Origin of the sequence: Pseudomonas sp. ES3-33 (genome assembly GCF_000952175.1) — a bacterium.
Classification (GTDB): Bacteria; Pseudomonadota; Gammaproteobacteria; order Pseudomonadales; family Pseudomonadaceae; genus Aquipseudomonas; species Aquipseudomonas gregormendelii.
Map to the genome: position 1 here is coordinate 115,343 of NZ_JZRI01000149.1, position 57,671 is coordinate 173,013.

Consider the following 57,671-nt stretch of genomic DNA (forward strand, 5'->3'; position numbering starts at 1 on the left):
GGCGCTCAACTTCGGCGATAACGGCGACTGCGTGGGATATCTGGTGGGCAAACCGCACCACGGCCTGAGCTACATGTTCCAGATGATGAACGAAGCGCGGATCGGCGTCGGCATGGGCGCCGTCATGCTCGGCTACGCCGGCTATCTGTACTCGCTGGAATATGCGCGCGAGCGGCCACAGGGCCGGGTGCCCGACAGCAAGGATCCAAATACCGCACCAGTGGCGATCATCCAGCACGCCGACGTCAAGCGCATGTTGCTGACGCAGAAGGCGTATGTGGAAGGCTCTTTCGACCTCGGGTTGTACGCGGCGCGGTTGTTTGATGACACCACCACGCTTGAGACTGAAAGCGAGCGCAAGCAGGCTCATGAACTGCTGGACCTGCTGACGCCAATCGTCAAATCCTGGCCGTCGGAGTTCTGCCTCAAGGCCAATGAACTGGCGATCCAGATCCTCGGCGGTCACGGTTACACCCGCGAATACCCGGTGGAGCAGTACTACCGCGATAACCGTTTGAATCCGATCCACGAAGGCACTCATGGTATTCAGTCGCTGGATCTACTGGGGCGCAAGCTGGGGCAGAACGGTGGTGCGGGGCTCAAGCAATTGATCCGCCTGATCGCCAACACGGCCGAGCGTGCTCAGGCATACGAGTCGTTAACGCCGCTGCGTGAACCGCTGGAGAAGCTGGTGGCGCGCCTGCAAACCGTGACCATTGGCCTGCTGACCGACCTGGGTCAAGGCAGGGTCAACAGCAGCCTGGCCAACTCTGCCCTGTACCTGAAAGTGTTCGGGCACACGGTGATCGGCTGGCGCTGGCTGGAACAGGCGATTCGCGCCGAGGAAGGGTTGGCCAGGGGCGATGCGGCGGATGTCAGCTTCTATAAAGGCAAGTTGCAGGCGGCGCGGTATTTCCTCACTTGGGAAGTGCCGGGCTGCCACCATGAGCTGGCGATTCTTGAGACCCGGGATGATGTTTGTCTTGGGATGCAGGATGAGTGGTTTTAACCAAAGCCGAAGTAGTGCTGCTCAAATCCAATCGCGGGCAAGCCCGCTCCCATGGGATCTGTGTGTTGAACACACTCTCCGTGAACAACACAGATTCCTGTGGGAGCGGGCTTGCCCGCGATGGCGTCGACCCAGTCACCGCCTTAATCAGCTCAGCTTGAAACTGCCCATCTGCCGCGCCAGATCATCCGCCAACCGCTGCAACGTCTGGCAATCCTCACGGCAAGCCCTGACCTCCCCCGCTGTCGCCCGCGCCAGGTCGGAAATGCCCTGTACGTTGCGGTTGATCTCTTCAGTCACCGCCGACTGCTCTTCGGTCGCCGTCGCCACCTGATGGTTCATGTCGCTGATTCGTTCTACCTGACCAGTAATGGCGGTCAGTGAGGCCCCGGTACGCTGGCTGGACTCAACGCCGGTACCGGTGGCCGCCTGTCCGGAATGCATCGAAGACACCGCATTCTCCGCGCCTTGCTTGAGGCTGCCGATCATCTGCTGGATCTCATCGGTGGACGTCTGCGTGCGTCGGGCCAACGTGCGCACCTCATCCGCCACCACCGCAAACCCTCGCCCCATATCGCCAGCGCGAGCCGCTTCAATCGCCGCATTGAGCGCCAACAGATTAGTTTGCTCGGAAATCCCGCGAATCACCGCCAACACCTGATCGATAGACCCTACCTGATGCGCCAGCTCACCCACAGCTGCCGCGGCGAGGCCAATTTCGTCGGACATGCTCTCGATATGACGAATGGACCCGCCCACCACTTCCCGCGCCTGCATCGCCTCGTCCCGTGCACTTTGCGACGCAACGGCAGCGTTACCGGCGTTCTGCGCGATTTCCTGTACGGTCAGGCCCATCTCATGCACGGCAGTGGCGACCATGTCGGTCATTTCCTGCTGGCGGCCGGAACGCTCGGCGGTATTGTCCACGACCCTGGCAACCTGACCTACAGCTGTGCGCAGGCGCTCGCTGGTCGTCAGCACCTCGCCGATCATGTCGCGCTGGCTGTCCAGGAAGCGATTGAAGCCCCGCGCCAGATCACCGAGCTCATCGGCCCGGCTGGAGTCCAGACGGTGAGTCAAATCTCCACCACCGCTACCGATGGCAACCAGCGCCGCTGTTACCTGGCGGATCGGCCGCACCAGGCCACGGGCCAGCAACACCACCAACAGCAGGCATACCAGGGCGACGGCGAGACCAATGCCGCCACTCATCCACATGGCACGGCGGGCTTCAGCGTAGATCTGCGACTGTGGCACTTCGGCCACCAGCGTCCAGCCCAAATCCCTCAAGGGCAGGCTCAGTGCCAGAAAATCTTCGTCTTCGCGCATGAAGTTAGTGCTGGTGGCAGTTGTTTGACCCATGACGGACCGGGCGGCTGCCTCACCCATCTGCTCGGACAGTGTGCGTTTGCCACTGAACCGAGCTTCGGGATGGACTTGGATCAAGCCGTCAGAACGCACCAGGTAGACCTTGCCGCGCGCACCAAAGCTGTAGTTGTGGATCAGCCCGGAAAGCTCCTTCATGCTCAGGCCAAGCCCTGCAACGCCCACGACTTTACCGGCCTGCTCGACCTTGAGGTCGATGAACAGCGCCAGCTCTCCTGTCGCGGTGTCATTGTCGATATTGAGCGTGCGCGGCTGATCGCTGTCCAGAAATGAGTAGAACCAGGCGTCCTTGGGGTTGGCACGGCTGAGCGTGCGGTCCAGGCCCTTCTCGGTGTAGTAGTGGCTGGACCCGGTGCCCACTATCAATGCAGTGAAGGCCTTGTGCTCGGCGCGAATACCTTCCAGGTAGCTGACAAAACCCGGCGCCTGGGCACTGTTTTCGCCCCCCGCCAGCCAGTCGCGCACCATGCTGTTGCTGGCGATGTCCTTGGCGGCAGTGAGCGGTTGAACAAGGATGCGTTCGATGTCGTTGCGCATCGCTTCGATGCTGGACGGCAGCGCCTGTTCGACCAGATAACTCTGGGCCAGACGATTGACCACGAGGGTATAAATGCCAACCACGATCAGCACGCTGACCAGCAGGGCGGTACCCATGCTCAGGATCAGTTGCCATTGAATACTGCGACGCCAGAACTGCATGGAGCACCCCCAAAGAATAAGAGGCTGGAACACTGCAACAGCCGTGCCGATTGTATACAAGCTAATCGACAATTTATTCTTTGGTTGTGCGCAAAGCCGATCAGGCTTGATTGATGGTCTTGGCGATCACTTCAACCGTGGCGCTGACTTGCTCTTGATAACGGTCGAGTTCGAGCTGATGTTGCTTGCGCATCTCGATCTGCTGAGAGCACAGGTTCATCGCCGCCAGCACGAGCAGCCGGTCACCGATCAGCGTCGGGTACCTCTTCTTCGTGTCAGCCAGTGCAGCCTTCAACATCATGGCGGCGTCCAGCAGGGTTTGCTCCTCCCCGGCCGGCGCCCTGATCGAATAGTCCTCCCCCAGGATGGAGACGACTTTTACCCCTGCGGCGCCCTGACTCATGCGCTGACAGGGCCGGCGCTGACACGCTCAACCAGGGCCTGGATACGCGCTGCGGTAGCGCCGTGTTTCTCTTCCTGTTCCATCAGGTTCAGTTGCAGGTTTTCGTTTTCATCTTTGGCCTGGGCCAATTCTGCGCTCAGGGTCTGGTTCGTGGCGAGCAGGGCCTGGTTCTGTTGTACCAGGTCGCTGACCAGCTGTTCCAATTGGCTAAGGGAGGCTTCCAACATTTTGATTTTCCAAGCATTTTCAAAGGGCGCGTACGATAAAGAAAAGTCACCACGGATGCCAGGGTTATTCAGGCGCAAGGCCTTGATTTTCCTGGCGGGCGACCCTTCTCGCGAGCTTTAAAGACTGTGATTGGCGAATCTGGTTCCTGCACTTCGTCGATAACCCTTGTTGCAGGCTCGAGCTTGCTCGCGACGAACGAAAGACCACCGCACATACCTGGATGCTCGCGTCATCATTCACGACCATCGCGAGCGAGCTCGCTCCTACAGGGAGTGTGCTGTGGATGCGACAAAAAAAGCACAGGCACTCAAGACTTTAGTCTTATGACCGATAAGCCCTCCATACGACAGTCTCAGCGCCGCATGGATGCGCCTTTCCCGGTACACACCATGTCTCTTCGTAATATGAATATCGCTCCGCGGGCCTTCCTCGGTTTCGCCCTGATTGGCGGTTTGATGCTGGTTCTGGGGGTGTTTGCCTTGAACCAGATGAGCAAGATCCGCGCGGCGGGCGAAGACATCGCCTCCGCCAGCGTGCCTAGCGTGAAAAGCCTCGACGAGTTCACGCAATTGACGCTGCGCCTGCGGGTCCTGTCCTACCGCTTGCTGACTAACCGCGAACCCGACGTGCAGCAGAAAACCTATGAGCTGTTCGAGTTGCGTCATCAGCAGATCCGCGCGACGCAGAAGGTTTATGAACCGCTGATCGACGGGCCGGTCGAGCGGGCGGCCTATGACCAGTATCTGCAACTGCTGGGTCAATACCGTCAGCTTGAGGAGCAGATGAAGAGCCTGTCGCGCAACAATCAGGTCGAAGACCTGCGCAAAATGCTCAACACCGAATTGCTGGCCAATTCCGAGGCGGTCAACACGGCACTCGCCAGGTTGCTGGAGATCAATACCCAGCAGATCGCCGAAACCAGCCAGGAGGCAGCCGACCAGTACTCCTCGGCATTTAACCTGGTTGTCGGGCTGCTGGTCCTGGCCTCGGGCCTGACACTGCTGTTCGCCTGGTTGTTGACCAACAGCATTACCAAGCCGATCGCCAATGCCCTGGAAGCCGCCGAAGCCATCGCCGAGGGCAACCTGACTCGCCCGATCACCGTCGATGGCGAAGATGAAGCCGGCCGCCTGTTGCTGGCCATGTCGAAGATGCAGGAAAAACTGCGCGACACGTTGCAGCGAATTTCCGGTTCGGCGACTCAACTGGCCTCCGCCGCTGAAGAGCTCAACTGCGTCACCGATGAAAGCGCCCGCGGCCTGACCCAGCAGAACAACGAAATCGAACAGGCCGCCACTGCCGTGAACGAAATGACCAGCGCCGTTGAAGAAGTCGCGCGCAACGCGGTCAGCACCTCCGAAGCGTCGAAAAACGCCACGACCTCAGCCGGCGACGGCCGCGACCTGGTCCAGGAAACCGTCAGCGCCATTGAACGCATGAGCGCCGATGTGCAGAGCACCGCAAGCCTGATCGGCGACCTGGCCAACGAGTCCCGGGATATCGGCAAAGTCCTGGATGTGATTCGTGGGCTGGCTGACCAGACCAACCTGCTGGCGCTGAACGCCGCGATCGAAGCGGCCCGTGCCGGCGAGGCCGGTCGCGGTTTTGCCGTGGTGGCGGACGAAGTTCGTGCACTGGCCCATCGCACCCAGCAATCGACCAGCGAAATCGAACGCATGATCGGCAGCATCCAGAGCGGTACCGAGCATGCGGTGAATTCGATGCGCAACAGCACCGAGCGTGCCGAATCGACCCTGAACATTGCCCGCGGAGCCGGACTGTCCCTGGAGACGATCAACAATGCCATTGTCGAGATCAACGAGCGCAACCTGGTGATCGCCAGCGCGGCGGAAGAACAGGCGCAGGTGGCGCGGGAAGTGGATCGCAACCTGGTGAACATCCGGGACCTGTCGGTGCAGTCGGCAACCGGGGCGAGCCAGACCAGCGCGGCCAGTAATGAGCTATCGCGCCTGGCGGTGGATCTGAATGGAATGGTGGGACGCTTCCACCTTTAACACGCAAACGCAGCCCCCCGTGGGAGCTGGCTTCCCAGCTCCCACGGGGGGCTGCGCCAAGGCGGATTCAGCTGTTGGGCATTGATCCGCAAAAGCTTTTTGACAGCATCACATTTCAACAGGTTAGAATCGCTGGCACGCAGACTGCATGGTCAGTTTGTGCCCGCCTTTCAGCTTTCCTGGAGTACTGCCTTTGAATGCGACGACCATCAACAGCCTGTTCTTGATCGGCGCGTTGCTGGTAGGTGCGAGCATTCTGGTGAGTTCACTTTCGTCGCGCCTGGGCATCCCTATCCTGGTGATCATCCTGGCCGTGGGCATGGCGGCCGGTGTCGACGGCGCCGGTATCATTTTCGATAACTACCCTACAGCCTATCTGGTCGGCAACCTGGCACTGGCCGTCATCCTGCTCGACGGTGGCCTGCGAACAAGGGTGTCCAGTTTCCGCGTGGCCTTATGGCCAGCACTGTCCCTGGCCACGGTCGGGGTGTTGATCACCACTGGCTTGACTGGCATGGCGGCCGCCTGGCTGTTCGACCTGAACATGATCCAGGGCTTGCTGATTGGCGCCATCGTCGGTTCCACCGATGCGGCGGCGGTGTTCTCGCTGCTGGGCGGCAAGGGCCTGAACGAGCGGGTCAGTGCCAGCCTCGAGATCGAATCCGGCAGCAACGACCCGATGGCGGTGTTCCTCACCGTCACCCTGATCGACATGCTTGCCAGCGGCGAGACCGGGCTGCACTGGAACCTGCTGGGGCATCTGGTGCGCGAGTTCGGCATTGGCGGCGTCATTGGCCTGGGTGGGGGCTGGGTCATGTTGCAGCTGGTCAACCGAATCAACCTGGCCAACGGCCTGTACCCGATCCTGGTGATCGCTGGCGGGCTTGCGGTGTTCGCGCTGACCAACGCGCTGCACGGCAGCGGCTTCCTCGCGGTGTACCTGTGTGGCCTGGTGATCGGCAACCGTCCGGTGCGCAGCCGTCACGGCATCCTGCACATGCTCGACGGCATGGCGTGGCTGGCGCAGATCGGGATGTTCCTGGTGCTGGGCCTGCTGGTAACGCCACACGACCTGCTGCCAATCGCCTTGCCCGCCCTGGGCCTGGCGCTGTGGATGATCCTGTTCGCACGGCCGCTGTCGGTGATGGTTGGCCTGCTGCCATTCAAGGCCTTCCACGGCCGCGAAAAAGCTTTTATCTCCTGGGTGGGGCTGCGCGGCGCGGTGCCGATCATCCTGGCGGTGTTCCCGCTGATGGCCGGCCTGCCCAACGCCCAGCTCTACTTCAACCTCGCATTCTTTATCGTGCTGGTGTCGCTGCTGGTGCAGGGCACGAGCCTGCCCTGGGTGGCGAAGTTGCTCAAGGTAACCGTTCCGCCTGAGCCGTTGCCGATTTCCCGGGCCGCGCTGGAAGTGCATGTAACCAGCGAATGGGAGCTGTTCGTTTATCGCCTTGGGGCCGAGAAATGGTGCATCGGTTCGCCCCTTCGCGAGTTGAAAATGCCCGAAGGCACGCGTATTGCGGCCCTGTTCCGTGGCCAGCAACTGCTCCATCCGTCGGGTAGTACGGTGCTCGAAGTCGATGATTTACTCTGTGTTATCGGCCACGAACACAACCTCCCGGCCCTTGGAAAACTCTTCAGCCAGGCCCCGCAACGGGGGCTTGATTTGCGCTTTTTCGGCGACTTCGTACTCGAAGGAGATGCCCAGCTGGCTGCGGTTGCTGCCCTGTACGGGTTGAAGGTCGAAGGCATCGATCCGGACATGTCCCTGGGCCGCTTCATCGCGCAAAAAGTTGGCGGTGCGCCAGTAGTGGGTGACCAGGTGGAGTGGAACAACACCATCTGGACAGTCGCGGTCATGGACGGGAACAAGATTGGCAAAGTCGGCGTCAGATTTCCCGAAGGAAGTCGCCCGGGTCCGGGACTCTTCCTCTAAACTCCACACTTCGCCAGCTTTCGATCGGTCTCTATGTCAACCCTGCGCACCTATTTCTTCATGGCCCTGCTGGGCTTGAGCCTCTCTATCGGTACGCTGCAAGCCGCCGAACCGCCCACCAGCGAAGCCGTGCAGGCGAGTCTGGACAAGATTGCCGACCGCAAGCTGCCGGAAGCCGATCAGAAAGCCCTGCAGAGCATCCTGCAAAACACCCTGACCCAGCTGGGTAATCAGCGCGATTACGAGCAGAAACTGGCAGCGCTCAAGCAGCAGCTGGCTACCGCGCCCAAGCAGAACATAGAAAACCAGCGCGAACTGGTGCGTCTCAAGGGCACCAAGGTCCTGCCGGTGGAGCAGCGCTTCGCCAACCTGTCGATCCAGCAGCTGGAGCAGATGCTCACCGAGCGCTCTACCCAACAGAGCGATCTGCAAAAAGCCCTGGCCGATGCCAACAGCCTGGTCATCACCGCCCAGACCCGGCCCGAGCGTGCCCAGGCAGAAATCTCCGCCAGCCAGACCCGCATCCAGCAGATCAACAACATCCTCAAGGCCGGCAAGGACGCGGGTAAAACCTTGAGCGGCGAACAGCGCGACCAGCTCAACGCCGAACTTGCGGCACTCAACGCGCTGATCCCCCTGCGTCGCCAGGAATTGGCGGGAAACAGCCAGTTGCAGGACCTGGGTAACAGCCAGCATGACTTGCTTACCGAGAAATCGGATCGCCTGGATCAGGAAATCCAGGAGCTGCAGAACCTGATCAACCAGAAGCGCCTGGCACAGTCCCAGGAGACCGTGACGCAACAGTCCATCGAGGCACAAAAAGCCGGGGGCAGCAGTTTGCTGGCCACGGAAAGCTCGATCAACCTGAAGCTGTCCGACTACCTGCTCAAAACCACCGACCGCCTCAACATCGTCACCCAGCAGAACCTGCAGACCAAACAGCAACTCGACAGCGTCACCCAGAGCGACTCGGCCCTGGACGAGCAAATCAACGTGCTCAAGGGCAGCCTGCTGCTGTCGAAAATCCTCTACAAGCAGAAACAGGCTTTGCCGCGGCTCAAGCTGGACCGCGATCTTGCGGACCAGATCGCCGACATCCGTCTGTATCAGTTTGATGTCAGCCAGCAACGGGAGCTGCTGAGCAACCCGACCATCTATGTCGACAACCTGCTGTCCACCCAACAGCCGGAACAGGTTACCCCGCAATTGCGCAAGAGCCTGCTGGAACTGGCCAATACCCGGGCGGACCTGCTGGAGCGGCTGAACCGCGAACTGAGCGCCGTACTCAACGAATCCATTACCCTGCAACTCAACCAGAAACAACTGCTGAGTACCGCGCAAAACCTGCGCGCCACCCTCGACGAGCAGATGTTCTGGATCCCAAGCAACAAGCCGCTGGACTTCGAATGGATGCACGACGTGCCGGAGCGCCTGCAGCGCCAGGTCACCACCCTGCCATGGGCTTCGAGCCTGAGCGAACTGTCCGACGGGCTGACCCAGCGACCATTGCTGTTCCTGCCCCTGGCGTTGCTGATCGGCGCGCTGCTGTGGCGCCGCAAGAGCCTGTATGCCCGTTTGAACAAGGTTCACCAGGACATCGGCCACTTCAAGCGTGACAGCCAGTGGCACACGCCGCAGGCCATTTTGATCAACATCCTGCTGGCGATGCCGGTGTCACTGGGCCTGGCCCTTTGCGGCCTGGCGCTGCAGATCGACGCACGCGGGCAGAACGCCAATATGGGCGCGGCGCTGTTGCAGATGGCGCAAGCCTGGCTGGTGTTCTACACCGCCTACCGCATATTGGCCCCGGGTGGCGTGGCGGAACTGCATTTCCGCTGGGAGAAGCCACAGGTCGAATTCCTGCAGGGCTGGGTGCGTCGACTTGGTTTGGTCGTGATGGCCCTGGTTGCCGTGGTGGCAGTCGCAGAGCTGCAACCGGCCGCCCTGGCCGATGATGTGCTGGGCATGCCGGTGGTGCTGACCTGTTATGCGCTGATGGCCTGGCTGCTCAGCCGCCTGCTGATCAGCAGCCCGACTCACCAGAACGCCTCGCTGTTCCGCAAGGCCGTGGGCATCCTGTTTACCGCGCTGCCCATCGCGCTGTTCGTCGCGGTGTGCTTTGGCTATTACTACACGGCGCTCAAACTCAGTGATCGGCTGATCAACACGTTGTACCTGCTGATGTTCTGGCTGGTCATTGAAGCCACGTTCGTGCGCGGCCTCAGCGTGGCCGCCCGGCGCCTGGCCTATCAGCGCGCCCTGGCCAAGCGCCAGGCCGCCAGGGAAGCGGGCGATGGCGAAGCGGTGATCGAAGAGCCGACCCTGGACATCGAAAAGGTCAACGAACAGTCGCTGCGCCTGATCCGCCTGGCGTTGCTGGGCGGGTTCATGGCAGCGCTGTACTGGGTCTGGTCGGACCTGATCACCGTGTTCTCGTATCTGGACAACATTACCCTCTACGAATACACCAGCGGCACCGGCGCCAACATGAGCATGGTGCCGATCAGCATCGGCGACATGCTCGGCGCACTGATCATCATCGGTATCACCTTCGCCCTCGCCCGCAACTTGCCAGGGCTGCTGGAAGTGCTGGTGTTGTCCAAGCTGAACCTGGCGCAGGGCAGTGCCTACGCTACGACCACGCTATTGTCCTATGTGATTGCAGGCGTCGGTTTCGTCTCGACCCTGTCGACCCTTGGCGTGAGCTGGGACAAATTGCAATGGCTGGTGGCAGCGCTATCGGTCGGCCTGGGTTTTGGTATGCAGGAGATCTTCGCCAACTTCATCTCCGGCATCATGATCCTGTTCGAACGTCCCGTGCGGATTGGCGACACCATCACCATCGGCAACCTGTCGGGTACGGTGAGCAAGATCCGCATCCGCGCCACCACCATCACCGACTTCGACCGCAAAGACATCATCGTCCCGAACAAGACGTTCATTACCGGCCAACTGATCAACTGGTCCCTGACGGACACTATCACCCGGGTGACGCTCAAGCTTGGCGTCGACTACGGTTCGGACCTGGACCTGGTCAAAGAGCTGCTGCTCAAGGCTGCCCGGGAAAACCCGCGGGTCCTGAAAGATCCCGAACCCCATGTGTACTTCCTCAACTTCGGCGAGAGCACCCTCGACCATGAGTTGCGCATGCATGTGCGTGACCTTGGCGACCGCAACCCGGTGCTCGACGAGGTCAACCGCTTCATCAATCGCGAGTTCAAGAAGCAGCACATCAACATTTCGTTCCGGCAGATGGAGGTCTACCTCAAGAACCTCCACGGCCAGGAATACAAGATGGTACCGATTGAACCGGAAGCCAAAACCATCGTGCCGCTGGTCGATGGCAAACCACCGCAGGAACCTCCTGCAGCCAAGCTCGACTAACCCGCCTATCCCTAGCAGAATGCTCGGACATTCTGCTGGAGATGGCCGGTGAAAGCCCTCGACGAACTGACCTTCGATAATCGCTTCGCCCGCTTGGGCGACGCGTTTTCTGCCCATGTGTTGCCCGAGCCGATCGACAATCCACGCCTGGTGGTGGCCAGCCCTTCTGCCATGGCGCTGCTCGACCTCGACCCGGCCGAAGCTCAGACCCGGGAGTTTGCCGAGCTGTTCAGTGGCCACAAGCTCTGGGCCGACGCAGTGCCCAGGGCGATGGTGTATTCCGGCCATCAATTCGGCTCCTACAACCCCCAGCTGGGCGACGGTCGCGGTCTATTGCTCGGCGAGGTCTATAACCAGGCCGGCGAGCACTGGGACCTGCACCTCAAGGGCGCCGGCCAGACGCCGTTTTCGCGCATGGGTGATGGTCGCGCAGTCCTGCGTTCCTCGATCCGCGAATTCCTCGCCTCGGAAGCCCTGCACGCCCTGAACATTCCCACGACCCGCGCGTTGTGCGTGATCGGCTCGGACACCCCGGTCTGGCGCGAAAAGCAGGAACGCGCAGCCATGGTCCTGCGCCTGTCACCCAGCCACATCCGCTTCGGGCATTTCGAGTATTTCTACTACACCAAGCGTCCCGAACAGCAGGACGAGCTGGGCCAGCATGTACTCTCCATGCACTTTCCCGAATGCCTGGAACAGCCCGAACCCTACCTGGCGATGTTTCGCGAGATCGTCGAACGCAATGCCGAGCTGATCGCCAAGTGGCAGGCCTACGGCTTCTGCCATGGGGTGATGAACACCGATAACATGTCGATCCTGGGCATCACCTTCGACTTCGGGCCTTTCGCATTCCTGGATGACTTCGATGCCAACTTCATCTGCAACCACTCCGATGATCAGGGCCGTTATTCCTTCAGCAACCAGGTGCCGATCGGGCAGTGGAACCTCAGCGCGCTGGCCCAGGCGCTGACGCCGTTCATCAGCGTCGAGGCCCTGCGCGAAACCCTCGGCCTGTACCTGCCGCTGTACCAGGCCCATTACCTGGACCTGATGCGCCGCCGGCTCGGCCTGACCACCGCCGAGGACGATGACCAGAAACTGCTCGAGCACCTGCTGCAACTGATGCAGAACAGCGCAGTCGACTACACCCTGTTCTTCCGCCGCCTCGGCGATGAATCACCGGCGCTGGCCGTTGCCCGATTGCGCGATGACTTTGTCGACATCAAGGGCTTCGATGCCTGGGCCGAGCTGTATGTTGCGCGGGTTGCTCGCGAAGGTACGGTCGATCTGGAACAACGCCGCCAACGGATGCATGCGGTGAACCCGCTGTATATCCTGCGCAACTATCTGGCCCAGAAAGCCATCGATGCTGCCGAGAGCGGGGACTATTCAGAAGTCCGCCGACTGCATGCGGTGCTGAGCAATCCATTCGAGCAGCAGCCAGGGATGGAGGCCTACGCCGAACGGCCGCCAGAGTGGGGCAAGCATCTGGAGATCAGTTGTTCTTCGTGATGGTTGTCAGATAAACGTCTCGACCGACACTGCGAAGCGTTCAGCCAGCCAGCGGACCTGCCGCAGGTTGAGCTGACGCTTGCCGCTAAGGATTTCCGACACGACCGACTGCGCTCCTACACCCGGCAGTTCGCTCTGACTCAGGCCGTGCTCGCGCATCAAATAAGTCTGCTCCGGTTTGAATCAGCCTGATTTCACCAAAATACGCTGCACGATTGAAAACATGAGTAAACGTCTCCAAATCAGTCAAATCGGCTTCTTATCAGGATCCTTGCTCATGACCGAACCACTGCTCATCCCCTGCCCCCATTGCAACGGGCTCAATCGGATCCCAGCCGGGCGCCTGGCTGATCAGCCCAAATGCGGTCGCTGCAAAGCGCCAGTGCTGTTGAAGAGTCCTTTTGAACTGAAGCAAGGTGATTACGCCAGCCAGATCAAGGGGGATTTGCCATTGTTGGTAGACGTCTGGGCTGACTGGTGTGGCCCGTGCAAGTCATTTGCGCCGGTGTTCGAACAGGCGGCCGCGCAGTTGGCAGGCAAATGCCGGCTGGCCAAGCTGGACAGCGAGGCCAACCAGCCGTTGTCGGCTCAACTGGGGATTCGCTCGATTCCCAGCTTGATTCTGTTTAAGAACGGGCGGGAAGTGGCGCGCCAGAGCGGTGCGTTTGCGTTGCCACAGTTGATGAGCTGGTTGCGTAGCCAGGGGATCTGACCACCGCCTAAAAGATCGCAGCCTTCGGCAGCTCCTACAGAATTATGGTCCATCTCGGACCCTGCAGGAGCTGCCGAAGGCTGCGATTTTTTGATCGTCAGGCGTTTTCCAGCAGGTTATGCAGCTCCACAAACTGCTGGGTCAACTTATGCCGTGGGTCCAGATGAATCAGCGGCGTATTGGCCTGGTGCGACTCACGCATCCGCACCGACGTGCCCAGGTATACCGGCAGCACCGGCAACCCTTCAGCGATCAGTTCGTCAAGAATTTGCTGGGGCAGACTCGCGCGGGCCTGGAACTGGTTGACCACAATGCCTTCTACTTCCAGGCCCTCGTTGTGGTCTTCCTTCAACTCTTCGATCTCCGCCAATAACCCATAAAGCGCCTGACGCGAGAAGCTGTCACAATCGAAGGGTATTAACACGCGATCGGCGGCAATCAGCGCCGATACCGCATAGAAGTTAAGAGCCGGGGGCGTATCCAGGTAGATCCTGTCGTAATCCTCGGATAACTCGTCCAGCAGCTTGCGCAGCTTGTTGATCTTGTGCTTCGCCTCGAGCTTGGGCTGCAAGTCCGCCAATTCTGCCGTGGCGGTAATGACATGGAGGTTATCGAAGGGCGTTTCGTAGATATCGACCTGGTTTTTCTTGGAAAACGGCCCGGAGGACAGGGTTTGCTTGAAAAAATCGGCAATGCCCATCGGGATGTCATTGCCGGTAAGTCCGGTCAGGTACTGAGTGGAGTTGGCTTGGGCATCGAGATCCACCAATAGGGTGCGATAGCCCTCGCTGGCGCTGACCGCCGCCAGATTGCAGGCAATGCTGGATTTGCCTACGCCACCTTTTTGATTAAACACCACGCGCCGCATGTCGAAACCTCCGTGTATCAAAGAATGACCGAGTGTAGTGGTCCCAAGCGTCGCTTCGCTACCTCGTTGGGAATTGGACTACAGGGTCATGCGAAAACTCTGAATAAAAAAGGGCCAAGATCAGACAGGATGATCGGATCGAGCCGACATACACGCTGGCCCCGATATGGATAATGCCAAATGATATTTACCAAGGAACCAGCCGGTCCATTTTCCTTGAGCAAAATGTAACCAGCATTTGCTACCCGCTGGCTGCACCGGGATAATGCGCGCCACCTGGCGCTTGACGCCGCGCCATGCTTGTCGCTGGTTCCGTGACTCACCGCGTCAAAAAAGCCCTCAGGGCGGGATGAATGTCTGTGATCAATTTCAACATCGCCCAATGGCGCGCATGGGCCCCTGGGCTCGAAAGCGTGGACGATTGGCAGGCCTGGAGTCGCCAACCGGTGGTCCTGCAGGCCAGCGATGCAGCCCCGGACGTCTCATTTCTGCCCGCCATGCAGCGACGCCGGCTCAGCCGCCTGGCGCGAATGGCCTTCAGTGTCGGCTGGCCGCTGGCCGATGGTCGCAAAGACCTGCCGCTGGTCTTTGTTTCCCGCCATGGTGAAACACCGCGCACGTTCGACATCCTTAGCGACCTGGCCGCCGATCAACCGCTGTCACCGACCCAGTTCAGCCTGTCCGTGCACAACGCGATCATTGGGCTGTGGTCGATCATGCGCGCAGAGACCAGCGAGATGACCGCCCTGGCTGCTGCCGGCGACGGGCTTGAACACGGCATGCTGGAAGCCGTGGCGTTGATCGGCGAAGGCGCGCCGGCCGTGTTGCTGGTGATCACCGAAGAACAGCCGCCGCAGGCCTACTCGCGGTGGATCGACGACGTGCCGTTCCCTTATGCATTGGGCCTTCTGATCACACCCGGCAACGATTGGCAGCTGTCCCTGAACAGTGCTACGGATACAGTGTCAAAAGCTCACTGGCCCCATGCCCTGAATCTCTTGCATACCCTGTTCGGCCAGCAGACTACCTGCCAACATGCCTGGAAAAATCGTGTATGGACCTGGCAACGCAACCTTTGAGCGAAAAGAGCCGCGACGCCTATTACTGGCGACTGCTGGCGACCGCCGCAAGCTTCGCCCTGTTCGGGCTGGGCGGGCTGTGCCTGCGTCTGGTGATTTTCCCCGTGCTCAATTGCCTGCCCGGGGATCCGCAGACCCACCGAATGCGTGCGCGGCGAACCGTGAGTCGGTGCTTCTGGTTTTTTGTGCGGTTCATGGCTCGGGCCGGCGTGTTGACCTACGATATCCAGGGCGCGGAAAAACTCGGCAGGCCGGGGCAAATGATTATTGCCAACCACCCGTCGCTGATCGATGTGGTGTTCCTGATTGGCCTGGTGCGCCACACCAACTGCGTGGTCAAACAAGGCCTGTGGGAAAACCCTTTCACTCGCGGCCCGCTGCGCAGCACCGAATACATCAGCAACGACGGCAGCATGGATATGCTAGACGCCGCCGCCGACGCGTTGAAAAGCGGCCAGACGCTGATCATCTTCCCCGAAGGCACCCGCACCCAGCCTGGCCAATCGCCGGCCTTTCATCGGGGCGCCGCTTCCATTGCCCTGCGCGGTGCGAAAATCCTCACCCCGGTCACCATCAAGGTCAATCCCAGCACCTTGACCAAAGCCGAACCCTGGTATCGCATCCCCAAACGCCGCGTGCACTTCAGTTTCCATGTCGGGGCCGACATAGACCCACAGGCCTTCGCCGCCTGCGGCCCTGCACCGCAAGCCTCGCGCAAGCTCAACGATTATTTGCATTCCTACTACATCAAGGAGCTCGCCGAAGATGAGCGATCTACACCGTGAAATCAAACAACTGATCATCGACGCCCTGGGCCTTGAAGACATCAGTGCGCAAGAGATCGGCGACGACCAGACCCTGTTCGGCGAGGGCCTGGGCCTGGATTCGGTCGATGCACTGGAGCTCGGCCTGGCCATCCAGAAAAAATACGGCATCAAGATCGACGCCGACGCCAAAGACACACGCAATCATTTCAGCAATGTGGCGAGCCTTGCGGCGTTCGTTACTGCAAAACAGGCAGCTTGAGACCGGACCATGCAAACTCGTGACGACATTTTCAACACCCTGCGCGATGCCTTGGTCGAACTCTTCGAACTGGACCCTGAACGCGTGAAGCTCGAATCCAATCTTTATCAGGATCTGGAGATCGACAGTATTGACGCCGTGGACCTGATCGATCACATCAAACGTCAGACCGGCAAGAAAATCGCCGCCGAGGAGTTCAAAACGGTACGTACCGTCAGTGACGTGGTCGAAGCGGTCTACCGCCTGGTTCAACCGGCCGCATGAGGCGACTGATCGGCCTCGGCCTGCTGCTGGCGGGCCTGCTGTACCCCTTCGCGGTGTATTTCGGCATGGAACACTTTGCCCCTTGGCAGTTTGGCCTGCTGTTGGGAAGCCTCTGGCTGGGGCGAGCGCTGCTCGGCCCGCGCAAACCCGGCAGCTTGTGGATGGCCGTGACCGCGATCATTTTTTGCCTGCTGCTGGCATTGTTCGACAGCCCATTGTTGTTGCGCTGGTATCCGGTGCTCATCAGCGGGTTCATGCTCGGTTTGTTTGGCCTGAGCCTGAAATACGGTCCGCCTGTAGTCGAGCGCCTGGCACGGTTGCGTGAGCCGCAACTGCCGCCCCGGGCCATTGTTTATACCCGCCAGGTGACGATCGCCTGGAGTGTGTTTTTTCTCTGTAACGGCTTGCTGGCGACAGCCCTGACCCTTTGGGCGCCGCTGAGCTGGTGGATGTTGTACACCGGCCTGATCTCCTATGGATTGATGGGCCTGATGTTTGCCATTGAATGGCTGATACGACAACGGGTACGAGGCCACCCATGAACTGGATAAAACTTGAGCAACTGCTGCTCAAGGCTCAACCGGAGCGCGCCGTGACGGCCGGGCCGGTGCTGACCCACGCCCAGCTGTGCGAACGCGCACTGCGCCTGGCTGCCGGCCTCGAAAGCCAGGGCATACGGCGCGTTGCCGTGCACCTGGAAGACGCCGCCGACCTGGCCGTCGCCCTGCTTGGCGCCTGGCGCGCCGGCGCCAGCGTGCTACTTCCGGCCGACCTGCAACCCGTTACCCGGCAACGCTGGTCCGCGGAAGTCGACCTGTGGTTGACCGACCTGGCCGACGACGCACATCTGGAGGATTACCGGGGCGCGCCCCTGGGCGCAGTCGGGCTCGACCTGGACCAATGCCAACTCAGCCTGTGCACGTCAGGCTCCAGTGGCGAGCCCAAGCGCATCGACAAAACCCTGGGCCAGCTGGCCAATGAAGTGCAGGCCCTGGAGGCCCTGTGGGGTGCCGACCTTGGCCAGGCCTGCATCATCGGCAGCGTCGCCACCCAGCACATCTATGGGTTGCTTTTCCGAGTGCTGTGGCCGCTGTGCGCCGGTCGGCCGTTCGTGCGCAAACAGCTGGCGTTTCCCGAAGATCTGCAGCGCGCCAGCCGCGAGTGCCCGACATTCGCCTGGGTCGCCAGCCCGGCGCTGCTCAAGCGCATGGGCGACAACCTTGACTGGCCCGCCCTGAGTGCAGTTCGCCGGGTTTTTTCTTCTGGTGGCGCCTTGCCGGCCGAAGCGGCGCGAAGCCTGCACCAGCGCCTGCAACAATGGCCGACGGAAATCCTCGGCAGCTCGGAAACCGGCGGTATTGCCTGGCGCCAGGCCGATGAGCCCTGGCAGCCATTTGCCGACGTTGAACTGGCGCTGGACAGTGACGGTGCGTTGCTTGTCAGCTCTCCGTACATGCCCCCAGGCCATGTTGAACATACCGCCGATGCCGCGCAAATTGCCGCCGACGGCCGTTTTGAGCTACAGGGGCGGCTGGACCGAATCGTCAAACTGGAAGAAAAACGTATCTCGCTTCCAATGCTCGAACAGGCGTTGAGCACCCATGAGTGGGTGGCTGAAGCACGCATGGGTGTGGTGCAGGAAAACCGCGCGTCGCTGGGCGCGCTGCTGGTCTTGAGCGAGTCAGGCTTGCACGCGTTGCGCAATCAGGGCCGGCGCGCCGTTACCGAGGAGCTGCGCCAGCACCTGGGCCAGCACTGCGAAACCCTGGCTTTGCCGCGACGCTGGCGTTTTCTGCGACAACTGCCGTTCAACAGCCAGGGCAAGCTTGCGCAAGCGGATGTCGAGGGGTTATTGCTGGCTGCTCGGCCGAAATTGCCGGAAGTACTGCAACAGATCGAAAACGATGGCGAGTGGAGCCTGCAATTGGCGGTGCCACCGGACCTGGCGTTCTTCAGCGGCCATTTCCCCAAGGCGCCGGTGTTGCCCGGTGTGGTGCAGGTCGATTGGGCCCTCGCCCTGGGCCAACGATTGATCAACCTGCCGGAAAAATTCGCCGGTATGGAAGTCCTGAAATTCCAGCAATTGGTGCGCCCGGGGGATCAGGTCCAGTTGCACCTGCGTTTTGATCCGGTGCGCGGCAAGCTGTATTTCGCTTATCGCAATGAAACCGCGACCTGTTCCAGTGGGCGGATTCTGCTGGAGGCGGCGAGCGATGCTTGATTCTGGCAAGTGCTGCGCACTCAATCGCCCAGGGGGATGTGCTCATGCATAACCCTTGCGCCGTCATCCCGGTCTACAACCACGAAACCGCGATTACCACCGTGGTCGAGGCGGTACTTGGCAGCGGTCTTCCCTGCATCCTGGTGGACGATGCCAGCGCCCCGTCCTGTGCAAAAGTGCTCGATCACCTGGCGCTGCGCGAAAAGGTATTCCTGATTCGCCTCGCCGCCAACCAGGGCAAGGGCGGTGCGGTCATGACCGGTCTGCGCGAAGCCGCGCGCCTGGGGTTCACTCACGCATTGCAGGTGGATGCCGACGGCCAGCACGACCTGCAGGACATCGGCACCTTCATCGAGCAGTCTCGCGCCCACCCCGAAGCGATTATCTGCGGGTACCCGCAATACGACGCAAGCGTCCCCAAGGGCCGCCTGTATGCCCGCTACCTGACCCACGTGATGGTCTGGATCAACACACTGTCGCTGCAGATTCGCGACTCGATGTGCGGCTTTCGCGTGTATCCGTTGCCGCCCGTACTGGCCTTGATCGACTCGGCGAAAATCGGCAAGCGCATGGATTTCGACTCGGACATCCTGGTGCGCCTGGCCTGGCGCAATCAACCGATGCTGTGGCGGCCTACACGGGTTCATTATCCGCTGGATGGCGTTTCACACTTTCGCCTGCTCCACGACAACGTACTGATATCGAGCATGCACACGCGGCTGTTTTTCGGCATGTTGTTGCGCGCGCCGGCGATGCTCTGGCAGCGGTGGCGCACATGAGCAGCAACTCCAACAAGGCGCACTGGGCCGACCGTGAGGAGCGCGGCAGTTTCTGGCTGATGAAGCTCACGGCATTCGGTGCCCGGGTGCTGGGTCGGCGCCTGTTGAGCCCACTGTTGTATGGCATCGTCCTGTACTTTTTCCTCTTTGGTCGAAGCGCTCGCCGCAGCGCCTGGCAATACCAGCAACGGCTTGCCGACTGGAGCGGGCGCAGCGAATTGCGCCCGACCCACTGGCGCGTCTTCGGCCAATTCATGGCATTTGCCGACTCGATGCTCGACAAACTCGACGTCTGGAACGGCAAGCTGAGCATCGAGCAGATCGAAATCATCGACCCCGCCCTGCTGCGCGGTCAATTGCGTGGCTCCCGCGGCCAGATGCTGGTGGGTGCGCACCTGGGCAATCTCGAGGTGTGCCGCGCCTTGGCGGAGATCGGCGAAAAGGTCACCATGAACGTGCTGGTGCACACCAAGCATGCCGAGCAGTTCAACCGACTGCTGGGCGAAGCCGGCGCGACCAACTTGCGCCTGATTCAGGTGAGCGAGCTTGACCCGGTGATTATGCTGCAACTGCACGAGCGCCTGGAACGTGGCGAGTGGCTGGCAATTGCCGGCGATCGTGTCCCACTGCATGGCGGGCGTAGCGTCACGGTGGACTTTCTCGGCCATCAGGCCGCATTTCCCCAGGGCCCATGGCTGCTGGCTGGCCTGCTCAAATGCCCGGTAAACCTGTTGTTGTGCCTGAAGAAGCCAACGGGCGATTATCGACTGACACTCGAGCCGTTCACCGATGCCGTGACCTGGAAACGCAGCGAGCGCGAACAGGTCATTCATCAGTGGGCGAGCCGCTACGCCGAACGCTTGGGTCACTATTGCCTCGAAGCACCACAACAATGGTTCAACTTTTACCCTTTCTGGAAGACCGATGACGACGCCAACGCTTGAGCCGGTAACCTTCGGCGAACTCCCCCTGCGTATTGAAGATGTACGGGCCCTGGCCAACCGCCAGGTGCCTGTGCAGTTGCAAGGCGACGCCCTGTTTCGCCAGCGCATCGCCAAAGGCCCGCAGTTCCTGGATTCGCTGCTGGACAAGGAAGGGGTGATTTACGGCGTGACTACCGGCTATGGCGACTCCTGCGTAGTCGCGGTGCCGCTGCATCACGTCGAGGCGCTGCCTCGTCACCTGTACACATTCCACGGTTGCGGCCTGGGCAAGTTACTCGACGCCCAGGCGACCCGCGCCGTGCTCGCTGCACGCCTGCAGTCGCTGTGCCAGGGTGTGTCGGGGGTTCGCGTGGAACTGCTGGAGCGCCTCCAGGCCTTCCTTGCACACGACATCCTGCCGCTGATACCGGAGGAAGGCTCGGTGGGCGCCAGCGGCGACCTGACCCCGTTGTCGTATGTCGCCGCGACGTTGTCCGGCGAGCGCGAAGTCATGTTTGGTGGCGAACGCCGGCCAGCGGCCGACGTCCATCGCGAACTGGGCTGGGAACCCCTGGTGCTCAGGCCCAAGGAAGCCCTGGCATTGATGAACGGTACCGCCGTCATGACGGGCCTCGCCTGCCTGGCCTACGCGCGAGCCGATTACCTGCTGCAACTGGCCACCCGCATCACCGCAATGAACGTGGTGGCGCTGCAAGGCAATCCGGAACACTTCGACGAGCGCCTGTTCGCCGCGAAACCCCATCCGGGGCAGACGCAGGTCGCTGCATGGCTGCGCAAGGACCTGGCTATCGACGCTCCCACCGCACCGCTGCATCGCCTGCAGGATCGCTATTCCCTGCGGTGTGCGCCCCACGTGCTCGGCGTATTGGCCGATAGCCTGAACTGGTTGCGCTCGTTCATCGAAATAGAACTCAACAGCGCCAACGACAATCCGATCATCGACGCTGAAGCCGAGCGGGTACTGCACGGCGGTCATTTCTACGGCGGCCACATCGCCTTTGCGATGGATAGCCTGAAGACCCTGGTTGCCAACGTCGCCGACCTGCTCGATCGTCAGCTCGCACTGTTGGTCGACGAGCGCTACAACCATGGCTTGCCGAGCAATCTGTCGGGTGCCACGGCTGATCGGGCGATGCTCAATCACGGCTTCAAGGCGGTGCAGATCGGTACGAGCGCGTGGACTGCGGAAGCCCTGAAGAACACCATGCCGGCCAGCGTCTTTTCCCGCTCCACCGAGTGCCACAATCAGGACAAGGTGAGCATGGGCACCATCGCTGCACGGGATGCGATTCGCGTGCTGGAGCTGACCGAACAAGTGGCTGCCGCGACGCTGCTGGCCGCCAACCAGGGCGTCTGGTTACGCAGTAAAGCCGAGGACGCGCGTACATTGCCGCCGGCACTTGCCGCCATGCACGCGCAGCTGGCTGAAGATTTCCCGCCGGTCATCGAGGACCGGGCCCTGGAGAGCGAGTTGCGCCTGTGCCTGCAGCGTATCGCCGAACAACACTGGAGGCTGCATGCGTAGCAAGGGTGTGCTTCACATCGATACGCAAATCCTCGTGCCGTTCTTCGACGTCGACACCATGCACGTCGTCTGGCACGGCCATTACATCAAATACCTGGAAGTCGCCCGCTGTGCGTTGCTGGACCGAATCGGCCACAACTACAGCGCCATGGTCGAGTCGGGCTACGCCTGGCCGGTGATCGACCTGCAGCTGCGGTATGTACGTGGCGCGGTGTTCGGTCAGAAGCTCAACGTCCGGGCGAACCTGGTGGAATGGGAGAACCGGTTGAAGATCAACTACCTGATCACCGACCTGGAAACCGGCGAACGCCTGACCCGCGCTGTATCCGTGCAGGTCGCCGTCGATATGAGCAATCGCGAAATGCAACTGGCTTCACCCAAGATCTTTACCGATGCAGTGGAAAAGGTGCTCGAATGAACTGGCGGACAACCTGCTGCAAATTTCTGGTGGCAGGCGTCATGCTGCTGGGTACTTCACTGGCCCAGGCTTTTGATCTGCAGCAGCTCAGCGATCAACTGGGCAAACCTGACGTGATCCACGGCAGTTTCATCCAGGAAAAACACCTGCGCGCCCTGCCCCAGCCGCTGACCAGCAAGGGCACATTCGTCCTGGCGAAAAACCACGGCCTGCTCTGGCTGCTCAGAACACCGCTGCAGCAGGATTATCGGATCACCGCCAAGGGCATCGCCCGGCGCGAAGGTAACGGCTGGCAAATGCTGCCGGGCAAAAGCGCCGGAGCCGAGCAGAACCGTTTGTTCCTCGCGGTGCTGCAAGGTGACAGCAGCGGGCTGCAACGAGACTTCGACCTGTCGCTCAGTGGCGATGCACAGGACTGGAAGTTGACCCTGATCCCGCGTTCGCTGCTGTTAAAGCAGGTGTTCAACCAGATCAACATTGCCGGGGCCGAGTTGGTGCACAGTATCGAACTGCTTGAAACCCAGGGCGACAGCACCCTTTTACGCATGCAGGACAGTACCGCCGCGCAACCGTTGAGCGACTCGGAGCAACATGACTTTGCCGAGTGAACGCAGGCTCCCGCAGATTTTCCTGATCCTGCTACTGGTGGTACTGGCGCTGGCCGGTTGGCAATGGCGTAACGGCCCACCGCTGTCGGCCAACCTGATGGAGCTGGTACCAGGCACGGCACCGGATGCACTGGAGTCACGCGCCGAGCAGCGCATGCAGGAACCGTTGAACCGCGAGATGCTGGTGCTGGTCGGCCACGCTGATCGCCAACAGGCCGTGGCCATGGCGCAGCAACTCGGCGAGCAATGGCAAGCCAGCGGCCTGTTCGAAAAGGTCCAGTGGAACCTGCAAGCCGACTTGCCGGCGCTGCGCACCCAGCTGCTGGAGGGTCGCCTGGCGATGCTCTCGGTCGAAGATCGCCAGGAGTTGATCGAGCACCCCGAAGCGTTCATCCAGCAGCGCGTGCAAGGCCTCTTCGACCCCTTCACCGGTTTCAGTCTGGTACCCAGCCAGGAAGACTGGCTAGGGTTAACCGGACGCATCCAGAACAGCCAGCCCCAACACGGCGCCGTACAACTGGACATCGGCAGCGGTGCGCTGGTGGCTGATACTGACGGAATAAGCTGGGTGCTGCTGCGCGCGCGCACCACCGGCAATGCATTCGACATGAAGCTGCCCCTGCAGGTCGCCGAACTGCTCCAAAGCAGCCGTGCCGAAGCCGCCCAGGCCAAGGTACAACTGTTGGCGGCCAGCGGCCTGCTCTATGCCGCAAACGGCCAGCAGCAAGCCACCCGCGAAATGACCTGGGTCGGCGGCGGCGCCACGATCGGCATTCTATTATTGCTACTGCTGGCCTTCCGGCGCTGGCGCGTCTTGCTCGCCTTTGTCCCGGTGCTGGTGGGCATGCTCTTCGGTGCGGTGGCCTGCGTCGCCCTGTTCGGCCATATGCATGTGATGACGCTGGTGCTCGGTTCGAGCCTGATCGGCGTGGCGGTCGACTACCCGCTGCATTACCTGTCCAAAAGCTGGAGCCTGAAACCCTGGCGCAGCTGGCCAGCCCTGCGCCTGACCTTGCCCGGCCTGACGCTGAGCCTGATCACCAGTTGCATCGGTTACCTCGCCCTGGCCTGGACTCCGTTTCCAGCGCTGACCCAGATCGCGGTGTTCTCCGCAGCGGGTCTGATCGGCGCCTACTTGTGCGCGGTATGCCTGCTACCGGCATTGCTGAAGGGTGTGCAATTGCGCCCTGCTCAATGGCCGTTAAGGGTTTGCGAAAGCCTGCTGCTGTGCCGCGAAGCACTGCTCAAGCGGGCCAGCACCCCGGTATTGCTGGCAGTGCTGGTCGCCTTCTGCGTCGCCGGCCTGCTGCAGCTCGACAGCAAGAACGATATTCGCCAATGGGTCGGCGCGCCCCAGCAGCTGACGGACGAAGCCCAGACCATTGCCCGGATCACCGGCTATCAGCCCACCAGCCAGTTCTTCCTGGTGCGCGCGGCCGATCAGCAGCAATTGCTCGAACGCCAGAACGCGCTGAGCGAGCGACTCGATCAACTGGTCAACCTGGAGAAACTCCAGGGTTACCTGTCCCTCAATCAACTGGTCAGCCCGCCCAGCGAACAGGTACAGGTTCGCGAAGCGCTGAACAAACTGGCGCAACACTGGCAGCCGTTGCTTGATCTCGGCGTGCCGGTGGCAGCACTGCAAGCCGAACTCGAGAGCTTGCGCGCGTTGCCGATCCAGGATGTCGACACGGCGCTACGCGGCCCGCTGGCAGAGCCCTATCGTGCCCTGTGGCTGGGTTCGACCGATGACGGAGGCGTAGCGGCGATGGTCAGCCTGCAAGGCTTGAATAACCCCGCGCTGCTGCAGGTTCAGGCCCTGGACCTGCCGGGTGTGGAGCTGGTCGATCGCCTGGGTGAATTGAACAGCGTCTTCGCCGCGACCCAGATCAACGCCGCCGAGTTGAAACTGGCCTCCTGCGTGCTGATCGTGCTGGTGCTGATCCTGCCGTTCGGCCTTGGCGGCGCCTTGCGCATTGTCACTCTGCCGCTGCTGGCCGCGCTGTGCAGCCTGGCCGGTCTGGGCTGGCTGGGGCAGCCGCTGACATTGTTCAGCCTGTTTGGCCTGCTATTGGTCACCGCCATCAGCGTCGACTACGCGATCCTCATGCGCGAGCAGGTCGGGGGGGCGGCAGTGAGCCTGCTGGGCACCTTGCTGGCGGCGCTGACCACTTGGCTGTCATTCGGTCTGCTGGCCGTGTCGAGCACGCCTGCGGTGAGCAACTTCGGCCTGTCCGTGAGCCTGGGGCTGGTGTTCAGTTTCATGCTGGCGCCGTGGGCTGGCCGCCAGAGTCATGCGGTTGAAACGGCGGAGTCGGTGGCATGATGATCGCCCTGTTCTGGATTCTGGCCCTGAGTCTGTTTGCCCTGGCGACCTACGTCGGGCGCCGCTTTGGCCTGATCCCTATTGTCAGCCAGTTGCTGCTGGCCACCATCGGTTTGCCGCTGTTGATGTACTTCTGGATCGAGCCCGGCTGGCAATTGAGTGGCGCCCAGCTTGTCTCGCCGGCCTGGCTGAAAAACCTCTACAGCCTGAGTTTTGCCCTGTTACTGGGGCATATCCTCAGTGACGTCATCGACCTGCGTCTGGACCGCCAGAGCCTGAAAATTGCCCTGCCGAGTTTCTGCATTCCCTTCGCTTGCGGACTGGCTACTGCGGTATGGCTGTTGCCCGCGCAGCCCTGGATCAGCTCGCTGGCAGTCGGCCTGCTGTTCGCCATCACCGCAATTCCCGTGTTGTACCTGTACTTGCGACACATCAACTACCCGAGCGCTGCGACGCGACGCCTGGTGCAGACCGCCATCCTGATCGACCTCACGTGCTGGACCCTGTTCGCCATCGCCCAGGGCAGCCTGCACTTGAGCGGTCTGCTGCTGCCATTGGCAGGAGCCTGCCTGCCGTTACTGCTGAGCCTGCTCGGCATGCGCCAACCGTTGTTGCACAGCGGCTGTTTCTTCGCGCTGCTGGTGGTTGCCGAACACTTCAAGCTCAATGCACTGATTCTCGGCATCGGCTACCTGCTGTGCATGGCGGCCTTGAAAGTGCCATTAGTCCTGCCGCTGCCGGCGGCCTGGATGAGTCGGTTGCAGACGAACATCGCGATCCCGCTCATTCTCACGTTCGGCATCGTGCAAATCGACGTCCATAGCGCCATGGCCAGCCTTGGCTGGGGGCAGCTGGCAGCGTTGCTGGTGTTGCCGATAGCCAGCAAATTGCTGGGCAACTGGCTGGGCCTGGGCTGGGCCGGTGCTTCGTTTGAAGGCGCCAGTCGCTGGCGGGAAAGTGTTCTGCTGAATATTCGCGGTTTGAGCGAGATCGTCTTTCTCAACCTGCTGCTGCAACAACATCTCATCAGCCCGGCGCTGTATTTTGCGCTGATGCTGATGGGACTGATCGCGACATTGCTGCCGGCACTGGTCGGCATGCACCGAATCCCCATGAACATCGCCGCCCCGGCAAGGACCCCCCATGCCAACAGTTGAAACGGAACGTCGCCAGGTGGTTGTCATCGGCGCAGGCCCTTCGGGTGCCATCGCCGGCGCTTTGCTCAAACGCAAAGGGCATGATGTGCTGATGATCGAGCGTCAGCATTTCCCGAGGTTTTCCATTGGTGAAAGCCTGCTGTCCCACTGCCTCGACTTCGTCGAGGAAGCGGGCATGCTCGATGCAGTAAACGCCGCCGGTTTCCAACTGAAAACCGGGGCGGCCTTCGCCTGGGGCGAGCAGTACAGCGCGTTCGACTTTGGCGACACCTTCAGCAACGGCAAACCGACCACCTTCCAGGTGCTGCGCGCCGATTTCGACAAGCTGCTGGCGGACCAGGCAGCGCTGCAAGGCGTCGAAATCCGCTACGGTGAAACCATCGTCAGCGTGGTGGCCGACCCGGCAAAACCTCAGCTCGGCGTGCTGCGCGAAGATGGCAGCGAGTACCGCATAGAAGCCCAATTCATACTCGATGCCAGCGGCTACGGGCGGGTCCTGCCGCGCCTGCTCGACCTCGAAGCGCCGTCGAACTTTCCGGTGCGCCAGGCCGTGTTCACCCATGTCGAAGACCATATCGACAATCCGGCCTTCGATCGCAGCAAAATCCTCGTCACCACCCATCCAACCCAGCGCGATATCTGGTTCTGGACCATCCCGTTCAGCAATGGCCGGTGCTCTGTGGGCGTGGTCGCGGCGGCGGAACATTTCGCGGGGCGCGCAGACAATCTGGACGACTGCCTGCGTGGTTTTATCGCCGAAACCCCAAGCCTGTCGGCCGTGCTCGACAACGCAGTCTGGGACACCCCCGCGCGCACCATCGGTGGTTATTCGGCCAACGTCAAATCCCTGCACGGGCCCGGCTTCGCGCTGCTGGGTAACGCTGCCGAATTCCTGGACCCGGTGTTTTCCTCCGGCGTGACCATTGCCATGCGCTCGGCGAGCATGGCCGCTGCGGTACTGCATCGCCAACTGCAGGGTGAAAATGTCGACTGGGAAAGCGACTTTGCCGTCCCGCTCAAGCGTGGCGTCGATACGTTTCGCTGCTACGTGGAAGGCTGGTACGCCGGAACCTTCCAGGACGTGATCTACCATCCGGGCAGTTCACCGGACATTCGCCGCATGATCAGCGCGATCCTCGCCGGTTATGCCTGGGACGAACGCAACCCGTTCGTGGCCGAACCCAAACGCCGGCTGCGGATGCTCTCGGAACTGTGCGCAAGGGACGCCACATGAGTTTCCTGAGCGACAATTACGTCGAGGAAACCCGCTTCGGTTTCTGGTTCCTGCGCAGCCACACCTGGCAGCACCACGTGTTGCGGGTGGCGATCAATGACCTGCGCAGCCTGTTCAGCGAACCACCACCCGCTCATCCCGTGCTGCTCGATGCCGGTTGTGGCCAGGGCAAGTCGTTCCAGCTGTTGCACCAGACCTTTGCACCGCAACGCCTTACAGGCCTGGATGCCGACCCTCACAGTCTCGAACTCAGCCGTGAAGAAGCCGCTCGCCAGTGCATCGAAGTGGAACTGATCGGCAGTGACTGCGCGAGCATTCAACTGCCGGACGCCAGTGTCGACCTGTTGTTCTGTCACCAGACGTTCCATCACCTGGTGGAGCAGGACCTGGCCCTGGCCGAGTTCTATCGAGTATTGAAACCTGGTGGGTATCTGCTGTTCGCCGAATCCACCGAGGCTTACATTGATACCTGGGTGATTCGCTGGTTGTTTCGCCATCCCATGCATGTGCAAAAAAGTGCCGCCGGTTATCTGCAGATGATTCGCCAACAGGGTTTCGAGTTCGGCCCGCAGAACGTGTCCTACCCATACCTGTGGTGGAGTCGCGCCAGGGATTTTGGCCTACTGGAGCGCCTGGGCCTGCAACGGCCAAAAGCCGCTGGTGAGCGGGAAGAAACCCTGGTCAATGTGGTGGCGCGCAAACCGCTTGAAGGTGCCGTTTGATGAGTATTTTCAACGCCGCGCAATCCTGCAGGAGTGAGCCTGCTCGCGATAGCGAGGGGTCAGGCAACTGGATTGTTGATTACTTCGCCGCCATCGCGAGCAGGCTCGTTCCCGCATTTTTGCTGCTCGGTACAGTGCTGCTGAGCGCCTGCACCAGCCGCGCGCCGCTGCCCGAGCAAACGCCTGACCTGCCGCTGCCCATGCAACTGCATATCCAGCGCCTGCAAGCCGACCAGCGCCTGGACTGGGTACTGGTGATCCAGCGCGAAGGGCCGGGCATTCGCTGGTCGCTGATGGACCTGCTGGGCATTCCCCAAGCCCGGCAGAAACTGGTCGACGGCGCATGGCACGCCGACGGCCTGCTGCCACCCAATGCCGAAGCGCGGGAACTGTTCGCCGCGTTGCTGTTTGCGCTGACCCCCAGGGATCAATTGCAAGGCAACTATCCGACCGCCTGGCAACACGGTACGCAACGGTCATTGCCCGAGCGTTGGGACGTGCGCTACAGGCAATCGCAAAACTTCGATCTGACCCTACCCAAAGGTCCGAAATACCAGGTCACGCCCCTGAGCGGGGACACGCCATGACGGCCTATTTAAACGCCCTGGGGGTGATTTGCGCCCTGGGCCGGGGCAAGGAGGAGGTCAGCCGCAACCTGTTTGCCGGCGACTGCTCCGGAATGCGCGACGAAGCCGGCTGGATTGTCGATCGTACGGTGCCGGTGGCGGCTGTGCGCGGCGACCTCGTGGCCATCCCTGTCGAACTGTCGGAGCAAGCCAGCCGCAACAATCAGCTGCTGCTGGAAGCCGCCCTGCAGATTCGCGAGGACATTGACCAGGCGATTGCGACCTACGGCCGCCATCGCATTGGCGTGGTCCTGGGCACCAGCACTTCAGGCATAGACGAAGCCAGCCGCGGCCTGGCCCATTACATTCGCGAGGAGGTGTTTCCCGCTGACTACAACTACCAGCAACAGGAACTCGGGGCGCCGGCGAATTTCCTCGCCGACTGGCTGCAAACCAGCGGTCCGGCCTATGTCATCTCTACCGCGTGCACCTCAAGTGCCCGGGCGCTGATGAGCGCCCAGCGCCTGTTGAACATGGGGTTGTGCGATGCGGTGCTGTGCGGCGGAGTCGACAGCCTGTGCAAACTGACCCTCAACGGTTTCTCGGCGCTGGAGGCCGTGTCCGGTCAGCGCTGCAACCCGTTTTCAGTCAATCGCAACGGCATCAACATCGGCGAAGCGGCCGTACTGTTCCTGATGACCAGACAGCCCGGCGGCAGCCCGTCGATTGCGCTGCTGGGCAGCGGTGCGAGTTCCGATGCACACCATATTTCCGCGCCGGAACCGGCTGGCCGCGGCGCCCTGCAGGCCATGCGCAAGGCCCTGGATCGTGCGAATCTGCAACCGTCCCAGATTGCCTACCTGAACCTGCACGGCACGGCCACACAACATAATGATTCGATGGAAAGCCTGGCGGTGACAACCCTGTTCCCGGATGGGGTGCCCTGCTCGTCGACCAAACCGCTGACCGGCCACACCCTCGGCGCAGCGGGCGCCCTGGAAGCTGCGTTCTGCTGGCTGAGCCTGTGCAAGGACAATCTGCAGCACGCCATGGCGCCGCATGTCTGGGATGGTCAACCCGACCCTGACCTGCCACCTCTGAACTGGGTGACCAGGACGGATCGCCTGTCGTCCATTGCACCGCGCTACCTGATGAGCAATTCCTTCGCTTTCGGTGGCAATAACGTCAGCCTGATAATAGGAGACGCACCATGATCGACTGGCCGCTCGCCGAACTGCTGCCGCACGCTGGCGACATGATCCTGATCGAACAGATCCTGTCGTTCGATGATGAGCAGATCCACACCCGCCTGGAGGTCAGGCCTGAAGGCCTGTTCAGCCGCCCCGACGGCAGCTTGCCGGCCTGGGTCGGCATCGAGCTGATGGCCCAGAGCGTCGCCGCCTATGCCGGCTGTCACGCCCGCCAGCGCGGCGACGCGGTCGCGCTGGGTTTCCTGCTCGGCACCCGCAAGTTCGAATGCAATGTGGAACACTTCCCGGTCGGCACCGAGCTGACCATACACGGGCTGCGCTCACTGGAAGATGAGAACGGCATGGGTGTATTCGAATGTCATATCAATGCCCCCGGCATCCACGCCACCGCTCGTCTGAACGTGTTCCGCCCGCCTCAGGCCGCGCAATATCTTGATGAATCAAAGGAGTCCAGTCATGACTGAATCCATACTGGTCACCGGTTCCAGCCGTGGTATCGGGCGCGCCATTGCCCTGCGTCTGGCCCAGGCCGGCCATGACATCGTGCTGCATTGCCGCAGTGGCCTGGCGGAAGCTGGCGCGGTCAAGAAAGAGGTCGAAGCCTTGGGGCGAAAAGCCCGCATACTGCAATTCGATGTGTCCGACCGCGCCAGCTGCAGGGTCATCCTTGAAGCGGACGTAGAAACCCACGGTGCCTATTACGGCGTGGTGCTCAACGCCGGACTGACCCGCGACGGTGCTTTTCCGGCGCTGAGCGAGGATGATTGGGATGTGGTGATGCGTACCAACCTGGACGGTTTCTACAATGTGCTGCACCCGGTGATGATGCCAATGATCCGCCGCCGTGCGGCCGGGCGCATTGTGTGCATTACCTCGGTATCGGGACTGATCGGCAACCGTGGCCAGGTCAACTACAGCGCTTCCAAGGCGGGTTTGATCGGCGCGGCGAAAGCCCTGGCGATCGAGCTGGGCAAACGCAAGATCACCGTCAACTGTGTCGCACCCGGCCTGATCGACACGGCGATGCTCGATGAAAACGTGCCGGTGGAAGAACTGATGAAGATGATCCCCGCACAGCGCATGGGCACCCCAGAAGAGGTGGCCGGCGCGGTGAATTTCCTGATGTCGGCGGAAGCGTCGTACATCACCCGCCAGGTTCTGGCCGTCAATGGAGGCCTGTGCTGATGAAGCGCGTCGTCGTCACCGGCATGGCCGGTATCACCTCATTGGGCAGCAACTGGGAAACCATAGCCGGCAACTTCGCGGCCAACCGCAGCGGCATCCGCCGGATGGACGAGTGGGACCGTTTCACCGAGCTCAACACTCGCCTGGCCGGGCCCATTGATGACTTCAAGGTGCCCGCCCACTGGACCCGCAAGCAACTGCGCAGCATGGGCCGGGTATCGCGCCTGGCGGTAGGTGCCGCGGAGCAGGCTCTGGCCGATGCCGGGTTGCTGGGCGATGCATCGATCAAGGACGGACGCATGGGCGTGGCGTGCGGCTCGTCCACTGGCAGCACCGACGAAATCAAAGCGTTCGGCAATATGCTGCTCAACTCGGTGGCCGAGGGGCTCAACGCCAATTCCTACGTGCGCATGATGCCGCACACCACGGCGGCGAACATCAGCATCTTCTTCGGCCTCACAGGACGCCTGATCCCCACGTCCAGCGCCTGCACCAGCGGCAGCCAGGGCATTGGCTACGCCTACGAATCGATCAAGTTCGGCCGCCTGCCGCTGATGCTTGCCGGCGGTGCCGAAGAGCTGTGCCCCACCGAAGCCATGGTCTTCGACGCGCTCTACGCCACCAGCCTGAAAAACGACGCCCCGCAGACCACGCCGCGCCCTTACGACAAGGGCCGCGACGGCCTGGTGATTGGTGAAGGCAGCGGCATGCTGGTGCTCGAAGAACTGGAACACGCACTGGCCCGCGGCGCGCGCATTCACGCCGAACTGGTCGGCTTTGGCAGCAACGCAGACGGTCAGCACACCACCCGTCCGGAGCAGGTCACCATGCGCCGGGCCATGGAACTGGCGTTGGAAGACGCGGGCCTGCAGCCTTCCAACATCGGCTACGTGAACGGCCACGGCACTGCCACGGAACAAGGCGACATCGCCGAGACCCTGGCGACCAGCGCGCTGTTTGGCGAGCACATGCCTATCAGTTCGCAGAAGAGTTTCCTTGGCCACACCCTCGGCGCCTGTGGCGCACTGGAGTCGTGGTTCAGCATCGAAATGATGAACAGCGACCTGTATGCCCACACCTTCAATCTGGACGACATCGACCCGCACTGCGGCAAGCTCGATTACCTGCGCGGCGAATTTCGGCAGATGAGTAATCAGTATGTGATGAACAATAATTTTGCGTTTGGCGGGGTGAATACTTCGCTGATTTTTCGGCGCTGGTCTTGAAACACATAAAGATCAAAAAATCGCAGCCTTCGGCAGCTCCTACGGGGTGAACACGAGCCAAAGCAGTCACGCTTGCAGCGGCTCGACCTTCCTCGTCAACAACTCCACAAACGCCCGCGCCATCGGCGATTTCTGGTCCTTGCGCTGCACCAGCCACACCGCCGACACCGCCGCCGGATCGAGCAAGGGCCGGTACACGACTCCGTCAATCCGCATCCGCTGATAAGACGCCGGCAGCACCGAAACGCCCAACCCTGCGGCCACCAACCCGATAATGGTCATCGCCTCGCCGGCCTCCTGGGCGAAGTGCGGACTGAAACCGGAGTCGCGGGCCAAGTTCAGCAGTTGCGCGTAAAGGCCGCTGCCATAGCTGCGCGGGAAAAACACGAAAGGTTCGAGGGCCAAGGCTGACAGGAACAACCCCTCCTCGCTGCCGTTCACCAGCGGATGTTTGGAGCTGAGTACCGCCACCAGCGGTTCACTCATCAGCTCGACCACGCTGAGGGAATCCGGCAGCCCCAGCGGGCGCATGATGCCGACTTCAATCGACTCATCAACCAGCGCATCGGCCACCTGGGTACTGCTCATTTCCCGAAGGTTCAAATGCACCGCCGGGAAGCGCTGGCGGAACGCGAAAATCGCCTGGGGGATGGTCGAGTTGAATGGCGCCGATGAGGTAAAGCCGATTTTCAGCTCCCCCAGTTCGCCCAGTTGCGCCCGACGGGCAACGTCGGCGGCTTTGTCGACCTGCGCCAGCACCAGCCGCGCCTCCTGCAGAAACAGCCGGCCCGCCTCGCTAAGCTCGACCCGACGATTGGTACGCTCAAACAACCGCGCCCCTACCTCTTGCTCCAGTGCCTGAATCTGCTGGCTCAAGGGCGGTTGCGAGATGCCCAGCACCTGTGCGGCGCGGCCGAAGTGCAGTTCTTCAGCGACGGCAATGAAGTAACGAAGGTGACGCAATTCCATGAAAACCTCATTAGGTCGCAAAAGCTCTTAAACAGGTCGAATAATATATTGGATTGAATCATTAGGCAGCTATATGCTTTTTTCATTGCCTGACCGGCTGCCCGCTCCCGAGGTCCGAAGTGAAAACTGTTGTTGCGCCACTCGCCCATGAAGTCCCACCTTGCGCAGTGGATGATGTCGCTGCCGAGCTCAAGGAGATTTACATCGAGAAAGGCACGCCGATGTTCATTCGCACAGTGCTGGCGTTGTTCTGCGGTGGCTTTGCGACGTTCGCCCTGCTGTATTGCGTGCAGCCGATGATGCCGCTGCTGTCCCATGAATATTCGATCAATGCAGCCCAGAGCAGCCTGATTCTCTCGGTGGCCACTGGCATGCTCGCCATCGGCCTGCTGATCACCGGGCCCATTTCCGATCGGGTCGGACGCAAGCCGGTGATGGTCGCCGCGCTATTGGCAGCGGCGCTGTGCACCATCGCCAGCTCGATGATGCCAAGCTGGCACGGCGTGTTGCTGATGCGCGCGCTGATCGGCTTGTCATTGAGTGGCCTGGCCGCGGTGGCCATGACTTATCTGAGCGAAGAGATCCACCCGCAGCACATCGGACTCGCCATGGGGCTGTACATCGGCGGCAATGCGATTGGCGGGATGAGCGGACGCCTGATCACCGGGGTGTTGATCGACTTCGTCAGCTGGCATACCGCAATGCTGGTCATCGGGGGCCTGGCGCTGATTGCAGCGGCAGTGTTCTGGAAAATACTTCCGGAATCACGCAACTTCCGTCCACGTTCGCTGCACCCACGCAGCCTGGTCGACGGTTTCACCATGCATTTTCGTGACGCCGGTTTGCCGCTGCTGTTTCTTGAAGCCTTTGTGCTGATGGGGGCCTTTGTCACCTTGTTCAACTACATCGGCTATCGGCTGCTGGCCGAGCCGTACCACATGGAACAAGCCTTCGTCGGGCTGCTGTCGGTGGTGTATCTGTCGGGGATCTACAGTTCGGCAAAAATAGGTTCGCTGGCCGACAAACTGGGGCGCCGCAAAGTGCTCTGGTCGACCATCGTATTGATGATCGGCGGCCTCGCCCTGACGATGTTCACGTCACTGCCGGTGGTGATCATCGGTATGCTGATTTTCACCTTCGGCTTCTTCGGCGCGCATTCGGTAGCGAGCAGCTGGATTGGCCGACGCGCAACCAGGGCCAAGGGCCAGGCGTCGTCGCTGTACCTGTTCAGCTATTACGCCGGGTCGAGCATTGCCGGGACGGCGGGCGGTGTGTTCTGGCACCTGGGTGGCTGGAACGGGATCGGGTTGTTCGTGGGTACCTTGCTGGTGATTGCGCTGCTGGTGGCATTGAAGTTGGCGAAATTGCCGCCGCTGGGTGGTGTTAAAGCTTAAAAGCAGAAGATCGCAGCCTTCGGCAGCTCCTACAGTATGGGAGCTGCCGCAGGCTGCGATCTTTTGATCGTGTTCCAAACAAAAACGCCCGGCACGAGCCGGGCGTTTTCTATTGGGCGACGACTACTCGTGATACTGCGCCGACAACTCATGCACCGCGCGCAGGAACGCGCCGGCGTGTTCCGGATTGACCTCCGGTGTAATGCCATGGCCGAGATTGAATACGTGCCCGCTGCCCTTGCCGTAGCTGGCGAGAATCCGCCCGACTTCGGTACGAATGGCTTCAGGATTGGCGTAGAGCACGGTAGGGTCCATGTTGCCCTGCAGCGCAACTTTGCCGCCGACACGATCACGGGCACTGCCGATGTCACAGGTCCAGTCCAGACCCAACGCATCAGCGCCGGCATCGGCGATGCTTTCAAGCCACAGCCCCCCGCCCTTGGTGAACAGGATGACTGGCACCTTGCGACCTTCGTGTTCGCGGATCAGGCCGCTGACGATCTTGCGCATGTAGGCCAGGGAGAACTCCTGGTAAGCCGCCGCCGAGAGGTTCCCGCCCCAGCTATCGAAGATCTGCACCGCCTGGGCACCGGCCATGATCTGGCCGTTGAGGTAGCTGGTGACCGACTGAGCCAGCTTGTCCAGTAACAGGTGCAAGGCTTGCGGATTGTCGTAGAGCATGGTTTTGGTCTTGCGGTAGTCTTTCGACGAGCCGCCTTCGACCATGTAGGTGGCCAGGGTCCATGGGCTGCCAGAGAAACCGATCAGCGGCACACGACCGTTCAGTTCGCGGCGGATGGTGCTGACCGCATCCATGACGTAGCCAAGGTCTTTATGCGGATCAGGAATCGGCAGGGCTTCGATGTCGGCCAGGGTGCTGACGACTTTCTTGAAGCGCGGACCTTCGCCCGTCTCGAAGTACAGGCCCTGGCCCATGGCGTCAGGAATGGTCAGGATGTCGGAGAACAGGATCGCCGCGTCCAGTTGCGGATAGCGGTCGAGCGGCTGCATGGTGACTTCGCAAGCGAACTCCGGGTTCATGCACAGGCTCATGAAATCACCGGCCTTGGCACGGCTGGCGCGGTATTCCGGCAAGTAGCGACCGGCCTGACGCATCATCCACACAGGCGTGACGTCTACGGGTTGCTTGAGCAGGGCGCGAAGGAAACGGTCGTTCTTCAGGGCAGTCATGTCGGCATCCGGAAAAAAAGTGCGGGCATTTTCTCAGAGCGCGAGGCAAAAGGCACGGTTGCAGGTCAGCCTTTTGTCTATCGGGTCAATTTGTCGCGCTGGAACACGGCTTTCGCAACACCACAAAACCAATGTGGGAGCTGGCCTGCCAGCGATGCGGACACCTCGGTGTGTCAGTCGGTCCGAGGTGATGCTATCGCTGGCAGGCCAGCTCCCACAGGGTTATTGCATGTCAGGTCTGGACCGGAGGGCTAGACCCCCAGGTAATCCAGGATCCCTTCGGCGGCGTTGCGGCCTTCGAAGATCGCCGTCACCACCAGGTCAGAGCCGCGAACCATATCGCCACCGGCGAAGATTTTCGGGTTGCTGGTCTGGTGTTTGTACTGACCCTGCTCCGGGGCCACAACGCGGCCCTGGCTATCCGTCTGGATGCTGTGCTGTTCAAACCACGACGCCGGGCTAGGGCGGAAACCGAAGGCGATAACCACGGCGTCGGCCGGGATGATTTCTTCGGAGCCCGGGATCGGCTCGGGGCTGCGACGGCCACGGGCGTCCGGTTCGCCGAGACGGGTCTCGACCACTTTCACGCCTTCGACGCGGTCTTCACCGACAATGGCGATCGGCTGGCGGTTGTAGAGGAATTTCACCCCCTCTTCCTTGGCGTTCTTCACCTCTTTGCGCGAGCCCGGCATGTTGGCTTCGTCGCGACGATAGGCACAGGTCACCGATTTGGCACCCTGGCGAATCGACGTACGGTTGCAGTCCATGGCCGTGTCGCCGCCACCCAGGACCACAACCTTCTTGCCTTTCATGTCGACGAAATCTTCCGGCGACTTTTCAAAGCCCAGGTTGCGATTAACGTTGGCGATCAGGAAGTCGAGCGCGTCATGCACGCCCGGCAGGTCCTCACCGGCAAAGCCGCCCTTCATGTAGGTGTAGGTGCCCATGCCCATGAACACGGCATCGTATTCTTCGAGCAGTTGCTCGACGGTCACGTCCTTGCCCACTTCGGTGTTCAGGCGGAACTCGATGCCCATGCCGGTGAAGACTTCGCGACGATTACTCAACACGGTCTTTTCCAGCTTGAACTCGGGAATGCCGAAGGTCAGCAGGCCGCCGATTTCCGGGTTCTTGTCGAACACTACCGGGGTCACGCCGCCACGCACCAGTACGTCGGCACAGCCCAGACCGGCCGGGCCCGCGCCGATAATCGCAACACGCTTGCCGGTCGGCTTGACCTTGGACATGTCCGGGCGCCAGCCCATGGCGAACGCGGTATCGGTGATGTATTTCTCGACCGAACCGATGGTCACTGCGCCGAAGCCGTCGTTGAGGGTGCACGCCCCCTCGCACAGACGATCCTGCGGGCACACTCGCCCGCACACTTCCGGCAGTGTGTTGGTCTGGTGCGACAGTTCGGCGGCCTGGAGGATGTTGCCCTCGGCCACCAGCTTCAGCCAGTTCGGAATGAAGTTGTGCACCGGGCACTTCCATTCGCAATACGGGTTACCGCAACCCAGGCAGCGGTGGGCCTGATCGGCCGAATGCTGGGGTTTGAAAGGTTCGTAGATCTCCACGAACTCTTTCTTGCGTTGACGCAACAGTTTCTTCTTCGGATCCTTGCGCCCGACCTCGATGAACTGGAAGTCATTATTCAGACGTTCAGCCATTGTTAAAACCTCATCAAACTCTTCAGGCGCATATCACTGCGGGTTGGCACGGGTGCTGGAAAGCAACGATTTCAAGTTGGCAGCCTTGGGCTTGACCAGCCAGAAACGACGCAGATAGTCATCGAGGTTTTCAGCGAGGTTACGACCCCATTCGCTGTCGGTTTCCGCGACGTATTCGTCGAGCACGCGCTGCAGGTGGCTGCGATAGGCTTCCATCGCTTCGCCGCTGATGCGCTGGATTTCCACCAGTTCGTGGTTGACCCGGTCAACGAAGCTGTTGTCCTGGTCGAGCACGTAGGCGAAACCGCCGGTCATGCCTGAACCGAAGTTGTAGCCGGTCTTGCCCAGGACGCAGACGAAACCGCCGGTCATGTACTCGCAGCAGTGATCGCCCGTGCCTTCGACTACGGTATGAGCACCGGAGTTACGCACGGCAAAACGCTCGCCCGCCGTACCGGCGGCGAACAGTTTGCCACCGGTGGCGCCATACAGGCAGGTGTTGCCGATGATGGCACTGTCCTGAGTCTTGTAGATGCTGCCCTTGGGCGGCACGATGACCAGTTTCCCGCCGGTCATGCCCTTGCCGACGTAGTCGTTGGCATCGCCTTCCAGGTACATGTTCAAGCCGCCCGCGTTCCAAACGCCGAAGCTCTGACCGGCCGTTCCTTTGAAGCGGAAGGTGATCGGCGCGTTCGCCATGCCTTGGTTGCCGTGCTTGCGCGCGATTTCGCCGGAGATCCGTGCGCCGATCGAACGGTCGCAGTTGCAGATGTCCAGGGCAAAATCGGCGCCGCTCTTGTCGTTGATGGCAGAGGTGGCCATGTCGACCATTTTCTCGGCCAGCAAACCTTTGTCGAACGGCGGGTTGCGCTCTACCTGGCAGAACTGAGGCTTGTCTGCCGGGATGTGATCGCTGCCGAGCAACGGGGTCAGGTCCAGGTGCCGCTGCTTGGCGGTCTGGCCTTCGAGGATGTCCAGCAGATCGGTACGACCGATCAGCTCTTCGAGGGAGCGCACGCCCAGCTTGGCCAGCCACTCACGGGTTTCTTCGGCGACGTAGGTGAAGAAGTTCACCACCATGTCGACGGTGCCGATGTAGTGATCCTTGCGCAGCTTCTCGTTCTGGGTCGCGACGCCGGTGGCGCAGTTGTTCAGGTGGCAGATGCGCAGGTATTTGCAGCCCAGGGCGATCATTGGCGCGGTACCGAAGCCAAAGCTTTCAGCGCCGAGGATCGCAGCCTTGATCACGTCGAGGCCGGTTTTCAGGCCGCCGTCGGTTTGTACCCGGACTTTACCGCGCAGGTCGTTGCCGCGCAGGGTCTGGTGGGTTTCGGCCAGGCCGAGTTCCCACGGTGCGCCCGCGTACTTGATCGAGGTCAGCGGCGATGCGCCGGTGCCGCCGTCGTAGCCGGAGATAGTGATCAAGTCCGCGTAGGCCTTGGCCACACCGGCAGCAATGGTGCCGACGCCGGCTTCTGCTACCAGCTTCACCGAGACCAGCGCCTTCGGATTGACTTGCTTGAGGTCGAAAATCAGCTGCGACAAATCTTCGATCGAATAGATGTCGTGGTGCGGCGGCGGCGAGATCAGGGTCACGCCCGGCACTGCGTAACGCAGCTTGGCGATCAGGCCGTTGACCTTGCCACCTGGCAGTTGACCGCCTTCACCGGGCTTGGCGCCTTGGGCGACCTTGATCTGCAGCACTTCAGCGTTGACCAGGTATTCCGGGGTCACACCAAAACGGCCAGTCGCCACCTGCTTGATTTTCGAGCTCTTGATGGTGCCGTAGCGCGCCGGGTCTTCGCCGCCTTCGCCGGAGTTGGAACGCGCACCAAGGCGGTTCATCGCTTCAGCCAGGGCTTCGTGAGCTTCCGGCGACAATGCACCGAGGGAGATGCCCGCGGAATCGAAGCGCTTGAGCACCGATTCCAGCGGTTCGATCTCGCTGATGTCCAGCGGCGTGTCCAGGGTCTTGACCTTGAACATGTCGCGGATCATCGACACCGGACGGTTGTCCACCAGCGCCGTGTATTCCTTGAACTTGCTGTAGTCGCCCTGCTGCACAGCGGCTTGCAGGGTGTTGACCACGTCCGGGTTGTACGCGTGATATTCGCCACCGTGGACGAACTTCAGCAAACCGCCCTGCTGGATTGGCTTGCGCGGGCTCCAGGCTTCGGCAGCCAGGGCTTTCTGCTCGGCTTCGATGTCAACGAAACGCGCACCCTTGATGCGACTTGGCACGCCACGGAAGCTCAGCTCGCACACTTCTTCGGACAGGCCGATGGCCTCGAACAGCTGCGCACCACGGTACGAGGTAATGGTGGAGATACCCATCTTCGACAGGATCTTCAACAGACCTTTGGTGATGCCTTTGCGGTAGTTCTTGAACACCTCATAGAGGTCGCCCAGGACTTCACCGGTACGGATCAGGTCGCCCAGCACTTCGTAGGCCAGGAACGGATAGACCGCAGAGGCGCCGAAACCGATCAACACCGCGAAGTGGTGCGGATCGCGCGCAGTCGCGGTCTCCACCAGGATGTTGGAGTCGCAACGCAGGCCTTTCTCGGTCAGGCGGTGGTGTACCGCGCCGGTGGCGAGCGAAGCGTGGATCGGCAACTTGCCCGGAGCAATGTGCCGGTCACTCAGCACAACCTGGGTACGACCGGCGCGCACAGCTTCTTCAGCCTGGTCGGCAACGTTGCGGATCGCCGCTTCGAGGCCGACGCTTTCGTCGTAGTTAAGGTCGATGATCTGGCGTTCGAAGCCCGGACGATCGAGGTTCATCAGCGAACGCCACTTGGCCGGGGAAATGACCGGCGAGCTGAGGATCACGCGCGAAGCGTGTTCCGGCGACTCCTGGAAAATGTTGCGCTCGGCACCGAGGCAGATTTCCAGCGACATGACGATGGCTTCACGCAGCGGATCGATCGGCGGGTTGGTGACCTGTGCAAATTGCTGGCGGAAATAGTCGTACGGTGTGCGCACGCGCTGGGACAGCACGGCCATCGGCGTGTCGTCGCCCATCGAGCCGACGGCTTCATAACCTTGCTCGCCAAGCGGTCGCAGCACCTGGTCGCGCTCTTCGAACGTGACCTGATACATCTTCATGTACTGCTTGAGCTGGTCAACGTCGTAGAACGCCGAGCCGTGGTCGTTATCTTCCATGGTTGCCTGGATGCGCAGGGCATTCTTGCGCAGCCATTGCTTGTACGGATGACGCGACTTCAAGCGGTTGTCGATGGCGTCGGTGTCGAGGATCTGCCCGGTTTCGGTGTCCACGGCGAAGATCTGGCCCGGACCAACGCGGCCCTTGGCAATTACGTCTTCAGGCTGGTAGTTCCAGACGCCGATTTCCGAGGCCAGGGTGATGAAACCGTTCTTGGTGGTCACCCAACGCGCCGGACGCAGACCGTTACGGTCGAGCAGGCACACCGCGTAACGACCGTCGGTCATTACCACGCCGGCCGGGCCGTCCCACGGTTCCATGTGCATCGAGTTGTATTCGTAGAACGCACGCAGATCCGGGTCCATGGTCTCGACGTTCTGCCACGCAGGCGGAATGATCATCCGCACGCCACGGAACAGGTCGATGCCACCGGTCACCATCAGTTCAAGCATGTTGTCCATGCTGGAAGAGTCGGAACCGACGCGGTTGACCAGCGGGCCGAGTTCTTCCAGATCGGGCATCAGGTCGTTGGCAAACTTTGTACGACGTGCCACGGCCCAGTTGCGGTTGCCGGTGATGGTGTTGATTTCGCCGTTGTGCGCCAGGAAGCGGAACGGTTGCGCCAGCGGCCATTTCGGCAGGGTGTTGGTGGAGAAGCGCTGGTGAAACACGCAAATCGCGGTTTGCAGGCGCTGGTCGCTCAGGTCTGGATAGAAGGCGGTGAGGTCCGCCGGCATCATCAAGCCTTTGTAGATAATGGTCTTGTGGGAAAAGCTGCAGATGTAGTGATCGGTGTCGGCGGCGTTGGCCACGGACGAACGACGACGGGAACTGAACAGCTTGATCGCCATGTCCTGATCGCTCAGGCCTTCACCGCCGATGAACACTTGCTCGATCTGCGGCAGGCGCTCAAGGGCCAGGCGGCCGAGGACGCTGGTGTCGATCGGCACTTTGCGCCAGCCGACGAGCTGCAGGCCGGCCGCCAGGATCTCGCGGTTCATGTTCTCGCGAGCGGCTTCGGCTTTGACCGGGTCCTGATTGAAGAAGACCATGCCCACCGCATATTGCTTGGGCAGTTCGACGCCGAATGCTTCCTGGGCGATCGCTCGCAGGAACACGTCCGGCTTTTGAATCAGCAGACCGCAACCGTCACCGGTCTTGCCGTCGGCGTTGATCCCACCGCGGTGGGTCATGCAGGTCAGGGCCTCAATGGCCGTTTGCAAAAGGGTATGACTGGGCTCGCCCTGCATATGGGCTATCAGGCCGAAACCGCAGTTATCCTTGAATTCATCTGGTTGGTACAGACCTGCTTTCATAGACACTTTCTCACCAGGCTGCCCCTTATCGAGGCAAATTTCTTTTCAATTCAACCACTTGCAACCCGCGCCGAACGTACGCCAGCTTTGCGGGAGCAAAAGGGAGGTCATTGTACACACCGACACAGAGGCTCACAAATTTGACGACGAACTGTCGCAAATCTATGTCGCATTTGTGAAAGGTTTAAAGCGATATGCTGTGCTAGTCAAAACTTTTTTGATTTTTGACCGCAACCACTCAAAGACTACTGTGACGCAGACACCACAAGGCACGCGATCTGTAGAGAAGGCGCGCACATGCGGAAATATTGAGGTGCCGGGAGAGGCGGCCTGGGTAAGGCCGCCGAATCTTCAGCGAGTTGTTGCCAGTTCCTGTTGGACGCTGGCGACAGTGCGAGGCCAAGGTTTACCAGCCTGAACCTTCGCTGGCAAGGCCTTGATGGCGCTAAGGGCTGCATCACGGTTGGCGAAGTTACCGTAGGTGATGACGTAAAGCGGCTTGCCGTTGAGCACTTTCTTGAAATAACGGTACTCGCCGCCCTGCTCTTTCACGAAGTTTTGCGCAGACGCTTCGGAGCTGGTGCCAAGGATCTGCACCACGTAGTTGCTGGTCGGTTGCCCGGCGTACCAGGTACCACCAGCGCCTTTGGCAGCGGCAGCGGCCGGTTTCTCGGCAGGCTTGGCGGTCGCCACGGCGGCAGGTTTGGCCGGCACAGGCGCGGGTTTGGCGACAGGTGCGGGAGCCGGCTTGGCAGTGGCCACCTGGGTCGGTGCTGGCGCAGGCTTGGCGGCCGGCGTCGGCGCTGGGCCAGGCTGGATTCCGGCCGGTGGCGCAGAAGTGGTCACGGTCGGCGGTGTGGCGCTGGAGCCTTCAACCGGCACGCCATCGTCACCTTCAGTGATGCCACCCGCTGCTTCGGCCAGCGGGCCACGCATGACCGGTTGCGAGTTGCCGACAAGCGGCAACGGCATTGGCTGCGAATTACCGGCGAACTCCACGGCTGGAGCACCGTTGCTGTTAGGTTGCGGAGCACCCTCGCCGAGCGGCAATTGCGCCTGCTCGTTGGCAGGAGCGCCAGTGGTCGGTGCTTTGCTGCGACCTGGCATCAACCAGGCGGCGGCTACCGCGACCACGACTACGGCGGAAATCGCCAATACGTGTTTCTTCGGCATGTTGAACCCCATACTTGGACGCTTGACCGCTGAGCGGCTGGCAATCATGGCTTCGATCATCGCATCGCGAGCGACCTGGTTGATATTGCCAGGCCAACCGTCGGAGCTTTCATGAATATCAGAGATCTGATTAGCGGTGAAAAGTTCGATACCCCGGCCAGCGCCTTCGAGCCGCTGATCCAGATACTCGCGGGTTTCCTCTTCGGTGTAAGGCTGCAATTCGATGACGTGAAAGCGCTCTTCTTCAAGGCTCAACGCATCGAGTTGGGCAATCAACGACGACTCGCCGAACAGGAACACATGCGGACGGCCTTCGGGAGCACCCGCAGCCAGTGCCAGCAAGGCTTCCAGCGCTGACTCGTCAAGCTGCTCGGCGTCATCCACCAGCAGATAGACTTCCTGCCCGGTCAAGGCCAGCTGTACGACCTGTGACAGGATCGAGCCGATTTCCGGCTGGGCGACATTCAGCGCCTGGGCCACCTGGCGCAGCACGCCGGCGGCATCACCGGCACCGCGGGCGGAAACCACCACACTCTGCACCGATTGCTTGTTGGTACTGGCCACCAGGGCCTGGCGCAACAGGGTCTTGCCGCTGCCTTGCGGGCCGGTGACCACCAGCAGCAACTGGCTATAGCGCGCCAGGTGATGCAGTTGTCCCAGCACCGGCTTGCGCTGGGCAGGGAAAAATTTGAAGCCAGGTACCCGCGGAGCGAAAGGGTCGTGACTCAACTGGTAATGGCCGAGGAAAGCCTCGTCGGCGTGCAAACTAGTCATCGGGATCTTATTAACCTTTAAGCTGAGCCAGGGCGCGGTAATCCGCTCCCAGCGTGGCCTGTAGAACCTCTTTCGGATAATCGTCGGTCACCACCGCTTCGCCCATGTGGCGCAGCAGCACCAGGCGCAAACGACCGTCGATCACTTTCTTGTCAATTGCCATGTGTTCGAGAAAATCGGCTTCAGTCATCTCTTCAGGCGGGATAACCGGCAGGCCGGCGCGCAGGAACATATGGATGCCACGATCACGCTCCTGCTCGCTGATCCAGCCCAGGCGTGTGGACATTTCCAGCGCCATTACAGTGCCAGCAGCGACCGCCTCACCATGTAGCCACACACCATAGCCCATATGCGTTTCGATGGCGTGGCCGAAGGTATGCCCCAGGTTCAACGTAGCGCGTACACCTGTTTCCTTCTCGTCGGCCCCCACCACGGCAGCCTTGGCTGCGCAGGAGCGCTGGATGGCATAAGTCAGGGCAGTCTGGTCCAGGGCGCGCAGGCGATCGACGTTCTCTTCGAGCCAGGTGAGGAATGGCTCGTCGCAGATCAGTCCGTATTTGATCACTTCGGCCAACCCGGCAGAGAGTTCGCGGGCCGGCAAAGTGTTCAGGGACGTCGTGTCTATCAGCACCACGTTCGGCTGATAGAAGGCGCCGACCATGTTCTTGCCCAACGGATGGTTGATACCGGTCTTGCCGCCCACCGAGGAGTCGACTTGCGACAGCAGCGTGGTCGGGACCTGAATGAAATCGACACCACGCTGATAACAGGCGGCGGCAAAACCGGCCATGTCACCAATCACACCGCCGCCCAAGGCAATCACGGTGGTGCGGCGGTCGTGACGCGCGGTCAGCAGCCCGTCGAAGATCAGTTGCAGGGTTTCCCAGGTCTTGAAGGCTTCGCCGTCGGGCAGCACCACGGAAATGACCGAGAATTGCCCCAGGCTGCGGGTCAGACGTTCGAGATAGAGAGGCGCGACGGTCTCGTTGGAAATGATCGCCACTTGCCGTCCGCGAATATGCGGGGCCAGCAGCTCAGGCTGATCCAACAAACCTTCGCCAATATGAATCGGGTAGCTGCGCTCGCCTAGATCGACCTTGAGTGTCTGCATGTGTCCCCACAGTGAAGATGGAATCAGGCATCGTGCCTTGAATTATCGATGTCCGCGGCCTCTGTTGGTGTGACGCCGTTCGGTAGCCATTCGCCACAGTCCAGAGCGGCGGCGACTGGAGGCCGAGGATAGCGCATTTCACGCCGCGCTTTAACGGGGAGGCAGTTGCTGCAAGCGTTCGAGAATATCCAGCACCACCATCCGCGGCGGCCGCTCATCGGTTTCCACCACCAGATCGGCGATTTCCCGATAGAGCGGATCGCGAATCGCCAGCAGATCCCGAAGGGTCTTGGCCGGATCTGCCGTGCGCAATAGCGGCCGATTGCGGTCGCGGGACGTTCGCCCCACCTGCTGCTCGACGGAAGCATGCAGGTACACGACCCGACCACCGGCATGGAGCGCCCGACGATTGGCTTCGCGCATGACTGCACCGCCGCCGGTCGCCAACACCACGCCATCGCACGCGCACAGCTCGGCAATCATCGCCTGCTCGCGATCACGGAAGCCTGGCTCGCCTTCCTTATCGAAAATCCATGGGATATTGGCGCCCGTGCGCAATTCAATTTCCTTGTCGGAATCTTTGAACGGCAGGCGCAGCTCTTTGGCCAGTAACCGGCCGATGGTGCTTTTTCCAGCCCCCATCGGTCCTACAAGAATCAAATTTCGCACAGAATCAACGACTCACAGCAATCGCCTGGTTATTCATGATACGCGGTGTGAGAAACACCAACAGCTCGGATTTTTTCTCCGAAACCACGTCACGCCGGAAAAGGCGGCCAAGATACGGCACATCGCCGAGAAATGGCACCTTATCTACAACCTTGCTTTGAGTATTTGAGAAAACGCCACCAATGACGATGGTCTCGCCATCGTTGACCAACACCTTGGCATTGACCTCGTTTTTCTTGATCGGCGGTACGTCCTGCACCTTGTTCAGGTAATCCGGCTCATCCTTGGTGACCTTGACCTCCATGATGATCCGGTTGTCCGGGGTGATCTGCGGGGTCACTTCCAGCGACAGCGATGCCTCCTTGAAGGACACGGATGTGGCACCGCTGGAACTGGCTTCCTGATATGGAATCTCGGTGCCCTTGAGGATCTTCGCGGTTTCCTTGTCGGAGGTGACGACCTTGGGTTGCGAGACAATTTCGCCGTTGCCGGTTTTTTCCATCGCCGTCAGTTCCAGGTCGAGCAACACGTTATCGGTAATGAACGCGATGCCGATTCCCGAGGTGTTAGCCGAGGTCCCCAGGTCGACGAAAGGCGAATTGGTACCCGTGCTGCCCGGTGTACCGATGGTGGTGGACGAGCCGTTGACCCCCGAGGAGTTCCAGTTGCCCTTCTGCACCGAACCACCCCAGCGCACGCCGAGACTCTTGTCATAATCGACGTTGGCCTCGACAATTCGCGCCTCGATCATCACCTGACGCACCGGAATATCCAGCTGCGCCACGATGCGACGCAGTTCGTCGAGACGATTCTGGGTCTGGTAGGCAATGATGTTGTTGGTGCGTTCATCGACGGTGATCGAACCACGCTCGTCGACTTTCGCTTCGGCACTGGTGACCGACTGGAACAGCTTGGCGATGTCGGCAGCCTTGGCGTAGTTGACCTGCAGCAGCTCGCGACGCAGGGGGGCCAGTTCGGCGATCTGCTTTTGTGACTCAAGCTCCTGGCGCTCGCGAGCGGCAATTTCCTCCGCCGGCGCAACCAGCAAGACGTTGCCGACCATGCGCTTGTCCAGGCCCTTGGTCTTCAGCACCAGGTCCAGCGCCTGGTCCCACGGCACATTTTGCAGGCGCAGGGTAATGCCGCCCTGGATCGTGTCACTGGCCACCAGATTGAGGTTGGTGAAGTCGGCAATCAACTGCAGCACCGAGCGCACATCGATGTCCTGGAAATTCAGCGAAAGCTTCTCGCCGCTATAGGCGAAGCGCTCCGCATTGCGTTTTTGCAGGTCGTCGACCGTCATCGCCCGAATGCTGACGGTGAGCTTGTTGTCCGTCTGATAGGTCGAGTAGTCGAACGCGCCACTGGGTTCGATGCTGATGGTTGCACGGTCCCCGGTGGCACTGGCATTGACGAATTGCACAGGCGTGGCGAAATCCTTCACGTCCAGGCGGACTCGCAGGGACTCTGGCAACTGGGTTCGGGCGAAGCCAAGGATGATCTTGCCCTCGCGCTCTTGAATGTCCGGGGCGATGGATGGATCGGACAGGTCGATGACCACATTGCCCTCGCCCTGGGTGCCACGCTGGAAGTCAACGCTGCGGATAGCCTTGGCTACCGGCGCGTAGGCTTTCGCCGGGGCCGGCGAAGTAACGGCACGCGGCGCGCTGGCGACCGGTCGCGATGCAGCCTTGCTGGCGCCCTGGCCGACAACCACAAACAGGGTGTTGCCTTCGACCCGCGAGGTATAGGGGGACAACTGCGTCAGGTTGATGATCAGACGCGTCCGGTCCTTGGCTTCCACCACCGTGGCACTGCGGGCATTGCCGCCACCCAGGTCGCGGGTCTTGCTGGCCAGCTGGCTGACCACCCCGGGCAGGTCGAGTGCGATCCGCGCCGGTGACTCGGTGGTGTAGCCCTTGGGCGTGGGAGGCGTGCCATCGAACGACAGCTTCAACTCGATGCGGTCCCCAGGCAGTGCTGCAACGTCCAGCGTCTTCAGATTGGCCGCTTGTGCCATCGGCGAAAGCAGCGCTATCCATAGCGAAATACCGAGGGCTGAGAAAATCCTGTTCATGATTCGAGTCCCACTATGAATGCTCTTTCAAAGGTATGGTTCGCGGCCGTTCCAGCCAGGCTCCCTGGCCGTCGGGGACGATTTCGATCACGTCGACCTGCGAGCCGCTGATGGCGACAATGCGCCCATCGTTGCGCCCAAGATAGTCACCGACTTTCAGTCGATGCACGCCGCCAGCCCCGCGCAGCAGCGCAAAGGAGCCGGTTGCATTGGAAATCGTGCCGACCATCTCAAACTGCTCTATGTTGAAACCTTCCAGGTACTGCTTGGCCCGGGCAGGATCAGGCTTGACGTTACGCGAGCCGTGCTTCTGGCCAGCCAGGTCCACCCTGACCTGCCGGGAAAACGGGCTTCGCAGGTTGGCGGCGCTGTAGGTGAACGTCGGGTAGGAGCGGAACGTCGGCGTTGGCTCTATCTTCCCCGGTGGGCGCAGGCGAACTTCGTTCATGTAGGCATCGAGGTCGCTGACGTCGTCGCCCTTGCCACAGCCAGCCAACCCGAGCACCACGAGCACCATGGCCAAACAACGGATCGGGCTCATTTCGGCGCCCCCTTGTCGTTATAGCGGTAGGTCTTGGCGAGGATACTCATGCGTAACTTCGTCCCGCCATCCGGGTCGGCCCCAGCAATGTCGAAGTCATGCAGCGTGACGATCCGGGGCAAGCCGGCCACTCCGCTGACGAAGGTGGCCAGGTCGTGATAGGCCCCGGTCACGGTGATCTGGATCGGTAGTTCAATGTAGAACTGCTGGGTAACTTCCGGCAGCAACTTGATCTCTTCGAACTCCAGCCCACTTCCGAGCCCGGTGCGAGTAATGTCCTCCAGCAGGCCCGGCACCTCGGTGTCGCTGGGCAGTTGGCGCAGCAGCACGCCAAAGGAGTTTTCCATCTCTTTCATCTGCTGGGTGTACAGCTCGAGATTCGCGGCCATACGGGCCTTGGAGGTGAATTGCTCCTTGAGTGTCAGCTCCTCCTCACGCTTGCTGTCCAGCTGGGTTTCCAGGTCGCTGAGGTAAAAGTGATACCCCAGGGCCAGCACCAGCACCATCAGCAGCCCACCCGCGATCGCCTTGATCGCCGGCGGCCATGAGCCGATGTTGTTGGTGTCCAGGTCATTGATATCAACGTTGCGCAGTCCGGCAAACCATTGCGATGGACTCATTGACCGTCCTCCACAGCGGCGGGCTGGGTCTGTCGAACCGTCAACTGGAAGACGTTCGCCTGGTCGAGCTGACCCGCCGTAGTGGCCTTGACCTCGGTCAGGCTGGGGGCATCGAACCAGTCGGAGCCGTCAAGATTGCGCATCAGGTCAGACACGCGATTATTGGACTCGGCAGCACCGGTAATGGACAAGGTAGTGCCGACCATTTTGACTTCGGTGAAATACACACCGTCCGGCAACGTGCGCGCCAGCTGGTCGAATATCCGCCCGCTGATTGGCCGATTGCCCTGCAGGTCCTGGATGATGCGCATGCGCTCGATGAGCTGCTGGCGGCGTGCCTTCAAGTCGCTGATCTGCTTTATCCGCTCATCGACAACGGCAATCTGTTTGCCGATGTAATCGTTGCGCGCGAGCTGGCGGTCAACGGCAGCTGTGATGACCTGGTCCGCAATCAGCACCGCCCCCACGGAGCCCACCAGGACCCCAACGAGGGTCACCAGGAAGCGTTTGCGGCGTTCCTCGCGCAGTTCCTCGCGCCAGGGTAGAAGATTGATCCGCGCCATCAGTCAAAACTCCTGAGTGCCAGCCCGCAAGCGATCATCAGTGCCGGCGCATCACTGGCCAGGGCACCGGCGTTGACCTTGCTGCTCAGGGTCATGTCGGAAAATGGATTGGCCACCTGGGTCGGCGTATTCAGGCGCTGCTCGATCAAGCGGTCCAGCCCCGGAACTGACGCCGTGCCGCCGGCCAGCAGGATGTGGTCAACCGCATTGTATTGGCCCGACGCGAAGAAAAACTGCAACGAACGGGAGACCTGTTGCACCAGCGCCTCGCGAAACGGTTGCAACACCTCACTGACGTAATCGTCCGGCAGGCCACCCTGTTTTTTCGCCAGTCCTGCCTGCTCAAGGGTCAGGCCGTAGCGACGCTGGATTTCTTCAGTCAACTGACGCCCCCCGAACAACTGCTCGCGGGTGTAGATAATTCGCCCTTTGTGCAAAACACTGAGGGTGGTCATGGTTGCACCGATGTCGACCACGGCCACGGTCAACTGCCCCTGGGGGCTGGCCAGATGGCCAGTCAGCAGGCCGAACGAGCGCTCCAGTGCATAGGCCTCGACATCGACCACCCGCGCGGTAAGGCCGGCCAGTGCCAGGGCAGCCTCACGGACTTCGACATTTTCCTTGCGGCAGGCGGCCAGCAGCACATTGACTCGTGCCGGGTTTCGCACCGAAGGCCCCTGGACTTCGAAGTCGATGGCGACTTCGTCCAGGGGATAGGGAATGTATTGATCGGCCTCGATCTTCAGCTGGTTTTCCAGCTCGTCGTCGGAGAGGCCGGCATCCATCTCGATTGTCTTGGTGATGACCGCCGAGCCGGCCACCGCCACCGCCACATTCCTGAGATTGGTCCTGGCCTTGATCAGCACGCGCGACAACGCCTGCCCGACACCTTCGAGTTCAGCGATATTTTTTTCGATGACTGCATTGGCGGGCAGCGGCTCGACTGCATAGGCCTCAACCCGGTAGCGCTCGCCTTGACGACTTAACTCCAGAAGCTTCACCGACGTGGAGCTGATGTCGATCCCCAGAAGCGTATTGGCCTTTTTATTGAAGAGTCCTAGCACTACCCATTCCCTATGACTATCCGTGAGTTACGGACTCTATAATGTCCATTGCGTTCAACCCGCCCGTCTTGACAGCAGCGCAAATGACGCCCTGCGACGGAAAAATGCTTATAATGCCCAGCGATTTTTTACCAGTTTTTACTTCAAGCTCGGGACATTACTCTTTTCACCAGTCCCTGGTGCCAAATTCATTCTTTTCCTGGATATCCAAACGCCTTGATTCGTCTGCTGAAATTTTTCGGTTGGTCCGTCGTCGCCGTTTTCTGCGGACTGCTCCTGAGTCTGAGTGGCGCCTATCTTTACCTTAGCCCCGGATTGCCGTCTGTGGAGGCACTGAGAAGCATTCAGTTGCAGATTCCGCTACGGGTATACAGCAGTGACGACAAGTTGATTGCAGAATTTGGCGAAATGCGCCGGACTCCGATCCGTTTTGCAGACATTCCGCCGAATTTCATTAACGCATTACTGAGTGCTGAAGACGATAATTTCGCCAACCACTATGGCGTCGATCCGAGCAGCCTGATGCGTGCCGCCACCCAACTGGTGAAAAGCGGCCATATCCAGTCCGGCGGCAGCACCATCACCATGCAGGTGGCAAAGAACTTCTTCCTGACCAGCGAGCGCAGCTTCTCACGCAAGACCACCGAAATTCTCCTGGCCCTGCAAATTGAACGCCAGCTGACCAAGGACGAGATCCTCGAGCTGTACGTTAACAAAATCTACCTGGGTAACCGCGCCTACGGCATTGAAGCCGCTGCGCAGGTGTACTACGGCAAGTCGATCCGTGACGTCAGCCTGGCGCAGATGGCGATGATTGCGGGCCTGCCCAAGGCCCCTTCGCGCTTCAATCCGCTGGCCAACCCGGCGCGCAGCAAAGAGCGGCGTGACTGGATCCTGGGGCGCATGTACAAGCTGGGCAAGATCACCGAAGCCGACTACACCGCCGCGATCAACGAGCCGCTCAACGCCAGTTATCACGTCCCGACACCGGAAGTGAACGCCCCCTATATTGCCGAGATGGCCCGCGCCGAAATGGTCGGCCGCTATGGCAGCGACGCTTATACCGAAGGGTTCCGCGTGACCACCACGGTGCCAAGCAACCTGCAGGAAATGGCCAACACGGCGCTTCACGAAGGCCTGATCACCTACGATCAGCGCCACGGTTATCGCGGCCCTGAATCGCGCCTGCCGGGCAAAACCCGCGAAGCCTGGGCAACCGAACTGACCAAGCAACGCACCATCAGCAGCCTTGAACCGGCCATCGTCATACAGGTCGACAAGAACGGCCTGCAGGTGCTGACCCGCACCGGCGAGGAGCACGTCAGCTGGGACACGATGAAATGGGCACGACCGTTCCTCAACACCAACAGCATGGGCGCCAATCCGAAGCAGCCAGCTGATGTAGCCCAGGTCGGCGACCTGGTGCGCGTGCAGCGCCAGCCTGACAACTCGCTGAAGTTCAGCCAGATTCCCCAGGCCCAGGGCGCACTGGTGTCCCTCGACCCGCAAAACGGCGCCATTCGCTCGCTGGTAGGTGGTTTTGCTTTCGAACAGAGCAATTACAACCGCGCCATGCAGGCCAAGCGTCAGCCGGGCTCGAGCTTCAAGCCGTTCGTCTACAGCGCCGCGCTGGATAATGGCTACACCGCCGCCAGCCTGGTGAACGATGCACCGATCGTGTTCGTTGACGAATACCTGGACAAGGTCTGGCGCCCGAAGAACGACACCAACACGTTCCTCGGCCCGATTCGCCTGCGTGAAGGCCTGTACAAGTCGCGCAACCTGGTGTCGATCCGCCTGGTGCAGGCATTGGGTATCGACCGCACCATCGACTACATCAGCAAGTTCGGCTTCAAGAAAGAAGACTTGCCGCGCAACCTGTCCCTGGCCCTGGGCACCGCGACCCTGACGCCAATGGAAATTGCCACCGGCTGGAGCACCTTTGCCAACGGCGGCTACAAAGTGAGCCCGTACCTGATCGAAAAGGTCGAGAGCCGTAACGGCGACCTGCTGTTCGCTGCCAACCCGCCAAGCGTGCCCAAGGGCGAAGTCGTCAGCGATGGCATCGCGGCACCAGCGGCCAGCGCTTTCACGGTCAATGCAACGCCTGCGGATGCCTCAAGTACCCAACCTGCGCAGTCGCCTGCAGTGGCTGAACGCATCGTCGATGGCCGCACCACCTATATCCTCAACAGCATGCTCGAAGACGTGATCAAGCGCGGCACCGGTCGCCGCGCACTGGCTTTGGGCCGCAGTGACATTGCAGGCAAAACCGGTACCACCAACGAATCCAAGGACGCCTGGTTCTCCGGCTACAACGCCGACTACGTGACCACCGTCTGGACCGGCTTCGACCAGCCTGAGAGCCTGGGTCGCAAGGAATTCGGCGGCACCGTAGCACTGCCGATCTGGATGAACTACATGGCCGCCGCGTTGAAGGACAAGCCGCCGCACACTCAACCTGAACCGGAAGGCATCCTGAGCCTGCGGGTTGATCCGGTCAGCGGCCGCGCAGCCTCCCCCGGCACGCCTGGCGCCTACTTCGAGCTCTTCAAGGCCGAAGACACGCCACCGACTGGCAGCGAGCTGGGAAGCGGCTCTGCGCCAGGCAGCCCGCTGCCTGCGGATGAAGGTGCGCCGATCGATTTGTTCTGATCAGGTAGCGCAAACCAAAAGCCCCGCCTTCGAGAGAAGCGCGGGGCTTTTTTACAGCCAGGATCAAGAGATCGCAGCCTTCGGCAGCGCCTACAGGGGAACGTGATCTCCCGCAGGACCTGCCGAAGGCTGTGATCCTGTGATTGTCCGGGCAATAAAAAACCCGGCCACTGACCGGGTTTTCCTTAGCGCTACGGCTTAGCCGTTGAACACATCATCCACGCTTTTCAGCGGGTAGTTCTTCGGATACGGCAGGGTCGCTACGCCGGTCTCGATCGCGGCCTTGGCCACGGCATCGGAGATGACGGTGATCAGGCGAGCATCCATTGGTTTCGGGATGATGTACTCACGACCGAATTCCAGCTTGATGCCGCCATAGGCGTCACACACTTCCTGAGGCACCGGCAATTTGGCCAGTTCACGCAGGGCATTGGCCGCCGCCACTTTCATTTCTTCGTTGATGCGCTTGGCGCGAACGTCCAGGGCACCGCGGAAGATGAACGGGAAGCCCAGTACGTTGTTGACCTGGTTCGGGTAGTCCGAACGGCCGGTGGCCATGATCACGTCGTCACGGGTAGCGTGCGCCAGTTCCGGGGAGATTTCCGGATCAGGGTTCGAGCACGCGAACACGATCGGGTTGGCCGCCATGGACTTCAGGCCTTCAGCGCTCAACAGGTTCGGACCAGACAGACCCACGAACACATCAGCACCGGCCAGGGCGTCAGCCAAGGTGCGTTTTTCGGTAGCGTGGGCAAACACGGCCTTGTACTGGTTCAGGTCGTCACGGCCGGAGTGGATTACACCGGTACGGTCAACCATATAGATGTTTTCGATGTTGGCGCCCATGCTCACAAGCAATTTCATGCAGGAGATGGCGGCCGCACCGGCGCCCAGGCAGACGATCTTGGCTTCTGCCAGGGTCTTGCCGGCGATTTCCAGTGCGTTGATCATGCCGGCCGCGGTAACGATCGCGGTGCCGTGCTGGTCATCGTGGAATACTGGAATGTCGCACTGTTCGATCAGCGCGCGCTCGATCTCAAAGCATTCAGGTGCCTTGATGTCTTCCAGGTTGATGCCACCGAAAGTGATGGAGATGCGCTTGACGGTGTCGATGAAGGCTTGCGGGCTTTCGGAGTCGACTTCGATGTCGAAAACGTCGATGCCGGCGAAGCGCTTGAACAGTACACCCTTGCCTTCCATCACTGGCTTGGAAGCCAATGGGCCGAGGTTACCCAGGCCCAGAATCGCGGTGCCATCGGAAATCACTGCAACCAGGTTGCCCTTGCCGGTGTATTTGTAGGCCAGTTCAGGATCGCGGGCGATTTCGCGCACTGGTTCGGCTACGCCGGGGCTGTAGGCCAGCGACAGGTCGCGGGCGGTAGCGGTGGCCTTGGTGAGCTCGACACTCAGCTTACCTGGACGAGGATGGGCGTGATATTCGAGAGCGGCAGTTTTCAGATCAGACATGGGGGCATTCCGCTTTTTACTGTTGGACAGACTGGTCAGCGAGGATACGCGCCTCGTAAAGTCCCCACAAGACTGACCAGTCACCCCTGTCAAGCGCTGCGGCTTACGACTTTGGGCCAAGAGCCACGGAACACAAGGGATAGACTGTTCACAATCGACTGAAAAAATGTCTACAATTTTTTTCAGGGCGACGTCTTAAGCATCACCGGATCGGTCAATGGCAATAACCAGCGCGCCTGTCCGTTTTTCAATCCGCCACGTCGCGACCTGTCAACCACCCAACCTCGAGCCTCGACCTGCCTGCCCTGCAGTTGCTCCAGCGTCGACATGTCGAAGCGCTTCAGCAGATTGGGCGCAACCCGCAGCACAACTGAATCCTGCAACTCGATCCAGATTCCGCCGCCGTTGCGCTGAACCTTACTCACAACGCCACCCACAACGGCAAACCCGGAACCTCTGATTTGCCCTGCTTCAATCACAGGGGACTGGCGCCATAACCCGAGTCTGGCCTGGCGAGCACTTTGCTCGGCGGCTTGCTGGCAGGCCGCCAGCTCGACATTAGGCGCCACCGCCACCTGAAAACCCAGGCCCTCGGCAAGCATTTGCGCTTCAAGATTGGCACCATCGGCACCGTAGACATGGGCCAGGGTTCGGCCATAGCGGTCTTTACGCTCTTTTCCGGGAAGCAGACCGACCCGCCCGGCGCTCGCCGCTACCAGGGCCTCCAGACGCTTGCGCGCCGCGACAGCGAAGGGCTCGTCAGCGCGGCCTTTCTTGCCAAGCTCTGGAGTGTTCAAGCCGATCATCCGCACATTGCGGCCATCGGTCAGCCGCAACGTGTCGCCGTCGACTACTCGCTGCACCTGGGCCGGTGCCAGGCTGCCGGGTGCAGGGCAGGAGGCCTGGGCGCCGGAAAGCCAAATCGCGGACACAAAAAAGGCGCCCGCGAGGGACGCCTTTTTCAACAGCAAGGAAAGGCCCAAAGGGCGTTTCAACCTTACTCTGCAGCAGCAGGAGCTTTCTTGCCGAAAGCGCCGAAACGGTCTGCGAAGCGCTGTACACGGCCGCCAGTATCCAGAGTCTTCTGCTTACCGGTGTAGAACGGGTGGCACTCGTTGCATACGTCAGTGCCCAGTGGCTTGCACAGGTTCGAACGAGTTTCGAACTTGTTACCGCAGCTGCAAGTTACCAGGATGGTTTCGTATGCTGGATGGATATCGGCTTTCATGGTGTATTCCTCAGGCTAGCGTGCCGCCACTCAACACTATTGTTGAATACCGCACGTAATTAGGCCGCGGATTCTACCAGACAATCCCGATCACGCAAGCTGTCCCTTCTACCGACCGTCTGCTAGGCTCGCGACTTAAAGCACCCTCCCTGCAGGAGCGGGCTTGCTCGCGAAAGCGCTGTATCCGTTAGCACCATGGCGTCCGAGTCAACGCTTTCGCGAGCAAGCCCGCCCACACAGGTTTCATGCCCAGCCTGCATTTATTGCTCGCCCACAGAGACTCCCCCGCGTGCCCGACGCCATTTTGCGCCTAGCCCTGCCTTCGCCCCTGCGCCGCCTGTTCGATTACCGTGCTCCCGCCGGGGTCTTGCGTGCCCAGTTGCAACCGGGCATGCGCCTGCGGGTGCCGTTTGGCCGCCGGGAGATGATCGGGATCCTGGTAGAAGTCACCGACACCAGCGAAGTGCCTGTCGACAAGCTCAAGCCGGCCCTGGCCCTGCTCGACGTCACCGCGCCTTTGCCGCCGGCACTGTTCAAGCTGTGCCTGTGGACCTCCCAGTACTACCAGCACAGCCTCGGCGACACCTTGAGCTGGGCGCTGCCCGTGTTGCTGCGCCAGGGTGAGCTGGCCGAAGCGCGCCAGGAGCGCTTCTGGTCGGCCGCACCCGGGGCCAGCCTCGATGACCCGCGTATCGCTCGCGCCCCGCGACAGCGCGAGGCCCTGGCTACCCTGGCCCAGCATCCCCACGGCGTGGCCCACCAGCTGCTGAGCAAGTTGATGCTGAGCAAGGACAGCCTGGATCTGCTGCTGGCCAAGGACCTGGTGCAGGTGGAAATCCGCAAGCATGCCCCGGGTGCCCGTCACGAACACTGGCTGGCCCAGCCGGAGCTGCCGCTCAACCCCGAGCAACGTGCGGCCTATGAAGCCATTCGCGCAGGCTTCGACAGTTATCACGCGTTCCTGCTGGCGGGCGTTACAGGCAGCGGCAAAACCGAAGTCTATCTGCAACTCATCCGCGAAACCCTTGAAGCCGGAAAGCAGGCATTGGTGCTGATCCCGGAAATCAACCTGGGACCGCAAACCCTCGCGCGCTTCGAGCAACGTTTCAATGCACGCATCGCGCTGATTCACTCGGGGATCAACGACCGCGAACGCCTCGAAGCCTGGCTCGCCGCCCGGGATGGCGATGCCGACATTATTATCGGCACCCGCTCGGCACTGTTCACTCCGATGAAAAACCCCGGGCTGATCATCATCGACGAAGAGCACGACGGCTCCTATAAACAGCAGGAAGGTCTGCGTTATCACGCTCGCGACCTGGCGCTGGTGCGCGCCCGCCAGGAAAACATCCCGATCGTCCTCGGCTCGGCCACGCCTTC

The 57,671-nt window shown here is 60.9% G+C and carries 48 protein-coding genes and 3 pseudogenes (2 of these 51 running past the window's edge); 30 read left to right on the forward strand and 21 right to left on the reverse strand.

Annotation, left to right across the window (positions count from 1 at the left end; translation table 11 throughout):
- Positions 1-1,009, forward strand: the 3' portion of a protein-coding gene (locus UB23_RS24860) for an acyl-CoA dehydrogenase (protein ID WP_045061900.1). The gene continues 794 nt to the left of window position 1, outside the view; only the last 1,009 of its 1,803 coding nucleotides appear in the window; the start codon falls outside the window, past its left edge; its stop codon occupies positions 1,007-1,009.
- A gap of 147 nt (positions 1,010-1,156) precedes the next feature.
- On the opposite strand, the gene UB23_RS30920 is transcribed toward UB23_RS24860, so the two are convergent.
- The 4 genes and pseudogenes from UB23_RS30920 to UB23_RS24875 all read right to left on the reverse strand — a co-directional run bounded on the left by UB23_RS30920 (position 1,157) and on the right by UB23_RS24875 (position 3,724).
- Entirely contained in the window at positions 1,157-2,002 is an 846-nt protein-coding gene (locus UB23_RS30920) for a methyl-accepting chemotaxis protein (RefSeq protein WP_442963641.1), read from the reverse strand.
- 18 nt (positions 2,003-2,020) lie between these two features.
- Positions 2,021-3,094 (reverse strand): annotated as a pseudogene (locus tag UB23_RS30925) (HAMP domain-containing protein); the annotation flags it as partial.
- Between the two features lie 100 nt (positions 3,095-3,194).
- Positions 3,195-3,497, reverse strand: a complete 303-nt coding sequence (locus tag UB23_RS24870) for a cell division protein ZapA (protein WP_045061902.1) — start codon at positions 3,495-3,497, stop codon at positions 3,195-3,197.
- Complete coding sequence (locus UB23_RS24875) at positions 3,494-3,724, reverse strand: hypothetical protein (RefSeq protein ID WP_045061903.1); 231 nt, start codon at positions 3,722-3,724, stop codon at positions 3,494-3,496. The genes UB23_RS24870 and UB23_RS24875 overlap by 4 nt, the downstream gene beginning before the upstream one ends.
- A 405-nt stretch (positions 3,725-4,129) precedes the next feature.
- Here UB23_RS24875 and UB23_RS30930 point away from each other — a divergent pair.
- The 5 genes and pseudogenes from UB23_RS30930 to selO form a co-directional block, all read left to right on the forward strand.
- Positions 4,130-4,885, forward strand: a pseudogene (locus UB23_RS30930) (MCP four helix bundle domain-containing protein); the annotation flags it as partial.
- A complete protein-coding gene (locus UB23_RS30935; RefSeq protein WP_414704658.1) occupies positions 4,877-5,740 on the forward strand; it encodes a methyl-accepting chemotaxis protein in 864 nt (287 codons plus the stop codon). The pseudogene UB23_RS30930 and the gene UB23_RS30935, both read left to right, overlap by 9 nt.
- A 193-nt stretch (positions 5,741-5,933) precedes the next feature.
- Positions 5,934-7,676 (forward strand): potassium/proton antiporter, encoded by a 1,743-nt coding sequence (locus UB23_RS24885; protein ID WP_045061905.1) that lies wholly within the window; start codon positions 5,934-5,936, stop codon positions 7,674-7,676.
- 33 nt (positions 7,677-7,709) lie between these two features.
- On the forward strand, positions 7,710-11,060 hold the full coding sequence (gene mscK, locus UB23_RS24890) for a mechanosensitive channel MscK (RefSeq protein WP_045061906.1): 3,351 nt from the start codon (positions 7,710-7,712) through the stop codon (positions 11,058-11,060).
- 48 nt (positions 11,061-11,108) lie between these two features.
- Complete coding sequence (gene selO, locus UB23_RS24895) at positions 11,109-12,572, forward strand: protein adenylyltransferase SelO (protein ID WP_045061907.1); 1,464 nt, start codon at positions 11,109-11,111, stop codon at positions 12,570-12,572.
- A 6-nt stretch (positions 12,573-12,578) separates the two neighbouring features.
- Here selO and UB23_RS29620 read toward each other — a convergent pair.
- Positions 12,579-12,737: pseudogene (locus UB23_RS29620) on the reverse strand (helix-turn-helix domain-containing protein); the annotation flags it as partial.
- 112 nt (positions 12,738-12,849) lie between these two features.
- Here UB23_RS29620 and trxC point away from each other — a divergent pair.
- Positions 12,850-13,284, forward strand: a complete 435-nt coding sequence (trxC, locus tag UB23_RS24905) for a thioredoxin TrxC (protein WP_045061908.1) — start codon at positions 12,850-12,852, stop codon at positions 13,282-13,284.
- Positions 13,285-13,381: 97 nt separating this feature from the next.
- Here trxC and UB23_RS24910 read toward each other — a convergent pair whose 3' ends face one another.
- A complete protein-coding gene (locus tag UB23_RS24910; protein ID WP_045061909.1) occupies positions 13,382-14,152 on the reverse strand; it encodes a ParA family protein in 771 nt (256 codons plus the stop codon).
- A gap of 353 nt (positions 14,153-14,505) precedes the next feature.
- Here UB23_RS24910 and UB23_RS24915 point away from each other — a divergent pair, with 353 nt between their 5' ends.
- From UB23_RS24915 to UB23_RS25010, 20 genes are read left to right on the forward strand one after another with little or no spacing between them, the layout of a single operon-like run.
- Complete coding sequence (locus UB23_RS24915) at positions 14,506-15,231, forward strand: beta-ketoacyl synthase chain length factor (protein WP_045061910.1); 726 nt, start codon at positions 14,506-14,508, stop codon at positions 15,229-15,231.
- A complete protein-coding gene (locus UB23_RS24920) occupies positions 15,207-16,016 on the forward strand; it encodes a lysophospholipid acyltransferase family protein (protein ID WP_045061911.1) in 810 nt (269 codons plus the stop codon). The genes UB23_RS24915 and UB23_RS24920 overlap by 25 nt, the downstream gene beginning before the upstream one ends.
- Positions 15,997-16,257: a phosphopantetheine-binding protein gene (locus UB23_RS24925; protein ID WP_045061912.1), complete on the forward strand. Its 261-nt coding sequence runs from the start codon at positions 15,997-15,999 to the stop codon at positions 16,255-16,257. Before UB23_RS24920 ends, UB23_RS24925 begins: the two co-directional genes overlap by 20 nt.
- A gap of 9 nt (positions 16,258-16,266) precedes the next feature.
- Positions 16,267-16,521 carry an acyl carrier protein gene (locus UB23_RS24930; protein WP_045061913.1) on the forward strand — a complete coding sequence of 85 codons (255 nt, stop codon included), beginning with the start codon at positions 16,267-16,269 and terminating at the stop codon, positions 16,519-16,521.
- On the forward strand, positions 16,518-17,063 hold the full coding sequence (locus UB23_RS24935; protein WP_045061914.1) for a membrane protein: 546 nt from the start codon (positions 16,518-16,520) through the stop codon (positions 17,061-17,063). Before UB23_RS24930 ends, UB23_RS24935 begins: the two co-directional genes overlap by 4 nt.
- Positions 17,060-18,742 carry an acyl-CoA synthetase family protein gene (locus tag UB23_RS24940; RefSeq protein WP_045061915.1) on the forward strand — a complete coding sequence of 561 codons (1,683 nt, stop codon included), beginning with the start codon at positions 17,060-17,062 and terminating at the stop codon, positions 18,740-18,742. The genes UB23_RS24935 and UB23_RS24940 overlap by 4 nt, the downstream gene beginning before the upstream one ends.
- A gap of 44 nt (positions 18,743-18,786) precedes the next feature.
- Positions 18,787-19,521 carry a glycosyltransferase family 2 protein gene (locus tag UB23_RS24945; protein WP_045061916.1) on the forward strand — a complete coding sequence of 245 codons (735 nt, stop codon included), beginning with the start codon at positions 18,787-18,789 and terminating at the stop codon, positions 19,519-19,521.
- Positions 19,518-20,465 (forward strand): LpxL/LpxP family acyltransferase, encoded by a 948-nt coding sequence (locus UB23_RS24950; RefSeq protein ID WP_045061917.1) that lies wholly within the window; start codon positions 19,518-19,520, stop codon positions 20,463-20,465. Before UB23_RS24945 ends, UB23_RS24950 begins: the two co-directional genes overlap by 4 nt.
- Positions 20,446-21,990, forward strand: a complete 1,545-nt coding sequence (locus UB23_RS24955) for an HAL/PAL/TAL family ammonia-lyase (RefSeq protein ID WP_045061918.1) — start codon at positions 20,446-20,448, stop codon at positions 21,988-21,990. The genes UB23_RS24950 and UB23_RS24955 overlap by 20 nt, the downstream gene beginning before the upstream one ends.
- The gene (locus UB23_RS24960; RefSeq protein WP_045061919.1) at positions 21,983-22,408 is read left to right on the forward strand and encodes an acyl-CoA thioesterase; all 426 of its coding nucleotides are present in this window, start codon (positions 21,983-21,985) and stop codon (positions 22,406-22,408) included. Before UB23_RS24955 ends, UB23_RS24960 begins: the two co-directional genes overlap by 8 nt.
- Positions 22,405-23,016: an outer membrane lipoprotein carrier protein LolA gene (locus tag UB23_RS24965; protein WP_045061920.1), complete on the forward strand. Its 612-nt coding sequence runs from the start codon at positions 22,405-22,407 to the stop codon at positions 23,014-23,016. The genes UB23_RS24960 and UB23_RS24965 overlap by 4 nt, the downstream gene beginning before the upstream one ends.
- Positions 23,000-25,342 (forward strand): MMPL family transporter, encoded by a 2,343-nt coding sequence (locus UB23_RS24970; RefSeq protein ID WP_045061921.1) that lies wholly within the window; start codon positions 23,000-23,002, stop codon positions 25,340-25,342. The genes UB23_RS24965 and UB23_RS24970 overlap by 17 nt, the downstream gene beginning before the upstream one ends.
- Positions 25,339-26,499: a sodium:proton antiporter gene (locus UB23_RS24975; RefSeq protein ID WP_045061922.1), complete on the forward strand. Its 1,161-nt coding sequence runs from the start codon at positions 25,339-25,341 to the stop codon at positions 26,497-26,499. The genes UB23_RS24970 and UB23_RS24975 overlap by 4 nt, the downstream gene beginning before the upstream one ends.
- Positions 26,486-27,733: an NAD(P)/FAD-dependent oxidoreductase gene (locus tag UB23_RS24980; protein ID WP_045061923.1), complete on the forward strand. Its 1,248-nt coding sequence runs from the start codon at positions 26,486-26,488 to the stop codon at positions 27,731-27,733. Before UB23_RS24975 ends, UB23_RS24980 begins: the two co-directional genes overlap by 14 nt.
- On the forward strand, positions 27,730-28,455 hold the full coding sequence (locus tag UB23_RS24985; RefSeq protein WP_045061924.1) for a class I SAM-dependent methyltransferase: 726 nt from the start codon (positions 27,730-27,732) through the stop codon (positions 28,453-28,455). Before UB23_RS24980 ends, UB23_RS24985 begins: the two co-directional genes overlap by 4 nt.
- Positions 28,455-29,042, forward strand: coding sequence for a hypothetical protein (locus UB23_RS24990; protein ID WP_082069244.1), 588 nt, complete (start codon positions 28,455-28,457; stop codon positions 29,040-29,042). Before UB23_RS24985 ends, UB23_RS24990 begins: the two co-directional genes overlap by 1 nt.
- Positions 29,039-30,235, forward strand: coding sequence for a beta-ketoacyl-[acyl-carrier-protein] synthase family protein (locus UB23_RS24995; RefSeq protein ID WP_045061925.1), 1,197 nt, complete (start codon positions 29,039-29,041; stop codon positions 30,233-30,235). The genes UB23_RS24990 and UB23_RS24995 overlap by 4 nt, the downstream gene beginning before the upstream one ends.
- Complete coding sequence (locus UB23_RS25000; RefSeq protein WP_045061926.1) at positions 30,232-30,696, forward strand: hotdog family protein; 465 nt, start codon at positions 30,232-30,234, stop codon at positions 30,694-30,696. Before UB23_RS24995 ends, UB23_RS25000 begins: the two co-directional genes overlap by 4 nt.
- A complete protein-coding gene (gene fabG / locus UB23_RS25005) occupies positions 30,689-31,417 on the forward strand; it encodes a 3-oxoacyl-ACP reductase FabG (protein WP_045061927.1) in 729 nt (242 codons plus the stop codon). The genes UB23_RS25000 and fabG overlap by 8 nt, the downstream gene beginning before the upstream one ends.
- Complete coding sequence (locus UB23_RS25010; protein ID WP_045061928.1) at positions 31,417-32,643, forward strand: beta-ketoacyl-ACP synthase; 1,227 nt, start codon at positions 31,417-31,419, stop codon at positions 32,641-32,643. Before fabG ends, UB23_RS25010 begins: the two co-directional genes overlap by 1 nt.
- A gap of 66 nt (positions 32,644-32,709) precedes the next feature.
- Here the strand turns inward: UB23_RS25010 and UB23_RS25015 are convergent, their stop codons facing one another.
- Positions 32,710-33,612 (reverse strand): LysR family transcriptional regulator, encoded by a 903-nt coding sequence (locus tag UB23_RS25015; protein ID WP_045061929.1) that lies wholly within the window; start codon positions 33,610-33,612, stop codon positions 32,710-32,712.
- A 119-nt stretch (positions 33,613-33,731) separates the two neighbouring features.
- Here UB23_RS25015 and UB23_RS25020 point away from each other — a divergent pair, with 119 nt between their 5' ends.
- Positions 33,732-35,006 (forward strand): MFS transporter, encoded by a 1,275-nt coding sequence (locus UB23_RS25020; RefSeq protein ID WP_045061930.1) that lies wholly within the window; start codon positions 33,732-33,734, stop codon positions 35,004-35,006.
- A gap of 123 nt (positions 35,007-35,129) precedes the next feature.
- On the opposite strand, the gene hemE is transcribed toward UB23_RS25020, so the two are convergent.
- The 11 genes from hemE to UB23_RS25075 all read right to left on the reverse strand — a co-directional run bounded on the left by hemE (position 35,130) and on the right by UB23_RS25075 (position 50,941).
- The gene (gene hemE / locus UB23_RS25025; RefSeq protein WP_045061931.1) at positions 35,130-36,197 is read right to left on the reverse strand and encodes a uroporphyrinogen decarboxylase; all 1,068 of its coding nucleotides are present in this window, start codon (positions 36,195-36,197) and stop codon (positions 35,130-35,132) included.
- A 251-nt stretch (positions 36,198-36,448) separates the two neighbouring features.
- Positions 36,449-37,867, reverse strand: a complete 1,419-nt coding sequence (locus UB23_RS25030) for an FAD-dependent oxidoreductase (RefSeq protein ID WP_045061932.1) — start codon at positions 37,865-37,867, stop codon at positions 36,449-36,451.
- Between the two features lie 33 nt (positions 37,868-37,900).
- Positions 37,901-42,349 carry a glutamate synthase large subunit gene (gltB, locus tag UB23_RS25035; RefSeq protein WP_045061933.1) on the reverse strand — a complete coding sequence of 1,483 codons (4,449 nt, stop codon included), beginning with the start codon at positions 42,347-42,349 and terminating at the stop codon, positions 37,901-37,903.
- 351 nt (positions 42,350-42,700) lie between these two features.
- Positions 42,701-44,296, reverse strand: a complete 1,596-nt coding sequence (locus tag UB23_RS25040; protein WP_045061934.1) for an AAA family ATPase — start codon at positions 44,294-44,296, stop codon at positions 42,701-42,703.
- A gap of 10 nt (positions 44,297-44,306) precedes the next feature.
- Positions 44,307-45,407 carry a 3-dehydroquinate synthase gene (gene aroB, locus UB23_RS25045; RefSeq protein WP_045061935.1) on the reverse strand — a complete coding sequence of 367 codons (1,101 nt, stop codon included), beginning with the start codon at positions 45,405-45,407 and terminating at the stop codon, positions 44,307-44,309.
- Between the two features lie 150 nt (positions 45,408-45,557).
- Positions 45,558-46,076, reverse strand: coding sequence for a shikimate kinase AroK (gene aroK / locus UB23_RS25050; protein WP_045061936.1), 519 nt, complete (start codon positions 46,074-46,076; stop codon positions 45,558-45,560).
- A gap of 4 nt (positions 46,077-46,080) precedes the next feature.
- On the reverse strand, positions 46,081-48,153 hold the full coding sequence (pilQ, locus tag UB23_RS25055; protein WP_045061937.1) for a type IV pilus secretin PilQ: 2,073 nt from the start codon (positions 48,151-48,153) through the stop codon (positions 46,081-46,083).
- 13 nt (positions 48,154-48,166) lie between these two features.
- On the reverse strand, positions 48,167-48,694 hold the full coding sequence (locus tag UB23_RS25060) for a pilus assembly protein PilP (protein WP_045061938.1): 528 nt from the start codon (positions 48,692-48,694) through the stop codon (positions 48,167-48,169).
- The gene (pilO, locus tag UB23_RS25065; protein ID WP_045061939.1) at positions 48,691-49,314 is read right to left on the reverse strand and encodes a type 4a pilus biogenesis protein PilO; all 624 of its coding nucleotides are present in this window, start codon (positions 49,312-49,314) and stop codon (positions 48,691-48,693) included. Before pilO ends, UB23_RS25060 begins: the two co-directional genes overlap by 4 nt.
- Positions 49,311-49,877 (reverse strand): PilN domain-containing protein, encoded by a 567-nt coding sequence (locus tag UB23_RS25070; protein WP_045061940.1) that lies wholly within the window; start codon positions 49,875-49,877, stop codon positions 49,311-49,313. The genes pilO and UB23_RS25070 overlap by 4 nt, the downstream gene beginning before the upstream one ends.
- Positions 49,877-50,941, reverse strand: coding sequence for a pilus assembly protein PilM (locus UB23_RS25075; RefSeq protein ID WP_045061941.1), 1,065 nt, complete (start codon positions 50,939-50,941; stop codon positions 49,877-49,879). Before UB23_RS25075 ends, UB23_RS25070 begins: the two co-directional genes overlap by 1 nt.
- Before the next feature lie 219 nt (positions 50,942-51,160).
- Here UB23_RS25075 and UB23_RS25080 point away from each other — a divergent pair, with 219 nt between their 5' ends.
- On the forward strand, positions 51,161-53,596 hold the full coding sequence (locus UB23_RS25080) for a penicillin-binding protein 1A (protein WP_414704659.1): 2,436 nt from the start codon (positions 51,161-51,163) through the stop codon (positions 53,594-53,596).
- Positions 53,597-53,794: 198 nt separating this feature from the next.
- On the opposite strand, the gene UB23_RS25085 is transcribed toward UB23_RS25080, so the two are convergent.
- From UB23_RS25085 to rpmE, 3 genes are all read right to left on the reverse strand, one after another.
- On the reverse strand, positions 53,795-55,063 hold the full coding sequence (locus UB23_RS25085) for a malic enzyme-like NAD(P)-binding protein (protein ID WP_045061943.1): 1,269 nt from the start codon (positions 55,061-55,063) through the stop codon (positions 53,795-53,797).
- 182 nt (positions 55,064-55,245) lie between these two features.
- Positions 55,246-56,034 carry a thermonuclease family protein gene (locus tag UB23_RS25090; protein WP_045062029.1) on the reverse strand — a complete coding sequence of 263 codons (789 nt, stop codon included), beginning with the start codon at positions 56,032-56,034 and terminating at the stop codon, positions 55,246-55,248.
- Between the two features lie 26 nt (positions 56,035-56,060).
- Positions 56,061-56,291: a 50S ribosomal protein L31 gene (gene rpmE / locus UB23_RS25095; RefSeq protein WP_045061944.1), complete on the reverse strand. Its 231-nt coding sequence runs from the start codon at positions 56,289-56,291 to the stop codon at positions 56,061-56,063.
- A 289-nt stretch (positions 56,292-56,580) separates the two neighbouring features.
- On the opposite strand from rpmE, the gene UB23_RS25100 reads away from it, so the two are divergent.
- Positions 56,581-57,671 carry the start of a primosomal protein N' gene (locus UB23_RS25100; protein WP_045061945.1) on the forward strand. The gene runs 1,129 nt beyond the window's last position, so the window shows 1,091 of its 2,220 coding nt (coding positions 1-1,091); it begins with the start codon at positions 56,581-56,583; its stop codon lies off the right edge, out of view.

Excerpts from the sequence above, each read along its gene's own strand:
- UB23_RS25000 (WP_045061926.1), top strand. The coding sequence starts at position 30,232 with ATGATCGACTGGCCGCTCGCCGAACTGCTGCCGCACGCTGGCGACATG.
- UB23_RS24965 (WP_045061920.1), top strand. The coding sequence starts at position 22,405 with ATGAACTGGCGGACAACCTGCTGCAAATTTCTGGTGGCAGGCGTCATG.
- UB23_RS25015 (WP_045061929.1), bottom strand. The coding sequence starts at position 33,612 with ATGGAATTGCGTCACCTTCGTTACTTCATTGCCGTCGCTGAAGAACTG.
- UB23_RS24925 (WP_045061912.1), top strand. The coding sequence starts at position 15,997 with ATGAGCGATCTACACCGTGAAATCAAACAACTGATCATCGACGCCCTG.
- mscK (WP_045061906.1), top strand. The coding sequence starts at position 7,710 with ATGTCAACCCTGCGCACCTATTTCTTCATGGCCCTGCTGGGCTTGAGC.
- UB23_RS24980 (WP_045061923.1), top strand. The coding sequence starts at position 26,486 with ATGCCAACAGTTGAAACGGAACGTCGCCAGGTGGTTGTCATCGGCGCA.
- UB23_RS25070 (WP_045061940.1), bottom strand. The coding sequence starts at position 49,877 with ATGGCGCGGATCAATCTTCTACCCTGGCGCGAGGAACTGCGCGAGGAA.
- UB23_RS24945 (WP_045061916.1), top strand. The coding sequence starts at position 18,787 with ATGCATAACCCTTGCGCCGTCATCCCGGTCTACAACCACGAAACCGCG.
- UB23_RS24970 (WP_045061921.1), top strand. The coding sequence starts at position 23,000 with ATGACTTTGCCGAGTGAACGCAGGCTCCCGCAGATTTTCCTGATCCTG.
- UB23_RS24950 (WP_045061917.1), top strand. The coding sequence starts at position 19,518 with ATGAGCAGCAACTCCAACAAGGCGCACTGGGCCGACCGTGAGGAGCGC.
- UB23_RS24875 (WP_045061903.1), bottom strand. The coding sequence starts at position 3,724 with ATGTTGGAAGCCTCCCTTAGCCAATTGGAACAGCTGGTCAGCGACCTG.
- UB23_RS24930 (WP_045061913.1), top strand. The coding sequence starts at position 16,267 with ATGCAAACTCGTGACGACATTTTCAACACCCTGCGCGATGCCTTGGTC.
- UB23_RS24990 (WP_082069244.1), top strand. The coding sequence starts at position 28,455 with ATGAGTATTTTCAACGCCGCGCAATCCTGCAGGAGTGAGCCTGCTCGC.
- UB23_RS24935 (WP_045061914.1), top strand. The coding sequence starts at position 16,518 with ATGAGGCGACTGATCGGCCTCGGCCTGCTGCTGGCGGGCCTGCTGTAC.
- UB23_RS24960 (WP_045061919.1), top strand. The coding sequence starts at position 21,983 with ATGCGTAGCAAGGGTGTGCTTCACATCGATACGCAAATCCTCGTGCCG.
- pilQ (WP_045061937.1), bottom strand. The coding sequence starts at position 48,153 with ATGAACAGGATTTTCTCAGCCCTCGGTATTTCGCTATGGATAGCGCTG.
- UB23_RS25060 (WP_045061938.1), bottom strand. The coding sequence starts at position 48,694 with ATGAGCCCGATCCGTTGTTTGGCCATGGTGCTCGTGGTGCTCGGGTTG.
- hemE (WP_045061931.1), bottom strand. The coding sequence starts at position 36,197 with ATGACTGCCCTGAAGAACGACCGTTTCCTTCGCGCCCTGCTCAAGCAA.
- UB23_RS30935 (WP_414704658.1), top strand. The coding sequence starts at position 4,877 with ATGCAGGAAAAACTGCGCGACACGTTGCAGCGAATTTCCGGTTCGGCG.
- UB23_RS24940 (WP_045061915.1), top strand. The coding sequence starts at position 17,060 with ATGAACTGGATAAAACTTGAGCAACTGCTGCTCAAGGCTCAACCGGAG.
- UB23_RS25085 (WP_045061943.1), bottom strand. The coding sequence starts at position 55,063 with ATGTCTGATCTGAAAACTGCCGCTCTCGAATATCACGCCCATCCTCGT.
- trxC (WP_045061908.1), top strand. The coding sequence starts at position 12,850 with ATGACCGAACCACTGCTCATCCCCTGCCCCCATTGCAACGGGCTCAAT.
- UB23_RS24995 (WP_045061925.1), top strand. The coding sequence starts at position 29,039 with ATGACGGCCTATTTAAACGCCCTGGGGGTGATTTGCGCCCTGGGCCGG.
- UB23_RS24975 (WP_045061922.1), top strand. The coding sequence starts at position 25,339 with ATGATGATCGCCCTGTTCTGGATTCTGGCCCTGAGTCTGTTTGCCCTG.
- UB23_RS25030 (WP_045061932.1), bottom strand. The coding sequence starts at position 37,867 with ATGGCTGAACGTCTGAATAATGACTTCCAGTTCATCGAGGTCGGGCGC.
- UB23_RS24870 (WP_045061902.1), bottom strand. The coding sequence starts at position 3,497 with ATGAGTCAGGGCGCCGCAGGGGTAAAAGTCGTCTCCATCCTGGGGGAG.
- UB23_RS25040 (WP_045061934.1), bottom strand. The coding sequence starts at position 44,296 with ATGACTAGTTTGCACGCCGACGAGGCTTTCCTCGGCCATTACCAGTTG.
- UB23_RS30920 (WP_442963641.1), bottom strand. The coding sequence starts at position 2,002 with ATGATCGGCGAGGTGCTGACGACCAGCGAGCGCCTGCGCACAGCTGTA.
- UB23_RS24955 (WP_045061918.1), top strand. The coding sequence starts at position 20,446 with ATGACGACGCCAACGCTTGAGCCGGTAACCTTCGGCGAACTCCCCCTG.
- UB23_RS24920 (WP_045061911.1), top strand. The coding sequence starts at position 15,207 with ATGGACCTGGCAACGCAACCTTTGAGCGAAAAGAGCCGCGACGCCTAT.
- aroB (WP_045061935.1), bottom strand. The coding sequence starts at position 45,407 with ATGCAGACACTCAAGGTCGATCTAGGCGAGCGCAGCTACCCGATTCAT.
- UB23_RS24985 (WP_045061924.1), top strand. The coding sequence starts at position 27,730 with ATGAGTTTCCTGAGCGACAATTACGTCGAGGAAACCCGCTTCGGTTTC.
- rpmE (WP_045061944.1), bottom strand. The coding sequence starts at position 56,291 with ATGAAAGCCGATATCCATCCAGCATACGAAACCATCCTGGTAACTTGC.
- UB23_RS25010 (WP_045061928.1), top strand. The coding sequence starts at position 31,417 with ATGAAGCGCGTCGTCGTCACCGGCATGGCCGGTATCACCTCATTGGGC.
- gltB (WP_045061933.1), bottom strand. The coding sequence starts at position 42,349 with ATGAAAGCAGGTCTGTACCAACCAGATGAATTCAAGGATAACTGCGGT.
- UB23_RS24915 (WP_045061910.1), top strand. The coding sequence starts at position 14,506 with ATGTCTGTGATCAATTTCAACATCGCCCAATGGCGCGCATGGGCCCCT.
- pilO (WP_045061939.1), bottom strand. The coding sequence starts at position 49,314 with ATGAGTCCATCGCAATGGTTTGCCGGACTGCGCAACGTTGATATCAAT.
- UB23_RS24910 (WP_045061909.1), bottom strand. The coding sequence starts at position 14,152 with ATGCGGCGCGTGGTGTTTAATCAAAAAGGTGGCGTAGGCAAATCCAGC.
- fabG (WP_045061927.1), top strand. The coding sequence starts at position 30,689 with ATGACTGAATCCATACTGGTCACCGGTTCCAGCCGTGGTATCGGGCGC.